Source organism: Oscillibacter sp., from assembly GCF_031978065.1.
Lineage (GTDB): Bacteria > Bacillota > Clostridia > Oscillospirales > Oscillospiraceae > Oscillibacter.
Genome location: NZ_DALZCH010000004.1, coordinates 1 through 57671 on the forward strand (window position 1 = coordinate 1; position 57671 = coordinate 57671).

General features: G+C 57.0%; 47 protein-coding genes and 1 pseudogene (1 of these 48 running past the window's edge). 38 read left to right on the forward strand and 10 right to left on the reverse strand.

Going from position 1 to position 57671, the window contains the following annotated elements:
• Positions 1 to 60 precede the first annotated feature (60 nt).
• A complete protein-coding gene (locus RTK01_RS01025) occupies positions 61 to 1896 on the forward strand; it encodes a thiamine pyrophosphate-binding protein (protein ID WP_312279184.1) in 1836 nt (611 codons plus the stop codon).
• Positions 1897 to 1990: 94 nt separating this feature from the next.
• On the opposite strand, the gene RTK01_RS01030 is transcribed toward RTK01_RS01025, so the two are convergent.
• Positions 1991 to 2887, reverse strand: coding sequence for a LysR family transcriptional regulator (locus RTK01_RS01030; RefSeq protein WP_312279185.1), 897 nt, complete (start codon positions 2885 to 2887; stop codon positions 1991 to 1993).
• A 278-nt stretch (positions 2888 to 3165) separates the two neighbouring features.
• On the opposite strand from RTK01_RS01030, the gene RTK01_RS01035 reads away from it, so the two are divergent.
• The 7 genes from RTK01_RS01035 (at position 3166) to RTK01_RS01065 (ending at position 8944) form a co-directional block, all read left to right on the forward strand.
• Positions 3166 to 4602 (forward strand): aldehyde dehydrogenase family protein, encoded by a 1437-nt coding sequence (locus RTK01_RS01035; RefSeq protein ID WP_312279186.1) that lies wholly within the window; start codon positions 3166 to 3168, stop codon positions 4600 to 4602.
• A 186-nt stretch (positions 4603 to 4788) separates the two neighbouring features.
• A complete protein-coding gene (locus RTK01_RS01040) occupies positions 4789 to 5598 on the forward strand; it encodes a MoxR family ATPase (protein ID WP_312279187.1) in 810 nt (269 codons plus the stop codon).
• Positions 5599 to 5602: 4 nt separating this feature from the next.
• Positions 5603 to 6790, forward strand: coding sequence for a VWA domain-containing protein (locus RTK01_RS01045; RefSeq protein WP_312279188.1), 1188 nt, complete (start codon positions 5603 to 5605; stop codon positions 6788 to 6790).
• A 411-nt stretch (positions 6791 to 7201) separates the two neighbouring features.
• Entirely contained in the window at positions 7202 to 7633 is a 432-nt protein-coding gene (gene fabZ, locus RTK01_RS01050; RefSeq protein ID WP_312279189.1) for a 3-hydroxyacyl-ACP dehydratase FabZ, read from the forward strand.
• Between the two features lie 277 nt (positions 7634 to 7910).
• Complete coding sequence (locus RTK01_RS01055; RefSeq protein WP_312279190.1) at positions 7911 to 8102, forward strand: DUF1540 domain-containing protein; 192 nt, start codon at positions 7911 to 7913, stop codon at positions 8100 to 8102.
• Between the two features lie 93 nt (positions 8103 to 8195).
• Positions 8196 to 8546, forward strand: coding sequence for a TSUP family transporter (locus tag RTK01_RS01060; protein ID WP_312279191.1), 351 nt, complete (start codon positions 8196 to 8198; stop codon positions 8544 to 8546).
• Positions 8543 to 8944 carry a sulfite exporter TauE/SafE family protein gene (locus RTK01_RS01065; RefSeq protein WP_312279192.1) on the forward strand — a complete coding sequence of 134 codons (402 nt, stop codon included), beginning with the start codon at positions 8543 to 8545 and terminating at the stop codon, positions 8942 to 8944. The genes RTK01_RS01060 and RTK01_RS01065 overlap by 4 nt, the downstream gene beginning before the upstream one ends.
• Before the next feature lie 140 nt (positions 8945 to 9084).
• On the opposite strand, the gene RTK01_RS01070 is transcribed toward RTK01_RS01065, so the two are convergent.
• On the reverse strand, positions 9085 to 9687 hold the full coding sequence (locus tag RTK01_RS01070) for a TetR/AcrR family transcriptional regulator C-terminal domain-containing protein (RefSeq protein ID WP_312279193.1): 603 nt from the start codon (positions 9685 to 9687) through the stop codon (positions 9085 to 9087).
• Positions 9688 to 10008: 321 nt separating this feature from the next.
• Between RTK01_RS01070 and RTK01_RS01075 the strand changes: the two genes are divergently transcribed.
• The 3 genes from RTK01_RS01075 to RTK01_RS01085 all read left to right on the forward strand — a co-directional run bounded on the left by RTK01_RS01075 (position 10009) and on the right by RTK01_RS01085 (position 14822).
• Positions 10009 to 12363, forward strand: coding sequence for a hypothetical protein (locus RTK01_RS01075; protein ID WP_312279194.1), 2355 nt, complete (start codon positions 10009 to 10011; stop codon positions 12361 to 12363).
• 35 nt (positions 12364 to 12398) lie between these two features.
• Positions 12399 to 13403: an MMPL family transporter gene (locus RTK01_RS01080; RefSeq protein WP_312279195.1), complete on the forward strand. Its 1005-nt coding sequence runs from the start codon at positions 12399 to 12401 to the stop codon at positions 13401 to 13403.
• A 66-nt stretch (positions 13404 to 13469) separates the two neighbouring features.
• Positions 13470 to 14822: an MMPL family transporter gene (locus RTK01_RS01085; protein ID WP_312279196.1), complete on the forward strand. Its 1353-nt coding sequence runs from the start codon at positions 13470 to 13472 to the stop codon at positions 14820 to 14822.
• A 342-nt stretch (positions 14823 to 15164) separates the two neighbouring features.
• On the opposite strand, the gene RTK01_RS01090 is transcribed toward RTK01_RS01085, so the two are convergent.
• The 4 genes from RTK01_RS01090 to RTK01_RS01105 all read right to left on the reverse strand — a co-directional run bounded on the left by RTK01_RS01090 (position 15165) and on the right by RTK01_RS01105 (position 19896).
• Positions 15165 to 16535 carry a trypsin-like peptidase domain-containing protein gene (locus tag RTK01_RS01090; RefSeq protein ID WP_312279197.1) on the reverse strand — a complete coding sequence of 457 codons (1371 nt, stop codon included), beginning with the start codon at positions 16533 to 16535 and terminating at the stop codon, positions 15165 to 15167.
• Between the two features lie 10 nt (positions 16536 to 16545).
• Positions 16546 to 17982, reverse strand: coding sequence for a HAMP domain-containing sensor histidine kinase (locus tag RTK01_RS01095; protein ID WP_312279198.1), 1437 nt, complete (start codon positions 17980 to 17982; stop codon positions 16546 to 16548).
• Positions 17979 to 18686, reverse strand: a complete 708-nt coding sequence (locus RTK01_RS01100; RefSeq protein ID WP_312279199.1) for a response regulator transcription factor — start codon at positions 18684 to 18686, stop codon at positions 17979 to 17981. Before RTK01_RS01100 ends, RTK01_RS01095 begins: the two co-directional genes overlap by 4 nt.
• Positions 18687 to 18792: 106 nt before the next feature.
• A complete protein-coding gene (locus RTK01_RS01105) occupies positions 18793 to 19896 on the reverse strand; it encodes a hypothetical protein (RefSeq protein WP_312279200.1) in 1104 nt (367 codons plus the stop codon).
• Between the two features lie 258 nt (positions 19897 to 20154).
• Here RTK01_RS01105 and RTK01_RS01110 point away from each other — a divergent pair, with 258 nt between their 5' ends.
• The gene (locus RTK01_RS01110; RefSeq protein ID WP_312279201.1) at positions 20155 to 21177 is read left to right on the forward strand and encodes an LCP family protein; all 1023 of its coding nucleotides are present in this window, start codon (positions 20155 to 20157) and stop codon (positions 21175 to 21177) included.
• Positions 21178 to 21213: 36 nt separating this feature from the next.
• Complete coding sequence (locus RTK01_RS01115) at positions 21214 to 22686, forward strand: S-layer homology domain-containing protein (protein WP_312279202.1); 1473 nt, start codon at positions 21214 to 21216, stop codon at positions 22684 to 22686.
• Between the two features lie 105 nt (positions 22687 to 22791).
• Here the strand turns inward: RTK01_RS01115 and RTK01_RS01120 are convergent, their stop codons facing one another.
• Both RTK01_RS01120 and lspA read right to left on the reverse strand, forming a co-directional pair.
• Complete coding sequence (locus tag RTK01_RS01120; protein ID WP_312279203.1) at positions 22792 to 23715, reverse strand: RluA family pseudouridine synthase; 924 nt, start codon at positions 23713 to 23715, stop codon at positions 22792 to 22794.
• The gene (gene lspA / locus RTK01_RS01125; protein WP_312279204.1) at positions 23684 to 24178 is read right to left on the reverse strand and encodes a signal peptidase II; all 495 of its coding nucleotides are present in this window, start codon (positions 24176 to 24178) and stop codon (positions 23684 to 23686) included. Before lspA ends, RTK01_RS01120 begins: the two co-directional genes overlap by 32 nt.
• 212 nt (positions 24179 to 24390) lie before the next feature.
• Here lspA and miaB point away from each other — a divergent pair, with 212 nt between their 5' ends.
• The 18 genes from miaB to RTK01_RS01215 all read left to right on the forward strand — a co-directional run bounded on the left by miaB (position 24391) and on the right by RTK01_RS01215 (position 44494).
• The gene (gene miaB, locus RTK01_RS01130; protein WP_312279205.1) at positions 24391 to 25809 is read left to right on the forward strand and encodes a tRNA (N6-isopentenyl adenosine(37)-C2)-methylthiotransferase MiaB; all 1419 of its coding nucleotides are present in this window, start codon (positions 24391 to 24393) and stop codon (positions 25807 to 25809) included.
• A 48-nt stretch (positions 25810 to 25857) separates the two neighbouring features.
• On the forward strand, positions 25858 to 26688 hold the full coding sequence (locus RTK01_RS01135) for an MBL fold metallo-hydrolase (RefSeq protein WP_312279206.1): 831 nt from the start codon (positions 25858 to 25860) through the stop codon (positions 26686 to 26688).
• Positions 26689 to 26788: 100 nt separating this feature from the next.
• A complete protein-coding gene (gene mutS / locus RTK01_RS01140; RefSeq protein ID WP_312279207.1) occupies positions 26789 to 29392 on the forward strand; it encodes a DNA mismatch repair protein MutS in 2604 nt (867 codons plus the stop codon).
• Positions 29393 to 29414: 22 nt separating this feature from the next.
• Positions 29415 to 30125, forward strand: a complete 711-nt coding sequence (locus tag RTK01_RS01145; RefSeq protein ID WP_312279208.1) for a type II CAAX endopeptidase family protein — start codon at positions 29415 to 29417, stop codon at positions 30123 to 30125.
• A gap of 25 nt (positions 30126 to 30150) precedes the next feature.
• A complete protein-coding gene (mutL, locus tag RTK01_RS01150) occupies positions 30151 to 32232 on the forward strand; it encodes a DNA mismatch repair endonuclease MutL (protein WP_312279209.1) in 2082 nt (693 codons plus the stop codon).
• 18 nt (positions 32233 to 32250) lie between these two features.
• On the forward strand, positions 32251 to 32430 hold the full coding sequence (locus RTK01_RS01155; RefSeq protein ID WP_312279210.1) for a DUF6440 family protein: 180 nt from the start codon (positions 32251 to 32253) through the stop codon (positions 32428 to 32430).
• Between the two features lies 1 nt (position 32431).
• Positions 32432 to 33376, forward strand: coding sequence for a tRNA (adenosine(37)-N6)-dimethylallyltransferase MiaA (gene miaA / locus RTK01_RS01160; protein ID WP_312279211.1), 945 nt, complete (start codon positions 32432 to 32434; stop codon positions 33374 to 33376).
• Between the two features lie 59 nt (positions 33377 to 33435).
• A complete protein-coding gene (gene hfq, locus RTK01_RS01165; RefSeq protein WP_293009942.1) occupies positions 33436 to 33660 on the forward strand; it encodes an RNA chaperone Hfq in 225 nt (74 codons plus the stop codon).
• A gap of 51 nt (positions 33661 to 33711) precedes the next feature.
• Entirely contained in the window at positions 33712 to 35016 is a 1305-nt protein-coding gene (locus tag RTK01_RS01170) for an HlyD family efflux transporter periplasmic adaptor subunit (protein ID WP_312279212.1), read from the forward strand.
• A 16-nt stretch (positions 35017 to 35032) separates the two neighbouring features.
• Complete coding sequence (locus RTK01_RS01175; protein ID WP_312279213.1) at positions 35033 to 35749, forward strand: YggS family pyridoxal phosphate-dependent enzyme; 717 nt, start codon at positions 35033 to 35035, stop codon at positions 35747 to 35749.
• Positions 35746 to 36186 carry a cell division protein SepF gene (locus RTK01_RS01180; RefSeq protein ID WP_293009945.1) on the forward strand — a complete coding sequence of 147 codons (441 nt, stop codon included), beginning with the start codon at positions 35746 to 35748 and terminating at the stop codon, positions 36184 to 36186. The genes RTK01_RS01175 and RTK01_RS01180 overlap by 4 nt, the downstream gene beginning before the upstream one ends.
• Positions 36187 to 36261: 75 nt before the next feature.
• Positions 36262 to 37077, forward strand: coding sequence for a DivIVA domain-containing protein (locus RTK01_RS01185; protein WP_312279214.1), 816 nt, complete (start codon positions 36262 to 36264; stop codon positions 37075 to 37077).
• 178 nt (positions 37078 to 37255) lie between these two features.
• On the forward strand, positions 37256 to 38140 hold the full coding sequence (locus tag RTK01_RS01190; RefSeq protein WP_312279215.1) for an HAD family hydrolase: 885 nt from the start codon (positions 37256 to 37258) through the stop codon (positions 38138 to 38140).
• A 226-nt stretch (positions 38141 to 38366) separates the two neighbouring features.
• The gene (locus RTK01_RS01195; protein WP_312279216.1) at positions 38367 to 39044 is read left to right on the forward strand and encodes a helix-turn-helix transcriptional regulator; all 678 of its coding nucleotides are present in this window, start codon (positions 38367 to 38369) and stop codon (positions 39042 to 39044) included.
• 4 nt (positions 39045 to 39048) lie between these two features.
• Positions 39049 to 40488 (forward strand): MBOAT family O-acyltransferase, encoded by a 1440-nt coding sequence (locus tag RTK01_RS01200; protein WP_312279217.1) that lies wholly within the window; start codon positions 39049 to 39051, stop codon positions 40486 to 40488.
• A 10-nt stretch (positions 40489 to 40498) separates the two neighbouring features.
• Positions 40499 to 41539 carry a hypothetical protein gene (locus RTK01_RS01205; RefSeq protein ID WP_312279218.1) on the forward strand — a complete coding sequence of 347 codons (1041 nt, stop codon included), beginning with the start codon at positions 40499 to 40501 and terminating at the stop codon, positions 41537 to 41539.
• A 48-nt stretch (positions 41540 to 41587) separates the two neighbouring features.
• Positions 41588 to 43399, forward strand: a complete 1812-nt coding sequence (lepA, locus tag RTK01_RS01210) for a translation elongation factor 4 (RefSeq protein ID WP_312279219.1) — start codon at positions 41588 to 41590, stop codon at positions 43397 to 43399.
• Positions 43400 to 43813: 414 nt separating this feature from the next.
• Positions 43814 to 44494 (forward strand): TIGR00266 family protein, encoded by a 681-nt coding sequence (locus RTK01_RS01215; RefSeq protein WP_312279220.1) that lies wholly within the window; start codon positions 43814 to 43816, stop codon positions 44492 to 44494.
• A gap of 76 nt (positions 44495 to 44570) precedes the next feature.
• On the opposite strand, the gene RTK01_RS01220 is transcribed toward RTK01_RS01215, so the two are convergent.
• Positions 44571 to 45464: a LysR family transcriptional regulator gene (locus tag RTK01_RS01220; RefSeq protein WP_312279221.1), complete on the reverse strand. Its 894-nt coding sequence runs from the start codon at positions 45462 to 45464 to the stop codon at positions 44571 to 44573.
• A 180-nt stretch (positions 45465 to 45644) separates the two neighbouring features.
• On the opposite strand from RTK01_RS01220, the gene argC reads away from it, so the two are divergent.
• The 7 genes from argC to RTK01_RS01255 all read left to right on the forward strand — a co-directional run bounded on the left by argC (position 45645) and on the right by RTK01_RS01255 (position 55272).
• Complete coding sequence (argC, locus tag RTK01_RS01225; RefSeq protein WP_312279222.1) at positions 45645 to 46718, forward strand: N-acetyl-gamma-glutamyl-phosphate reductase; 1074 nt, start codon at positions 45645 to 45647, stop codon at positions 46716 to 46718.
• A 46-nt stretch (positions 46719 to 46764) separates the two neighbouring features.
• Entirely contained in the window at positions 46765 to 47985 is a 1221-nt protein-coding gene (gene argJ, locus RTK01_RS01230; protein WP_312279223.1) for a bifunctional glutamate N-acetyltransferase/amino-acid acetyltransferase ArgJ, read from the forward strand.
• Positions 47986 to 47996: 11 nt separating this feature from the next.
• Complete coding sequence (gene argB, locus RTK01_RS01235) at positions 47997 to 48869, forward strand: acetylglutamate kinase (RefSeq protein ID WP_312279224.1); 873 nt, start codon at positions 47997 to 47999, stop codon at positions 48867 to 48869.
• Positions 48870 to 48909: 40 nt separating this feature from the next.
• Positions 48910 to 50133: an aspartate aminotransferase family protein gene (locus RTK01_RS01240; RefSeq protein ID WP_312279225.1), complete on the forward strand. Its 1224-nt coding sequence runs from the start codon at positions 48910 to 48912 to the stop codon at positions 50131 to 50133.
• 286 nt (positions 50134 to 50419) lie between these two features.
• Positions 50420 to 51835, forward strand: coding sequence for a Na+/H+ antiporter NhaC (nhaC, locus tag RTK01_RS01245; protein ID WP_312279226.1), 1416 nt, complete (start codon positions 50420 to 50422; stop codon positions 51833 to 51835).
• A 22-nt stretch (positions 51836 to 51857) separates the two neighbouring features.
• Positions 51858 to 52958 (forward strand): alanine racemase, encoded by a 1101-nt coding sequence (locus tag RTK01_RS01250; RefSeq protein ID WP_312279227.1) that lies wholly within the window; start codon positions 51858 to 51860, stop codon positions 52956 to 52958.
• Between the two features lie 526 nt (positions 52959 to 53484).
• Positions 53485 to 55272 carry a methyl-accepting chemotaxis protein gene (locus tag RTK01_RS01255; protein WP_312279228.1) on the forward strand — a complete coding sequence of 596 codons (1788 nt, stop codon included), beginning with the start codon at positions 53485 to 53487 and terminating at the stop codon, positions 55270 to 55272.
• 234 nt (positions 55273 to 55506) lie between these two features.
• Here the strand turns inward: RTK01_RS01255 and ppdK are convergent.
• Positions 55507 to 57671: pseudogene (ppdK, locus tag RTK01_RS01260) on the reverse strand (pyruvate, phosphate dikinase) (it continues 469 nt past the right edge of the window).

Here is a 57671-nt window from a genome sequence, read left to right on the forward strand (position 1 = left end):
CAATATTTTTGAAACCCGACTCTGCGCAGCAGAGCGCCGCATCTTAAGGAGGCAGCAACAATGAGCAAAAAGCTAATATCCGAACTAATGGTAGATTATCTGGAACGCAGAAGTGTTGAATATGTGTTCGGTCTGTGTGGACACACGGTCATCGGAATGCTGGATGCCCTGTCCCGCAGCACAAAGGTGACTTACATCTCCAACCGCCATGAGGCCGTGGCCTCTATCGCCGCAGACGGCTACGCCCGTATTACCCATAAGGCTTCCGTCGTCATGTGCCACCTGGGCCCCGGTTTGACCAATGTGCTGACCGGTGTGGCAAACGCCGCCTTTGACTCCATCCCCATGGTGGTCATCGCGGGCGACGTACCTAGCTATTACTTCGGCAAGCACCCTCATCAGGAAGTCAATATGCATGGCGACGCCACCCAGTATAAAATTCTGGAACCCGTGGTAAAACGCGTCTGGCGGGTGGACGACCCCGAAGCACTGCCTGAAATTTTGGACAAGGCCTTCCGTCTGGCCGAATCCGGCCGTCCCGGTCCCGTCCTCATTGATATGCCCATGGATATGTTTTCACGGGAAATTGATGATGATCTATGGCTGAGAACCTATAAGGACAGTCACATTACCATGCGTCCCGCTCTGGACCCGTCCGCTGCCAAGGCAATTGCGGCCAAGCTGGTGGATGCGAAAAACCCGGTCCTTCACGTCGGCGGCGGCATCCTGCTGGCGCAGGCCTCCGACGAGTTGGCAGCTCTGGCCGAATTTTTGGACATTCCTGTCTCCCGCACGCTCATGGGGCAGGGGTGCCTGTCCGACTGCCACCCTCTGATGATTGGTCAAACCGGCTTCTGGGGAATGGAGTTCACCCACTCTCTCACTGTCAGCGCCGATGTGATTCTGGGCCTTGGCACCCGCTTTGCCGAAGCGGACAGCTCCAGCTGGTATCAAGGCGTCACATTTGACCCCGGTGTCACCACTTTCCTTCAAATCGACATAGATCCTTCTGAAATCGGCCGCAATTATCCTGTGGAGATCGGCGCGGTAGGCGATCTGAAGCTGGGTCTGGCCCAGATTCTGGAGGAGGCAAAAAAGCTTTGCCCTCAAGGAAAAAGCCGCCCCGAACTGCGGGAAAAGATTGCCGCCGCCAAGGCCGCGTTTAAACAATCCAACAAGACCATTTCCGATGACGGTCGTTTCCCCATGACCCCCCAGCGCATTTTGAAGGACGTTAAGGATGTGTTCCCAGAAGATAGCATCATCTTTACCGATGTTGGCTGGAATAAAAATGGTGTGGCCCAGCAGTTTGACATCACCATTCCGGGCACGATTCACCACTCCTCGGGCCTTGCCACCATGGGCTTCGGCGCCTCCGCCGTTTTGGGTGGAAAGCTTGCCGCTCCCGACCGCATCTGTCTGACTCTGACTGGGGACGGCGGATTTGGGGTCAATCCCACCTGTCTGGCTACCGCCGTGGAGCAGGGCATTGCCTGCATTTGGGTCGTGATGAATAACTCTGCCTTCGGCACAATTGCCGGATTGGAAAACGCCAATTATAATACGAAATTCGGAACTGTGTTCCAAACTCCCGACGGAAAGGCATACAGCCCCCGCTGGGCCGACGTGGCCAAGGCTTATGGCGTAGAATCCGTGTGTGTTTCCTCTGCGGATGAGTTTAAGGGTGCCTTGGAGCAAGCTTTGGCCGCCAACAGGGCGGGCAAGCCTTTCCTTGTGGAAGCACCCATGGAAAACATTGTGGTTCCCACTCCCGGCTGCTGGAATATCAACGACATATACAGCCCCAACACGCTGGTGCGGGACGGCAAGCTGATTCTCAAAGAAAACGGGTGCTATGTGCCCCCCAGCCATTCCAAATCCCACAACACCAATTAACTCCCGCTTTGTTCTCAAAAACGTGGCGGGACAGTATCACACCGATACCCGTCCCGCCGTGTTTTGTAAATATGGATCATCCACCCCTGCTCCGTCACGAATCGGACGGAGTGGCATAACGCTCGATGATATAGTCTTTGATCCGCCGCGTGGCTGGCGAGAGCGGATGGTTTTTCGCCCAGGAGAGATACACCGTCCGCACAAATGCCTGCTCCGAGTCTTCAATGGGGATGATCGACACCTTTGCGTTTTCCATCGCTGGCACCTGAGGCAAAATGGATACGCCAAACCGCAGCGCCACATATTGCAGGGCGGCGTTGCACTCTCTCACCTCAAACATGACGATGGGGGGCACTCCCCGCTTGGCAAACACCTGATCCACCAATGTGCGAAGATTGCTGGGCTTATCCAGCATCACCATGGGCTCCCGCGCAAACTGCTCAAAGGTGACGCTGCTCTTCCCCGCCAGTGGGTGGTTGGCGGGCACCGCCAGATAGAGCGGCTGGCGCATAATCGTCACCGATTCAATGCTGTCATCCAGATGCATACAAAAGGCCAGGTCCAGCGCGCCGCTTTTCAGCTGGGTAAAAATATCAAAGGAGGGAGCCTCCAAAAATTGAAAGCGGATCCCCCGATTTTCCTCCCGGCTATATACTTCTGCCATGATAGATGGAATCAGCGAGGACGAAATGGAATGGAAATATCCCAGATTCACCACCTGCAAGGCAGTCCCTGCCAATTGATGCAGCACATCTGCTCCCTCATCCAGCAGGGCCAGCGCCTTTTCCGCATAGGGCAGAAACTGTTCCCCGTACACGGTCAGACTGACTATACGGTTTTCCTTGTTAAACAATTTAACACCCAGTTCTTTTTCCAGCTCGCTGATGGAATAGCTCAAACTGGGCTGCGCAATATGCAGTTCCTTGGCCGCATGAGTATAGTGAAGTACCCGCGCCAATGTCTTAAAGTATTGCAGCTGAAGCAGCGTCATTTATCTCTCCTCAAATCTTGAACTATTTCCGAAGCTCCTGTAATACATGTAAAATTTTTCTTATTATACCATGATATAGTTTGTCATAACAAATAAAAATGTTTAATGTTTTTTGTGCATTGTGCACTCGTGCTCTGTCACTCTTATATAGTCTCTTTCTATCCATGAAAAAGAAAGCTGGTATTGGACACAGCGGCACAGACAGACTAAGATATTAACTATAAGAGTTTTTTCTTGCGTATTTTTTATGAAATATAATAACGAAGGGGAATGTAATTATGGCTAAAGAAGTAACCGCGGAACAGCTTCAGATGCTGGATGAAATGGTAGCCCGCGCGAAAGCTGCCGCCGACATCATCGCAACGTATGATCAAGAGCGCGTGGACCGCCTCTGTCAGGCTGTCGCTGCCGCGATTTGCGATATGAAGGTTTGGGCTCCCATCTGCGACGAGGCCGTTGACGAGACCCAGCTTGGCGACAAAGTGACCAAACGCAACAAGCGCAACAAGATCAAGCTGATTCTCCGTGACTGCCTGCGTCAAAAAAGCGTTGGCATTATTGAGGAGAATACCGAGAAGGGATTGGTGAAATACGCCAAGCCCGTGGGCGTTATCGCAACGCTCGTCCCCACCACCAATCCGTGCCTGACTCCCGCCGGCCAAATCGTTTACGCCATTAAGGCCCGGGATGTGCTGATCTGCTCTCCCCATCCCCGGGCGAAGAACGTGACCAACAAGTGCATCAACATTATTCGCGAGGCTCTGGTCCGCGAGGGCGCTCCCGCCGACATTATTCAAGGCATTACCGAACCTTCCATCGCTTTGACGCAAGAGCTCATGAAAAAGGTCAATCTGGTAATCGCCACCGGCGGTCGTCCCATGGTAAAATCCGCCTATTCCTCCGGAACGCCCGCTTACGGCTCCGGAGCCGGCAATGCCACCGTAATCATCGACGACACTGCCAACACCCCCGAGCGTCTGGCCGAAGCGGCTATGAACTCCCGCATCTCCAAGTGCTCTGACTATGGCTCCGGTTGCTCCTGCGATGGCAACCTCGTCATCTACGAGTCCGTGTATGACGACTTCGTCAAGGCGTTGGTTGCTGAAGGCGCTTACCTTGCCAACGACGAAGAGGCCGAGAAGCTCAAATCCGTCATGTGGGACGAGATTGGCCACCGTCTGCCCAACACCGTGGCTATCAGCCCTCAGAAGCTTGCCGAGGCCGCCGGTTTCACCATCCCCGACGACCGCAAGTTTATCGCTGTCACCGGCGGGGGCAAGGAAAACATCGGCAAAGAACATTATTTCTCCAGTGAAAAACTGACCACTCTGTTGGCCCTGTTTAAGTACGAGGGGGAGTTTGAAAATGCGCTTGACATGATGCGCGGCATATTCGAAGTCGGCGGAAAGGGTCACTCCTGCGGCATCTACTCTTGGGACGATGAGCACATTCACCGTCTGGGCTTGGCCGCTCCGGTCTCCCGCATCATGGTGCGCCAGCCCAACAACAAGGGCAACTCCGGCTCTTCTACCAACGGAATGCCTCCCACGTCCTCGATGGGCTGCGGCACTTGGGGCGGCAACATTGTCTCTGAAAACATCGCTCTGCGCCACTACATGAACACCACTTGGGTGGCCCGTCCTCTGCCCGAGGATATGCCCTCCAACGAAGAGCTGTTCGGTGACTTCTTCAAAGAGGGTATGGACGAGGAATAAGTCTCCTTGTCACATCCGGCTCCTGCGCCGCAAGATTAAAAAAGCGGTATGCATATTGAGCGGGCGAGGCGCCGCCAAGCCCGCGTTGCGGAGCAGCCTGACCTGAAAACTGATTAATGCCACCACGAAAGGCGCAAGACCTTCCGTGGTGGCATTCTTTACATTGTCTGGAAAGGAACATTCAAAATGGACAAATTCAAAGGAAGTCCGAATTACGTGGTCTCCGAGGTGCTGATGCGCGCGGTGAACATTGCCATGGTGCTTCAAAAGCCTCTGCTCCTCAAAGGAGAACCCGGCACGGGCAAAACCATGCTGGCCGAGGCCATTGCAGCCGCGCTGAAAAAGGACTTGATGATTTGGAACATCAAGTCCACCACCAAAGCGCAGGACGGACTGTATGTTTACGACGTGGTCCGGCGTCTGTATGACAGCCAGTTTGGCGGGGGCAGCGTGGACAACATTGAAAAGTACGTAAAGCTTGGCAAGCTTGGCGAAGCCTTTACCCACCGGGAACAGGCGATTTTGTTAATTGACGAAATTGATAAGGCGGATTTGGAGTTCCCCAACGATCTGCTTTGGGAACTGGACCGAATGGAGTTTTATATCCCGGAGACAGGGCGCACGGTCAAGGCCAGGCAGCGCCCCGTTGTAATTATCACCTCCAATGCGGAAAAAGAGCTGCCCGACGCCTTTTTGCGCCGGTGTGTGTTCCATTATATTGAATTCCCAGACAAGGAACTCATGACCCAGATTATCCGGGTCCATTTCCCCAATCTGGACGAATCGCTGCTTACTCAGGCGCTGGAAGCCTTTTACAGAATCCGGCAGCTACCCCAGATTAGAAAAAAGCCCTCTACCAGCGAAATCATAGACTGGATTCAAGCTCTGATTCACGAGGGTGCGGACCCCGGCCAAATGATCAGCGAGATTCCCTATCTGGGTGTTTTACTGAAAAAAAACGAGGACATAGACACGCTTCGTCGCAACTGGCGGTGAGACCATGTTTAAGGAATTTTTGTATCTGCTGCGAAAAAACGGCCTGAAAGTTTCGCTTACCGAGTGGGTAAGTTTGATGGAAGCTCTGGACAAGGGGCTGCACGACTCCGGCTTCACCAGTTTTTACCACTTGTGCCGCTGCCTGCTGATAAAGAGCGAGACAGACTTTGACTGCTTCGACCGCTGTTTTCTGGATTACTTCAAAGACATTCCTTCTCAGCGGGAAATATCCCAGGAGCTTTTGGAATGGCTGGAGAAGCCAAACTCCCCCATGGGGGAGTTTGATGCACAGCAGGCAGAGCTGAACGAGCAACTCAGCCAAGCGGGGATCGAGGCACTTTTCGAGGAGCGGAAGCATGAGCAGTGGGAACAGCACAACTGCGGAAATTACTGGATCGGCACCCATGGCATGTCTATTTTCGGCAACACGGGCATGAGCCCCAACGGAATCCGGCTGGGCGGTCAGTCCGAATACAAACGCGCCTTTCGTGTGGCAGGAGAACGAAGATTCCGCGACTTTCGTGAGGACAGCACTCTGGATATCCGTCAATTTCAATCGGCACTGCGGAGACTGCGGCAATTTTCAGGGCTGGTGGACCTCCCCCGCACCCAGTTCGATGTGGAGAGCACCATTCAGGATACCGCCCAGCAGGGCGGCATGTTGAAGATACGCTATAAGCGCCCTCGGGAAAACACTGTCAAACTATTGCTGCTGATGGACTCAGGCGGCTCTATGGAGTATTACAGCACTCTGTGCTCCGCGCTGTTTCAGGCAGTAAGCAAATCCAGACATTTCAGGGAATTGAAAATTTACTACTTTCACAATTGTATTTACACCCGTTTATATAACGAGCCCATGATCGATCCCAAAAGCTCCGTCCCCTCTGACTGGGTCCTTTCCAATCTATCAGAAGACTGGAAGGTGGTTTTTGTGGGAGACGCGCAAATGTCTCTCCACGAGCTGGAAGGATTCTATCAGGGGCATAGAGAAGACGGTCCCCGATGCGGGCATGACTGGTTGCAACTGTTTCGCCAGAAATATCCCCATACCATTTGGCTTAACCCCGGCGACCGCCCCGACTGGGGCGAAGAGTGGTCCCACAGCTATGATGCCATTGCCGCCCTTTTCCCTATGTTTCCTCTAACCGTAGACGGTTTGGAGATTGGCATGAAAAAGCTTTTAGCCCGCTGATATTCACCGTGCCGCTGCTTTACTGATTAAAAACGCACCTTGTTTTAACGCCAAAACAGCGCATGCACAATATGCATGAATCGGGGATCGTGTCGCCGCCCACCCAGCGGTTAATTGATTTCCGTTCCAGAATTAAAGACCTGCAAAACGGTATATTCAATGTTCTCTTAATTCGCAATGCGGCCTTTCTTCTAAACATCTTCATTCTACCAACGGCCTGAGGCTTGTTTTTGTCAATGTTTCTGTTATAATTATCGTGTTTGCGTTGGGCATCAGTGACGTAGATGTGCTGATCAAGCAGTTTGTCCCGCTATTCAGCACTGCTGATTTTTTCACAATTGTGTGTAAAAGTACGTTTTTTTGGACGAACTTCCATATAAAAATATTGATTGGTGAAAGGGAGAGAATTGTATGAAACTTTCTCACGAAGAGGTCAAGCAGGTCATTCCTCACCGCGACCCGATGCTGTTGGTAGACACGGTGGAGGAACTGATTCCCGGCGAGCACATTGAAACCCGGTTTTATGTGGATCCGGCCCGGGAGATTTTTAAGGGTCATTTTCCCGGCGAGCCCGTGTTGCCCGGCGTTTACTCCGTGGAGTGCATGGCGCAGACCGCGGATATCCTGCTTTTGAAAATGGAGCGCTACGCAGGAAAAACCCCTCTATTTTTGGGCATTAACAACGTGCGCTTTCTGAAAAAAATTCTGCCGGGAGATACCATTGAGATTCGCGCCAAGATGGCTTCCGAGCGGGCGGAAAAGGCTATCGCGACCTGCTCTGCGGAGATTTACAACCACGGCGAGTTGGCCGTAAGTGGAGACGTCACTCTGGCCATGCGCTGAAGGCCGCAGGACGCAGAGGAGACAACTACGAAAATTATTTCCTCAGCCGAGGCTGCGGCGATGATTCTCTCCATGCAAGATTTTTCAGAGGGACCGGGGTCGTCTGCCTCCAGTCCCTCTTTTGTCTTCAAAGCTGTTTGATTAATAAAATTTTTAGCATAAAAACCACACCCGTGCACAGACTATTTGCGGCGAAAGCCAAAGGATCGCCGGTTTTGCCGACAATCTTGGCAAAACCGGCAGTCCTTCAACATTTTTTTCATCAGGAGGCTTTTTTATGATGAAGGACATGACCAACCACGGCAGCGAATGCACCCCCAACGCCAGCATCAAGTGCACGGTCGACAACTGCGCCTATCACTGCCAGGAGAAGCAGTACTGCGGGCTGAATGCCATCTCCGTGGGTACCCATGAGTCTAACCCCACCGAGAGCAAGTGCGTGGACTGCGAAAGCTTCAAGCTGAAGTAAGGCAGAGTTAAGTCAGCCGCTTGCGGTCCCATCCGCAGGCTTTCCGGAGGCCTCGCCTCCGGAAATACATAGAAACCGGGGAGTGTGACAGGCATGAACGAGAAATGGCGGGGACGAATCGCGGGATCGGCGGCAGGACTTGCAAACGGCCTGTTCGGTGGCGGCGGAGGAATGGTGTTTATCCCGGTGATGAGCAGGTCCTCCTTAAAAAAACAAACGTTGTACGCCACCTGTGTGGCGGTGATTTTTCCCATCTGCGCAGTGTCGGCGGCGGTGTATTTTCTGCGGGCGGAGCTGTCCTTGAAAACCGCCCTGCCGTATTTGCTGGGCGGCCTCGCCGGAGGCTTTATAGGGGGACGGCTGTACGGAAAAATTTCCGCCAAGTGGCTTAAGCGGCTGTTTGCCGTTTTTCTTTTCTACGGAGCGGTGAGGTATCTGCTGTGAATTGGCTGCTGCCCTTTTTCTGCGGGCTGGGAGCCAGCATCCTCTCCGCCTGGGGCGTGGGTGGCGGAACACTTCTGCTGCTGATAATGACGCTGTTTCTGGGCGTGGACCAGCGAACGGCGCAGGGTATCAATCTGCTGTTTTTTCTGCCCACTGCCGCCGCCGCGCTGGTGTTTCACTGGAAAAATGGATTTCTGGACAAGCCTACGCTTAAGCGTTCCATTCCATGGGCGGTAATCTTTGCCCTTGCGGGCGCTTGGGCCGCCACTGCGATGGATGTGGAACTGCTGCGCAAGCCCTTCGGCATCTATCTGTTGGCTTCGGGCGTTTCGCTGCTGTGGCCCCAAAAAAAGAAACTGGAAAAACCGCCGGAAGACAATCCGGAGAAAAAGCCTTAGGTAAGACTGAACAGTCTTTTTTATGCCCGAGAGGATCGGAAATGTTTTTTTAATCAAACACTGCGCCGATAAACCACGCGGGGGAAAACGTCTTAGACGTTTTCCCCCGTTTCTGCGCCGATATCCGGCGTTTCATTTTTTTAAAATTCGCCTGCGTCGGAGAGGATTCCCATCGCCGCGCCGTTGACCAGGCGGTCCGCCTGCCGGACCAAATCCTCTCTGGGCAAAACCATGTCCTGATCGAACCACGTCTTAATCAGGCCAATCAGTCCGTACCCAATAAAGCTGATCAGAAAATCCATCTGCGCGGAAGACGCTGTGTGAAACTTTGCCCGCACAAGGCTCACGCCGTTGCGGTGAATCAGCTCCTGAAGCCTGTCGGTAAAATTGCTGGTGGAATTATTGGCAAACAACGCCTCAAATTCCGGGCGATGCTTCACAATGTAGTCCAAAATCGGCTTAAACACCGGGCGCAGAGAACCGCCCGCCTCAAACTCCGCCATATGCTCGTCGATCAAAAGCTGGGCCTCTGCCAGCATGTCCGTTTCCACGCTTTGAAGCAAGGCGGTGGTGTCCGCATAATGAAGATAAAACGTCCCCCGGTTCATATCCGCCCGCTCTGTCACATCCCGCACGGAGATGGCGGAAAACTTTTTTTCCAGCATCAGCTCCAGCAGTCCCTTTTTCAGCAGCTTTTGAGAGCGGCGCGACCGCCGATCCTCTCCTTTTTCCACTTTGTTCATGCCCCTTTCACATAAAAGTGAATCCGCAGCCCTCTTCACCACAGGGATCCACACAGGCCCAGTTTGCCACAGAACACTCCGGCGTGGCCAAAATTCAGCCGTCTTTTTCTTAATGTACACAGCGGTTCAATTATGGCCGCTTGCGGCTATTATAGTTCAAATCTGTCTAGAAATCAACAAAAATATTTTAATCAAAAATTGTTGATTATTTTTGGCTAAACCTATTGCTTTTTGAATAAGACCATACTATAATTCTTTCTGGTATAAAATTGACATAAATTCATTAACGGACACATGTTCATAATTGAGAGGAGCATTTTTATGGTTTACAAATTCCCCCAGTTCACGCGCGCGCTTGCGCTGACGCTGGCGGCTGTGCTTCCGGCCACGCTGATTCCCGTGGGCGCAGCGGAAAAAATTGGCGACGGCGTGGCCCCTACCTACGACGAGGCGTATTACGCCACGCTGGATTACTACGGCAATCTGACAGAAGGCAGCGTAGTAAAAAGCTACGCCCTCAACGGCGCCACGGCCCTGACGGATTACGGTACTTACGACGAGGTGGTAAACCTGACCGACGGTACGACCCCCACCGAGAAAGACAATGTCACCACCTTTGATTTCAGCAAGGCAGCCGCACCTTCTCACTTTTATTTTGAGGGAAAGACCACCGCGCCGTTTGCCGCCCTGCCCTGGACCATCGCCCTGTCTTACACGCTGAACGGCGTCCCCACCAAGGCGGAGGATTTGGCAGGAAAAACCGGCGTGGTGAATATCAATCTCGACATTATTCCCAATGAAGCCGCCAGCGACTACGCAAAAAACAACTATACGCTGGAGGCCATGGCCCTATTTAATCAGGACGATATCCTTTCCCTGAAAGCAAAGGGCGCACAGGTTCAACTGGTGGGCAATCTGCGCACGGTGCTGTTTTTGGCCCTGCCGGGAGAAGAGCAGCATTTTACCATTGAGGTTGGCTCCGACGATTTTTCCTTTGGCGGCATGACGTTCATGATGCTCCCAGCCACGCTGGCGCAGTTGGACCAGATTGCAGAGCTGAGCGACCGCAAGGACGAGCTGGAGAACGACTACGAAAAGCTTAACAACAGTCTGGACACCACGCTGGACGCTCTGAGCAGCATGACCGGCGGCCTTTATTCCAGTGCCAAGGGTCTTGACGCGCTGAACCAGGCACGGGGAACCATTTCTGCCGGAAAAGGCTCCATCTACGACGGACTCGACATCTCCAAGCTGGATATGGAAAGCATCGCCGCCCTGCTGGACCCAGTGGCAGAGCAGGTGCAGGCCGCCAGCAAAACACTGACAAACTCCAAGGCAACCCTAAAAACGCTGGTAAATACGACGGTTTCTATAAAGACGGAACTGGTAGATCTTGAAAATGATTTGAAAAACTTGGAGCACAACGCCGACAACGCGCAGGAAGTCATGTGGCGGCTGCGCACGCTTCAAGGAAGCCTGAAAAGTCTGCAAACCGAGCTTTTGGATATCAATCCCGGTTCCTCCGGCGGACAGGGTTCCTCGCAGAATACACTGAATCAGGATACTCTGAACACGGTGGTGGGTCTGCATACTACATATGCTGGGCTCAACGCGGCGGACGGGAATAGAACCGCTTTTTACACAGGCTTCTTTGTCAATCAAGGCTATCCCGCCTCACAGGCCGCCGGTATGGCAAGTGCTTGCGTCACGGGTGATCGCGACTTGATTTACAGTATCGATTCCTCCGGCGGGCTGCTGGCTGCCTACGATAAGCTGAACCCGCTGTGTGACGCTTATGACCATACCGATTCTCCCAAAAGCTTTCAAAAATTTTGCGCCGTAGTGACAAATGACTCAAGCAAAGCCGCACTAATGGATAATTTGTGGGATGTCTACAACAGCGGTGACAAAGCCGCACTGGAGCTGATTTTGGCAGCTATGGGTGGACTGAACGACACGGTCAGCTCCGCAGGTGACAGCATGAGCAAAATGGCAATCTCCACAGCCAACCTGGTAGGCGGACTGTCAAGGGTGTGTGATGAGATGGGCAGTCTTGCCAATGTCATGGGGGATGTATCCGGCATTGCCGGGGTTAGCCAGAAAGTAACCAAAAAAGCATCTCAGCTGTTGGATGACGTACAAAATTTGCACAATGCGGTGGATGCCTATGAGCCAAAGCTGCAAGAGACGTTGAAAACACTGGAGGATTTAAGTGTCACCGCCGCAGGCTCTATCCGCAACGCGGAAAAACTGATTTCCGACACGGAAGCTCTGGCCCGAACCTCCGGCGAGCAGTTGGATGCCGGAACCAAGCAGACGCTGGAAGGGCTGGCTGCCTCTCTGCGCCAGACTGCCGCCGCCCTTGCCACCAGTAAGGACATTAAATCCGCAAAAAACAGTCTGGACAGCATCATCACAGATACGTGGAACGAGCACACTGGCGATGTGGATAACCTGCTGAATATGGACAGCACCGCCCCGGCCCAGTCGCTGACCTCTGGGCAAAACCCCGCGCCCCAGAGCATACAGGTGCTGATTCGCTCTCAGGAAATTAAGGTGCCCGACGAAGAAGATGAAGAAACCGCGCCGGCCACCGCTGACAAGGGCAGCTTCGGAAGCCGCGTGGGCAGGATGTTCCATGACCTTTGGTCCTCAATCACCGGGATTTTCCACTGAGGAACTGCCGATATGAAAGAAGAAGGTGACTCCCTGTGATTGAGAAAATTGCCCACGGACTGACACGCAGGCCGAAGCTGGTGGCGCTCATCGCCGCCTTGCTGCTGATTCCCTCCGCAATCGGCTTTGCAGCTACCCGCGTCAACTACGATATTCTTTCCTACCTGCCCCAAAGCTCAGAGTCCTCTCAGGGGGAAAAGCTGCTGGAGGACCCGTTTAAAATGGCAGCCACCAGTATGTTGATCGTGGAGGATATGCCCGCCGGATACAGCAACCGGCTGATTCAGGAAATTCAGGATATTCCCAGCGTCAGCAACGCCATCTGGGTCAGCAGCATGGTGGGCATCCAGATTCCCACCGAGTTTATCCCCGCCAACCTGAGAGACATGTTTTTCTCCGGGGACGCCACGATGATGATGATTCAGTACGACCATCCCGGCGCCTCGGACGAGACGATGGAGGCCATTGATCAGGTGCGGTCGGTATGCAACAACAAGTGCTTTCTGGCAGGCTTTTCGGTGGTCATCAAGGATACCCGGGACCTGATGGACAGCGAGCTTCCGCTCTTTGTGGGCCTTGCGGTTCTTCTGGCGCTGGCAGCCATGTCACTGACGCTGGAATCCACGGTACTGCCCTTTATATTTCTTGCCAGTATCGGGCTGGCCGTCATCTACAATTTCGGCTCCAACATTTTTTTGGGCCAGATTTCCTATCTTACCAAGGCCATCGCGGCCGTCTTGCAGCTTGGCGTTACCATGGACTATTCCATTTTTCTCTACCACCGCTACGAGGAAGAGCGCAGTAATTACGAAGATAAGCGCGACGCCATGGCAAAGGCCATTGTGTCGGCATTTACCTCTCTTTCCGGCAGCAGCCTGACCACCATCGCCGGCTTTTTGGCCCTGTGCTTTATGCGGCTGACACTGGGCCGGGATATTGGCATTGTCATGGCGAAGGGCGTGCTGCTGGGCATTGCCACGGTGATTTTGGTGCTGCCCTCTCTGGTGCTGTTGTTCGATAAGCAAATCGACCAGCACTAACACAGAACGCTGATTCCCAGCTTTGATAAAATTAATGTCCATATTCTGAAGCACCGCTGGGTTTTTGTGGGCCTCACTCTACTGATGTTCCTGCCCGCCGTTTACGCGCAGAACCACGCGGGCATCTACTACAAGCTGGATGAGTCCCTGCCGCAGGACCTTCCTTCCATTGTGGCCAATGAAAAGCTGAAGAGCGATTTTGACATGGGTACGTCCCACTTTGTGCTTTTGCGGGACGACATTTCCACAACTGACATGAATCAACTGGAAAACGCTCTTGAGGACCTGCCCGGCATAACCTCGGTGCTGTCCTATCACTCTCTGCTGGGCGCTGGGATTCCGGAATTTTTTGTACCTGACGAGGTGCGCACCATGCTCAAGCAGGACGGCTGGCAGATGATGATGGTGAACTCCAAATACGCCACCGCATCTCAGGAGGTATCCGACCAACTGGATGGGATGCGGGGAATTCTCAAGCAATACGACTCCGGCGCCCTGATTACCGGCGAAGCGGCCATGACCAATGACTTGATTGAAACTTCCGCCGTGGATTTCAACATTACCAACTACATCTCCATGGCCGCCATCTTTTTGATCGTTTTATTCGTGTTTCAGTCTCTCACCGTTCCGGTGGTTCTGGTGGGCACCATCGAGCTTGCCATCTTCATCAATCAGGGCGTGCCCTATTTTACCGGGACAGACATTCCCTTCATCGCCCCAACCATCATCGGCTGTGTGCAGTTGGGCGCCACGGTGGACTATGCCATTTTAATGACTACACGCCTTCAGGAGGAACTGCGCGCCGGGAAAAGCCGGGACGAGGCCATCCACATTGCCGCCACCTCCTCCGATCCCTCCATTATCACCAGCTCACTGGTGCTCTTCTGTGCCACGCTGGGTGTGTCCTTCGTCTCCAGTATCGACCTGATTGGGTCCATCTGCGTGATGCTGGCCCGGGGCGCGCTGATTTCTGCGGCGGTCAGCATTTTTATCATGCCCTCCATTCTCAGCGTGTGCGAGCCGGTGTTCAACAAAACTAGCCGGTATTGGCGGACCGTGCCGCCGGTAAAGCCCTCCCGCATTGCAACGGCCCTGCAATCCGCCGCAAAAAAGCTTCCCAGCGGGAAAAAAGCAAACGCAGACGGCGGCGAGAACCCTCAGGCAGAAAATGAGCACGCTTCTATCGGAACGTCTTCCCCGCAGATTGCGCCGATAAAGAGCATTCCCGAAAAGTCGGAGGCATCTTCCAACAAAGCGCCTCGGAAAAAGAAACATTTTGCGGTGTTCAAACACTCCCTTTCCCGCGGGAAAACAAAAATCCCGGCTAATTCTGGCAGTGAGGCGGATTCCGAAGGCCTGCCCACTGACCCCTCGGATGAAAAAAAAGCCGGAGAAGAAACGCTTGCAAAAACGCATTGAATTAAATTCCGCACTTTTGCCTTGGGAAAAAAGAAGCCCCCATCCACGCTTATTGCGTGGATGGGGGCTTTCTTGATGAAACCGGTTCTCCTGCCGCCGACAGACGCAATATTCAGCGTCCCTCTTCCGCGCCTTTCGCATGAAAGGGAGCCTTAACAAATAATTTCCTCTCTGGTGCAGGCAGAGTATCAGGGCAATGGGTATACGCCTTGTCTCGCAGAGAAAAAACAGGGCGGACAGTTTCGACTGTCCGCCCCTTCGTAGGAATTGATATTCGGCTCCCTTTGCCTTATAAACGCCCGCGTAATTTATTTCCCGTTTTCATTTCGCTTCATCGCGTCTTCATTCGGCAGGCAGCTCTTTAACCGCCTCGTCCAGATGGAGGACCACCTCTAAATACTCCCCATCTCGCCAAAGCTTCACAGGCAAGTCGTCGCCGATGCGGAACTGGCGGCGGACGTTCATCAGCATATGCCGCTCGGTCACGGCCTGCCCGCCTGCGGAAACAATTACGTCCCCATCTTTCACCCCCGCCCTGTCGGCGGCGGAGCCGATGCTTACATCCTGTACCTCCACGCCCTGCGTTCCGTCGGGCAGAAGCTTGGGCATGTCCAGAATGGTGACGCCCAGCCGTGGTTCGGGAAGGACCTGCCCACTCTCCAGAATGTCGTTCACCATTTTTTGCACAGACCGCATGGGCAAGGCAAAGCCCAGCCCCTCCACATTTGAGGAAAAGGACATCATCTTGATGGTGTTCACGCCCACCACCTGTCCGTATGCGTTGATGAGCGGGCCGCCGGAGTTGCCTTCGTTCAAAGCCGCGTTGGTCTGGATCAGCGTCATGATGCGGCCCGAAACATCCACATCCCGGTTGATGGCGGAGACAATGCCGTCCGTCAGCGTTCCCCGCAGCTCCACGCCCAGAGGATTTCCGATGGCGTATACCGTGTCGCCCACCGTCAACGCATCGGAATCGCCCATCTCTGCCGCAGGCAGGCCCGTGGCTTCCAGCTTTAAAACCGCCACGTCGTTTCCGCTGTCTCCACCCACATAGAGGGCCTCATAGGTCCTGCCGGAGGCCAGCGTCACACTGCAATCGTGGCTTCCCGCCACCACATGATAGTTGGTGAGTACATATCCGTCCTCCCGGAAAATCATGCCGGTTCCCACCGAAGCGCCCCGGTCCAACTGGGCAATCACCGTCACCACCGCCGGATTCACCCTGCGGTAAATCTCCTGAATGGTCAGCGCGCCGCCCTTGGCTGCGGCCAACTCCATCACCGCACCCTGACCGTATGGATAGGTCTCAATGGAAACCTCCTCCTGATCCCAGTCCTCGTTTTGCAGGTATTCCTCCCCCGAAGAAGAGGGATTGAAGTAAAAAAAGCCGCCGTTCAAAAAGAACGCGCCCACAGCCAGACCTCCCGCAACGGCAAGGCAGATCAGGAAAATCCACAGCCCACGTTTTCCCCGGCCCCGTCTTTGAGAAATCGCCGGGGCCGAAACCGGTCCAACCACAGGGATGATATTCACTGAGGCAGATGGCTCCGCCCGGCCCGGCAGCCGCCGGGGCTGGACATAAACCTCCACCACCTCCTGGGGCCGGGGCAGGGGCGGATAGTATTCCACCACCTCCCGGGGGTCGTCCCCGCTCCCGTCCGGCACGGGGGCCTGCCCGTCAAGGGGCTCAATTTTTAAATACTGGTCGTTCATCTGCGCCTCGTTATTCCGCGGTCAGGGAGAACGAAAACTCGGTGACGCCGTTCTCGCTGGTCACATTGATTTTTTCCCGGTGCTGCTCCAAAATGGTTTTGACAATATAAAGTCCCAGCCCCACGCCGGTCTTATCCTCGCTGCGGGATTTGTCGCTCTTGTGAAACCGCTCGAACAAAAGCGGCAGCTCCTCGGGCGGAATGGTGTCTCCCTCGTTGCGCACGACGACACGGGCTTTGCCGTCCCGCCGGGCAACGCCCAGATACAGCACGGAGCCGGGCGTTGCGAATTTTGCGGCGTTTTCCAACAGATTGTAAATGACCTGAGTGATCATGTCGTTATCCCCCAAAACCAAAATTGGCTCCTCCGGGATATCCGCGTCCACATCCAGCCCACGGTCGGTAATTTTCTTTTCCATGGAAATCAGCACCCGGCGCATGCTTTCGCAAAGGTCAAAGTGGGCCCCGCTTTTCATGGGGTCGATGGCCTGAAGCTGGCTCACGTCCAGCATCCGCCGGACCATGCGGCTCAGGCGGCGGCTCTCCTCCGCGATAATTTGCAGGTATTGCTTTTCGCTTTCATAGGGGATGGTCCCGTCCAGAATGCCGTCGGTATACCCGGCGATGGTGGTCATGGGGGTTTTCAGCTCGTGAGAGATGTTGGCGACAAACTCTCTGCGCTTGCGCTCTGTTTGCAGCAGCGTCTCGGCCATGTTGTTAAAGGAAACCGCCAACTCGCCGATTTCATCGTTTCGTTCCGTGTCACGCATGCGGATGTCAAACTCCCCGTCGGCAAACCGCCGGGTGGCGGCCACCATCTCCCGGATGGGCCGGACCTGCCGCATGGCGGTGACGGAGGACGCCATAAACGCCACCATCAGCACCACGCAGGAGGTCATGACAAACAAACCGATAAAGCCCTGCCACATTTTGTCCAGAGCAGAGTGAAGCACGGACACTGCAAACACCACGCCCACCTGTTTTCCCGCCGCATCTGCCACCGGAATCCCCACCAAAAGGTGCTTGTCCGTGTACACACCATTCAGATTGGAGCGCCCGGAGCTGGCGCCCTGCGTCAGGGTCTTGTCCATCAGCTTCTGAGGAATGGTGACAGACAGTCCGTCCAGTCCCGGGTCAGTGGAAAGCAGGGCCCGGCCCTGCGTGTCGCAGACGAGAAAATTCAAGTCGGATATGGACGCGGCAAAGCCCGCCAGCGTCAAAAGCTCCGTTTCGCTTGAAAAGCCGCCGCTGCTCAGATAGCCGGTGGACAGGCGGGCCACCACGTCCGCCCGGGTTTCCATATCGTTGATCCGCTGCTGGCGGAGGAAGTTATAGCCCAGCGCAGAGTAGGATGCCCCCAGCAGCGCCAGCGTCAGAAGGACGGTACCCATGGTCAAAAGCATCTGCCGCCAGTACAGCCCCGGAAAGCGCTCGCCCAACCGTTTCATGCCTTCTCTGTCTGTTTTGCCGCGCCCACAACCTCGAACTTATAGCCCACGCCCCACACGGTTTTCAGCGCCCACTGGTCGGACACGTCCTCCACCTTCTCCCGCAGGCGCTTGATATGCACGTCCACGGTCCGGCTGTCTCCGAAATAGTCGAAGCCCCACACCTCGTCCAGCAATTGGTTGCGAGTATACACCCGGTTGGGCGTGGCGGCCAGATGATACAGCAACTCCAGCTCCTTAGGAGGCGTGTCCACCTTTTTGCCGTCCACAATCAGCTCGTAGGAATCCAGATTCACCACCAGCTTGTCAAAGGTCAGCTTTTTGGACGTGTCGTTGGGAATCTCCGTTCGGCGGAGCACCGCGTTGATCCGGGCCAGAAGCTCCTTCATCTCAAAGGGCTTGACAATATAGTCGTCCGCCCCCATCTCCAACCCCTGAATACGGTCGAACACCTCGCTCTTGGCGGTCAGCATAATGATGGGAACCTTGCTGGTCTCCCGGATTTTCGCGCACACGGCCCAGCCGTCCATCACCGGCAGCATAATGTCCAGCAGAATCAGATCGGGCGCCTGCTTCTGGAATTCCTCCACCGCCCTGCCGCCGTCTGCGGCGATGCGGACGTCAAAGCCCTCCTTCACAAGATACATGTGGATCAGGTCGGAGATGTTGTGATCGTCCTCAACAACCAGAATGTTTCGCGCCATAGTCCTGCCTCCGTACTTTTTTAAAATGGGGGTGTCTCCCCCGCTCTATGTTGTCCATTATATACGCTTTAGTTCTCAGATGTTGAATTTTTTGTAAAACACGCGTTTAAAAAGCCGTTTCCGTCATAGCGGGCAGCCGGTTCCCCTCCTCCGCGGCGGAGGCAAGAAACACCCGCAGGGCCCCGGCGGTCACGTCGCTCCCCAGCCACACCGACACCGGACCCCGCCGTTTGCCAATTTGATTCAGGAGCGTGTTCGCCGCACCGGAGGATCCAAGGCCGTATTCCGCATGGTCGATGCCGGGATTCAGCGGGCAGTAACCCGCCGCCCGGAGTGCGGCTGCGTCCCGGGCCGCCCCATAGACCAGCCGGGTTTTCATCCCCGCCTCGGCAAACAATGTCCGGTTCATGGCGGCCAGCCGCTCCGCCGCGCCCCCGCCGAATCCGGGGATCAGGCCCACCACACTGCCGGAGGCCGCGATGCGCCGAAGCTGATCCCCGCTGCGGGAAAGGGCCTCCTCCGTGAAATAAAATGCGGCGTGAACACCCCGGCTCTCCAGCGCGTCCAGCCACGCGGTCACAGTCTCCCCTTCCTCCGCCAAAAAGCAAAGGTAAATCGACTTTCCGGAAGAAGCGGGGTCCTCAACCTCAGGGTCTCCCGTCTCCCCCGTGTTAGTGTCCGCCGGGTCGGCGGTGTTTTTCTTTTGATACTGCTGGTATTTCGCGTCCAACTGGTAGGAAGCGGTATCCGTAAACATGCTGTCTGGCAGAACGGCGGCGGCGCTTTTCACGCGGATCAGGTATCCATGGTTGACCGGCGTATTGCTGTATGCCCGGTCGAAATAGGATGCCACGGGCGAAGCAGCCACAAAAGTCACTCCGCCCCGGGTTACGCACACATGGTCATACAGCTCCCCCTGTCCGGTGGTGCCGGAGCCGGTAGAAACATCGAACACCAAAGACCGGCTGGAGTCGTACAGCACCAGCGTCTGGGTGACAACATTATAGGAATAGTTCACGCCGGATTCCCGGAACACCGTGGCGGCCACGTACAGATATCCGCCGAACCAGAAGGGCATGGTGGAATCCTTCAAATCCAGAACCCGCTCGTCCACGGCGGTAAAATAGACCGAATCCTCCGCCGAAACAGGGGGACAGAGGGTCCCCACCAGAACCAGCACCAGCACGGCGGCGGCAAATCTCTTTTTCACGCGGCGATCCCCCTACCTTTCCATCTTCTCACGGCGGTTTTTCTCTATTTTAGCACGCTTTCGGCGGTTTTGTAAAGCATTCCCGCGCTAAGAGACACAGGCCCTTCTCCGCAAATCCAACCTTGCGCTTTGCTCCGGAAGGCAGTATAATGAGGCACGACAGCCGCCCCCGGTTTTTTCCATTGCCAAGGGTCGGCGTTTAGATTTGACGGTCCTTCCGCCCAGCGGGCGGAGACCAATAAGGAGTTCGCCGTACCCATGGTTAAAAAACGCCGTCGCCGCCGTATTTCTCCGCTTCAGCGCCGCCTGTTGGGGCTTGTGGTCATTCTGTCCGTTTTTGTTGGGCTGACCCTGACCTATAAGGCCATTGTCCGCCCGCCCCAACTGGAGGGAGAGGACGGCGCGGGCCTTTCCTCCTCGTCTCAGGCCTTCTCCTCCGCGGAGCTGGCTTTGCAGGATGCCGACCAGTTGACCCTAGCGGCAAAGGCCGCCCACTCGGCCCGAAAGCCCGATTTTTACACCATTCTCGTCTCCGGCGTGGACGACGGAAACGGCGGCAGCGACACCAACATTCTGGTGGCGGTGGACGCTGGGGCCGGTCGAATTTACGGCGTGAACATTCCCCGGGACACCAAAAGCCACATCAACGGCAAGAACTATAAATTCAACGCCGCCTACAACATCGGCGGCATGGAGCAGGCGGCGGAAACCCTATCCGGTCAATTGGGAATTCCGGTGGACTACACCGTGGAGGTCAGCCTGAAGGCCTTTTCCGCACTTGTGGACGCCATCGGCGGCGTGGATTTCAACATTCCCGTGGACATGGACTATGACGACCCGATTCAAAACCTGTCCATTCACTTCTCCGCCGGGACGCGCCACTTAACCGGCGCGGAGGCGCTGAAGGTGGTCCGTTTTCGCCACAACAATGACGGCACCGGCTACGGCAGCGAGGACATTGGCCGAATGAAAACCCAGCAGGATTTTTTAAAGACCGTGGCAAAGCAGACCCTGCGGCCCGCCAACCTGACGAAAGTTTCCCAGTTTGCAAAGATTTTTCAGCAGTACGTGAAAACCGATCTGGAATTGGGCGAGCTTGCTTGGCTGGGGCAGGAGGCCTTTTCCATGGGTGCGGACAACGTGAATTTTTCCACCCTGCCCGGGGAGTGGCATTCTCCCTATATTTATCTGAAAGCCGACGAAGTGCTTCTCATTGTCAACGAATATCTTAACCCTTATGTGGAAGATCGGGTGTTGGCGGATCTGAACATTTTGTCCTGAGCGCGGCTGCGCGATGAAAGAAGAAGAGGAGGCCCTATGATATATCTGAAGCTGCGCCTGCCGGGGCTGCTGCTGGCGCTTGTTCTGGCAGTTGGCCTGTGCGTTCCCGCAGCGGCGGCTGAAAATTCGGCGGATAACTTTGTCCGCGCGAAAACCTATGCCGGCGAATTTTCCGACGTAACTCCCGACTCGGTTTTCTACGGCAACGCAGCGGCCCTGTACGAATACGGTCTGTCGGTTGGCAAGAGCAACGGCACCTTCGGCCCAAAGGACGGCATGACCGTGGGGCAGATTGTGATTTTCGCGGGCCGCATTCGCAGCCTGTACGCCACAGGGGACGCCGAATCCGGCGCCGCCGCCTTCCGAACTGAGGGCCAGTCGGCCTATGAGCCGTATCTCGCGTATCTTCAAAGCGTGGGCGCGCTTGCCTCGGAGCTGGACGGGCTTTATAAAGGCCCTGCCACCCGGGCCCAGACGGCCCATGTGCTGGCGGCGGCTCTCCCGGCGGAGACGCTTCCCGCTGTCAACGACGAACTGGTGACAAGAGCCTACGCCTCCCGTCAGTTTATCACGGACGTGACGGAGTATACGCCCTATTACAACGATATTCTGGCTCTTTACAAAGCCGGCGTGTCCGCCGGGTCCGACAGCGCGGGAACCTTTGGCCCTGAAAACGCGGTGACCCGCGGGGCGGCGGCGGCCATGCTAACCCGGATGGTGGACCCCGCTTTGCGTCTGACGCCCGCGTGGACCGTTCTGGAGGTCCCGGAGGCTCCGGATTACAGCGTGGCGGGCACCTCTTGGGGAGACTTGGTCACCTCGAGCGCCACCTATTTCCCCGCACCCTCCACACAGGAGCAGATTACCTCCAGCGTGGCCTACATGCTCTCTCAGGAGACGAACGTACTGGAGCTGAATTACGGCACATACATTACCTCCGCACAGGCGGGCGACGTGATGAACAAGGCGCTGGCCGTCGTCAAGTCTTACTGCGAGCAAATGTACAACTCTGTGGAGTGCACCTACGAAACAATTACCGGCCGGGTGACGCTGACCTTTTCCGCCGTGGCGGCGGGGGCAAACCTTCCCGCCTACCGGGACTACACCCTTCAAGCCGCCATCGCCCTGCACGACCGGCTGTGGGCCGAGGGCGAGATCACGGCAAACATGACCCAGATGGAAAAGGCCAGCGTTTACTTCCAGTGGATTTGCAACAACTGTGTTTACGACACTGCCGCCGGGCCCGACTCCCTTTCTCACATCGGCTATACCCTCTTCCGCCACGGAACGGCTGTGTGCGACGGATACTCCGGGGCCTACAACCTACTTTTAAAGCTGGAGGGAATCGACTGCTACGCCCTGTCCAACCCCGACCACATCTGGACGGTGGCTATCTTGGACGGCACGTCCTATCACATTGATACCACATGGGGCGACGGAGCAAACGGCGTAGATTACCGCTATTTTGCTATGACCGAGGCGCAGTCCCGCAGCTTCCATCCATGGTAAGTACATCACCAAAGCCGCGCCGGAGAGCATTCTCCGGCGCGGCTGATTTTTTAAAGGCCCGGTTTCTCAGGCTCTTTTCGTTTTTTTACAACAGATTGGTTTTCCTCAAAGAGGCCGCCTTCCCTCTTCCAGTTTGCGTAGCTGGCGCAAAAATTCCTCCGGCAGCGGGCAGGTAAGCTCCACCGGCTGCCCCGTCCGGGGATGGAGAAACCGAAGTCCCGCCGCGTGGAGGCACTGTCCCTGCAATCCCGGGACGGGCTTTTTCGCGCCGTACACCGTGTCTCCTAGAATAGGGTGGCCCAAGTGCGCCATGTGGACGCGAATCTGGTGAGTGCGCCCTGTCTCTAAATGACAGAGCACATGGGTGAAGCCGGGATAGCGGGCGATGACCTCCCAATGGGTCACGGCCCGGCGACCCCCTTGCACCACCGCCTGCTTTTTTCGGTCAGCGGGAGAGCGGCCAAGGGGCGCGTCCACCGTGCCGGAATCCTCCCTGAGCTTTCCCACCACAATACACTCATAGGTCCGGGCCAGCGTATGGTCCTGAAGCTGGGCGGATAGCTTTTGGTGGGCAAAATCGTTTTTCGCGGCGATGATGAGGCCCGAGGTGTCCTTGTCGATGCGGTGGACAATGCCGGGGCGCAGTACCCCGCCCACACCGGAAAGGGAGTCGCCGCACCGGTTCAGCAGGGCGTTCACCAGCGTGCCGCCGGGGTGGCCCGGAGCGGGGTGGACCACCAGTCCCCGGGGCTTGTTCACAACGATGACGTCCCCGTCCTCATACACCACGTCCAGCGGAATATCCTCCGGCAGGGCCTCGGACACCTCCGGCGGGGGCAGCTCCACCGTCACCGTCTCCCCGCCGGTAAGACGCAGGCTCTTGGCGGGCTTTTTCCCGTCCACCAGCACTTTGCCCTCTCCGATCAGCCGCGCGGCGGCGGAGCGGGTCAGTCCGGGACCTCGTTCGGCCAAAAACGCATCCAGCCGCGCCGCGTCCTCAGGGCTTGCTTTCAGCGTCAGCGTTTCCATCGGCGTTTTCCTTCCCATCATATTTCTCATAGAACCACAGGTAGTATACCGCCCCCAGAATCGCTCCGGACACAATGCAGATGTCCGCCACGTTGAACACGGGGTAGTGCACAAACTGGAAGTTGAACATATCCACCACGTAGCCCAGACGTGCCCGGTCGAGAATGTTGCCAAGCCCCCCCGAGATAATCAGCGTGGCGGCGGCCAGCCCCAGCGGATGGCGGACCAGTTTTTTCGCCACGGCAAAAATCACGGCCAGCACAATGGCCCCCGTCAGCGCCAGCAGCAGCCACCGCATCCCAGAAAAGCTGGACCAGGCCGCGCCGTAATTATGAATCCGCAGCAGCTCCAAAAAGCCGGGCAACAGCGGCGCGGATGCCCCCAGCTCCAGATGGCCCGTCCCCCAATCTTTGACCCACTGGTCCACAGCCAAAAGCCCTGCGCCGGCGATAAGATAGAGCATAAAAGACCTCCCTGCGCGGTATGCGCCGATTCTCTGAAAGATTTATGCCCTATCCTACCCCATTTTGGGAAAAAAAGCAACTTTCACATGAGCGCGTTTTTGCCGGGGCGTGGGTCACCGCCCCGGGGAAATCCGGCTTGTGCTTTTTTTTATTTTGTGATAAGCTAACGTGGATAAATTATCGACATTTTCAGGTTTTGGAGGATTTACCCTTGGAACGCAAAAACGTGACCATTGCCCCAGAGGAAATTGCGCGCCAGCGGGGCTTTACGGAATTGATTCATACCATGCTCTTATCGCGGGAGAACCGTCCCGCCGCCTGCGTGGACACCTTCGGCTGCCAGCAGAACGTGGCCGACGGGGAAAAGCTGATGGGCATGCTGAAGGAGATGGGCTTTTCCCTCACGCAGGAGCCCAAGGACGCCGACGTGGTGATTCTCAACACCTGCGCCATCCGAGAGCACGCGGAGCAACGGGTGTTTGGCAACCTCGGCGCGCTGACCCATACGAAGAAGGCCAATCCCCACCAGATCATCTGCCTATGCGGCTGCATGGCGCAGGAGGAGCGGGTGGGCAAGCGAGTGAAGGAATCCTACCGCCACGTGGATTTGGTGTTTGGGCCTCATGCGCTGTGGAAATTCCCCGAGCTTTTGTGGCAGGTATACGAGTCTCACGGGCGGCTGTTCGCCGTGCAGGACGAAGTGGGCAGCATTGCCGAGGGGCTTCCCACCCTCCGTCAGGAGGGCGCCAAGGCCTGGGTTTCCATTATGTACGGTTGCAACAATTTCTGTTCGTACTGTATTGTGCCCTACGTCCGTGGCCGGGAGCGCAGCCGCAGCCGGGACGCGGTTTTGGCGGAAGTACGTGAGTTGGTGGAGGCCGGGTACAAGGAGATTACCCTTCTTGGCCAAAACGTAAATTCCTACGGAAACGACCTTGGCGGCGGATACGACTTTGCGGACCTGCTCTCCGACATTGACCAGATTCCCGGAGACTATCTCATCCGCTTCATGTCCAGCCATCCCAAGGACGCGACGCACAAGCTGTTTGACGTCATGGCCCGGTGTTCCCACGTTGCAAAGCAGCTTCACCTTCCCTTTCAGTCCGGCAACAACCGCGTTCTAAAAGAGATGAACCGGCGGTACACCCGGGAGCAGTATCTGGAGGAAATCAACTACGCAAAGGCGAAAATGCCCAATCTGGTGCTCACCAGCGACGTGATTATCGGCTTTCCCGGGGAGACGGAGGCGGAAGCCATGGAAACCGTGTCTTTGGTGGGGGACGTGGGCTTTGACGCCCTGTTCACCTTTATTTACAGTCCCCGCCCCGGCACGAAGGCGGCGGAGCTGCCCGATCCGGTGCCTCGCAGCGAAAAGCAGAAGTGGTTTGACCGGCTGCTGGAGGTGCAAAACGCCAAGTCCGCCGCCGCCCACGCCGCCTATGTGGGGAAAACCCTGCGCGTTCTGGTGGACGGGGAAAGCGAAGACGCCGATTGGCCCCTTTCCTCCCGTACAGAGGGGAACCGTCTGGTGCGCGTCAAGGGAGACAAGACCCTCATCGGAACCTTTGCGGACGTAAAAATTACCGACAGCAATACCTGGGCGCTGTACGGAGAGGCAGTCACAGTCTGAATTTCCTCGGCGGCTTTTTGCCGCGGGTTTTTGAAAGGAGCGAATCTCATGAAGATTACAACCTTGCTTGAAAATACCTCCTGCCGCGCCGACGTGGTTCACGCCCACGGACTGAGCCAGTATGTGGAGACGAAAACCCACAAAATCCTCTTTGATATGGGTCCCGGTCCCGCCGTACTGGACAACGCCCGCGCTCTGGGGGTTGATTTGGCCTTGGTGGACACCGCTGTGCTCTCCCACGCCCACGACGACCATTCCGGGGGCCTTGCCCCGTTTCTTTCCGTTAACAAAACCGCGCGAGTTTATCTGAGCCGCGCGGCCATGGGCGACTATTATGCAATGGGTAAAAACGGCGTTCCGGAGTTTATCGGGATGCCGGAGGCGGTCCGCCCCTTTGAAGACCGGCTGACGCTTACCGGGGACGCGCTGACAATTGACGACACGCTGCGGCTTTTTTCCGACATCAAAACCGCCGATTACCGTTCCCATGCCAACGATAAGCTTAAAGAGAAGCAAGGCGAGGACTACCCCATGGACGAGTTTCGCCACGAGCAGAACCTTCTGATTTGCGAGGACAGCAAGGCTGTTTTGCTTGCAGGCTGCTCTCACCGGGGCATCGTCAACATCCTGCGCCGGGCGGAAGAACTTTTGGGCCGGGCGCCGGACGCGGTATTCGCCGGGTTCCATTTGTACAGTCCCGGCACCGGCGAGACAGAGCCGAGAGATCTGGTGGAGGCTGTAGGTCGGGAGCTTTTGGCCCGGGAGCTTACGGTTTATTACACTGGCCACTGCACCGGGCAGGACGCGTTTGCCATTTTAAAGGAGCAGTTGGGGGACCGGCTTCACTATATGACCGGCGGCAGCACCGTGGAAATCTGACACTTTACAGCACCATAACGGAGATCTTTTACATACATTGTCCCGCGTATTGACGGGACCTGCGGCTTTTAGCTTAGAAAGAGAATGAGGTGACCCATCCATGGCGGAATTGACCCCCATGATGAAGCAATACCTGAAAATCAAGGAACAGAACCCGGATTCCATCGTGTTTTTCCGTCTGGGGGACTTCTATGAGATGTTCGACAGCGACGCGCGCACCGCGTCGAAGGAGCTGAACCTAACCCTCACCAGCCGGGATAAGGACCCAAACAAAGCCCCGGAGGACCGGGTCCCCATGTGCGGGATCCCCTACCATTCCAGCGACGCATACATCGCCCGGCTGATTGCCAAGGGTTACAAGGTGGCCATCTGCGAACAGATGGAGGACCCCGCCACGGCCAAGGGATTGGTGGAACGGGACATCATCCGGGTGGTGACGCCGGGAACGGTGATCGACGCGGCGTGTCTGGACGAGAAGGCGGGCAATTTCCTCTGCGGAATTTATCTCGACTCCAAACACGCCGGAGCGGCCTTCTGCGACATGTCCACCGGCGAAACCCACGTCACGTCCTTTTCAGGGAAAGACCGGGCGGAGCACATTGTCAACGAGTTGGGCCGCTTCTCTCCCGCCGAGGCGGTGGTAAACGACGGGGCCTTTGCCGAGGAGCATTTGACGGAAGCCTTGCGGGAAAAATTCAACTGCCGGGTGGAAAACGGCGGCGAGGGCCGCTTTCTCCCCGGCGAGGCGGAAAAAAACATCCGCAACCAATTCGGCGAGGATGGCTGGCAGAGCCTTCCCACAGACAATCCCGCGGCGGCAATGGCGCTGGGTGGGCTTTTAAAATACCTCTACGAAACTCAAAAGACGGACCTGAGCCACATCAACCGGCTGGACTATTACGAACAGGGCCGGTTTATGGAGCTGGATTTAAGCTCTCGCAGAAATCTGGAGCTGACAGAGACGATGCGGGGCAAGGAGCGACGGGGCAGCCTTCTGTGGGTTTTGGACAAGACGAAAACCTCCATGGGGGGCCGGTGTCTGCGAGGCTGGCTGGAACGGCCCTTGCTCTCCGTCACTGCCATCAACAGCCGTCTTTCCGCCGTGGCCGCGCTGGTGGACAACACCATTGGCCGCGAAGAGCTGATTGCCGCCATGAGCGGGCTGGGGGATTTGGAGCGGCTGATCGGCCGCATCACCTATGGCACCGCCGGCGGGCGGGATTTTGCGGCCCTGCGCTGCGCCATTGAAAAACTGCCGGACATCGCGGCGCGGCTGTCCGCGTTTTCCGACCGGCGGCTTCGTGAGCTTTCTGACCTGTTGGACCCGCTTGCGGACGTGGGGGCGTTGATTTCCGCCGCCATCTGCGACGAACCACCCTTTTCCGTCCGGGAAGGGGGCTTCATCCGGGACGGATACGACCCGGAGGTAGACCGTCTTCGCAGCGTGATGAACGGTGGCAAAGGATTGCTTGCGGACATTGAGGCCCGGGAAAAGGAGAAAACCGGTATCCGCACCCTGAAGGTGGGCTTCAACAAGGTGTTCGGCTATTACATCGAGGTTAGCAAGTCCATGATCGACAAGGTTCCGGACAGCTACATCCGTAAGCAGACCACCACAAACGGCGAACGGTATGTCACGCAGGAGCTGAAGGATTTGGAGCGGGAGATTCTCACCGCTTCCGAGCGGGTGACGGCGCTGGAATATCAGCTTTTCACCACGCTGCGGGAAAAAATCGTGGCCGAGGCCGCCCGCATCCAGCAGACTGCGGCGGCGGCAGCCGAGCTGGACGCGCTGGGTTCCCTTGCAAGCGTGGCGGCACGGAACGGCTATTGCCGCCCCCATGTGGACGAGTCCGGCGTTGTCGAGATTACCGGGGGACGGCACCCCGTGGTGGAGCAAGTGCTGAAAGACAGCCTGTTCGTCCCCAACGACACGTTTATGGGCGAGCGGGAGCAGCGGGTGGCCATCATCACCGGCCCCAACATGGCGGGCAAATCCACCTATATGCGTCAAGTCGCCCTAATTGTGCTGCTGGCTCAGGTCGGTTCCTTTGTTCCCGCCGCCGCCGCCCACATCGGCGTGGTGGACCGGATTTTCACCCGCATCGGCGCCAGCGACGATCTGGCGGCGGGCCAGTCCACCTTTATGGTGGAGATGACAGAGGTGGCGGACATTCTCCGCCACGCCACCAAAAAAAGCCTTCTGATTCTGGATGAAATTGGCCGGGGCACCTCCACGTTTGACGGCATGTCCATCGCCCGGGCGGTGGTGGAACACTGCGCGGACCCCAAAAAGCTTGGGGCAAAGACCCTGTTTGCCACCCACTATCACGAGCTGACGGAGCTGGAAGACACACTTCCCGGCGCGGTGAACTATAACATCGCCGTGAAAACCCGGGGCGAGGACATTATCTTCCTGCGCAAAATCATCCCCGGCGGGGCGGACCGGAGTTACGGCATCGAGGTCGCAAAGCTTGCGGGCTTGCCCGACAAGGTGGTGGCCCGGGCAAGAACCGTTTTGGAAGAGCTGGAGGCGGAAAACGGCGTGCAGTATGTAAAGCCCCGGCAGGAAGCCCGACAGGTGTCTTTGGACGCGGTGGGCGAGGGCGAGGTGCTGGACGCGCTGCGCCGCTGCCAGCCGGATACGCTGACCCCCATTGAGGCCATGGGCCTTTTGTATGAGCTGAAGCGCAAGCTGTCCTGACAACAACGAAAAGGAGAACTACATGGCAAGACAGCGCACAAAGGCAAATCTCTCCTCTGGGGAGATAACGGGCGGCACGATTTTCTTTGTGATCTATCTGCTGGTCCTCCCTTTTGCAACAGACCCCTTGTTCCGGCTGGCGGAGCTGCTTTTGGACGTCAATATCAGCGCCGGAATGCAAAGCGCCATCTATTACTACGTGCTGTTTGCCGTCACGGCGATGATTTTCCACGGCCTTCTGGGCCACTCCACCCGGACGCTGGTGGACAACGCGGCGCTGGCCGCGAAAACCCTCGGCATGGGCCTTGTGGCGCTGTATGGCCTGAACGAGCTGGCCTATCGCCTGACCCACGCGCTGATAAATAATCAGACCAATCTGAACGACGTCAGCATTTCCGCCCGGATTGACACCGCACCCCTAAGCACACTGCTCATCGTGCTGTTTCTTGCCCCGTTTGTAGAGGAATTTCTCTTTCGGGGCCTTGTTTTTGGCGGTCTTCGCAGCCGCAGCCGCACGGTGGCCTATCTTGTCAGCAGCGTGTTGTTTGCATTTTTACATGTGTGGCAGTATGCCTGGGGAAATCAGGACGCGGCCTATTTCTGGCTGATGCTGCAATATCTGGTGCCCGGCGCGGTGCTCGCCTGGGCCTATGACCATTCGGGAACCCTGTGGACCTCCGTGGTGCTGCACGGACTGGCCAACGTGCTGAGCGTGCTGGTCTCGCGGCTGTGAGCGGACAAATTAGAAAGGTTTTGCTATGACAATTCCCCACATTCAACAACTGGACCCCCATGTGGCGGACCTGATCGCCGCCGGCGAGGTGGTGGAGCGGCCCGCCAGCGTGGTGAAGGAGCTGGTGGAAAACGCCGTGGACGCAGGCGCCTCCGCTGTAACGGTGGAGCTGCAAAACGGCGGGATGCGCCTGATCCGCGTGACGGACGACGGCTGCGGAATCGCCCGCGAGGAGCTTCCCACCGCATTTTTGCGCCACGCCACCAGCAAGCTCCGCGCCGCAGAGGATTTGGCGAGCGTGGGCACGCTGGGTTTTCGGGGCGAGGCGCTGGCGGCCATCGCTTCCGTGAGCCGGGTGGAGATTTCCTCCTGCCGCCGGGGCGAAACCGGCGCGTCCCTCCGCTTGGAGGGCGGCATTGCGGAATCGGTGCGGGACGCGGGGGTCCCGGAGGGGACCACCATCGCCGTCCGGGATTTGTTTTTCAACACCCCGGCCCGGCTGAAATTTATGAAAAAGGACAGCGCGGAAACCGCGGCGGTGAACGGCCTGATGCAGCATCTGGCCCTGAGCCACCCCGAAATTTCCTTCCGCTTCATCAAGGACGGGACCGAAGCCCTCCACACCCCCGGCGACGGAAAGGCGGACTCCGCCATTTACGCCGCCCTTGGCCGGGAATTTGCCCGCACGCTTACGCCCGTGGAAGGCCGGGGCGGTGAGGTCACTGTCTCGGGTTTTGTGACAAAGCCCCTTTTGGGCCGTGGCTCCCGCTCTATGCAGACATTTTTTGTCAACGGGCGGTTTATCAAGTCCCAGCTTCTCACCGCCGCGCTGGAGGAGGGGTACCGCAATCAACTGATGAAAGGGAAATTCCCCGGCTGTGTGCTGCGGATTGACCTGCCGGTGACGGAGGTGGACGTGAACGTCCATCCTGCCAAAACCACCGTGAAATTTTCAAGGGACCGAGAGGTGTTCGACGCGGTGTACCACACCGTGCTGGACAGTCTGGCAGCGGACGGACTGCCGCAGGCGACGGCTCCGGCACCGGAGACGGTGGTGAATCCCCGGGGGGATTTTTACCAGACCATGGACGCGAAAGCCTTTCGCCACAGCGCCCTTTCCGGGGGCGGCAACGCCGGAACCCCATGGCAGCCCGCCGTCCGGACACAAAACCCGGAGGAAAAGCCACCCGCTTTGGCCGGGTGGAATACCGAGCGGCCCTCCTCCGTCCGCGTGGCGGACAGCGCCTGGGAAGCGTTTGCATACGCGCCCTCCCATCCGGTTGAGCTTTCCGTTCCCGTTTCCGGCGGCTTTTCTGCAAACGCGGAAGTTCGGGATGCGACTTTGAACGAGGAAGGCCGGACGGTGGAACCTCAAACAGAGGCGTCTGCACGCGCTGCCGAAGGAGCGTATTTTTCCCAGCAGCCTACCGATTCCGCGCCCGCAGTGCCGCAGGAGACGGGCAAAAGGCCCTTTGTGCCCGCCATTCCCATGGAGCAGGAGACTTTGACCCTGCCGGGAGAGCGGATGACACAGGACGGGCCGGAAGCCCCCTGGCGCATCGCAGGCGAGGTTTTAAAAACCTATATTGTCTGCGAGGACGCACACCAGAATGTGTGGCTCATCGACAAACACGCCGCCCATGAGCGGGTCAACTTCGACCGCCTGATGACATCCCAGCAGCCGCCCATGCGCCAGACTCTGCTGCGCCCCGTCGCTGCGGAGCTGTCCCGGGAGGACTGTGCGCTGCTGCTGGAAAATCTTTCTCTGCTGGAATCTTTGGGCCTTGCCTGCGAGGACTTTGGAGACGGGGCGGTTCTGGTGCGGGAGGTCCCGGCAGATCTGGACGCGGCGGACATTCCCTCCACACTGGAGGAACTGGCTGAAAATCTGCGCGCCGGGCGCAGTCCCACGGAAAAGCGGCAGAATCTGCTGCACACCATCGCCTGTAAGGCCGCCATCAAAGCGGGCTGGGACAGCGATGAAAGTGAGCTGCGGGCGCTGGTGGACAAGGTGCAGTCCGGCGAGATTCAATACTGCCCCCACGGGCGGCCCGTAAAGGCGCGGATGACCAAATACGAGCTGGAGAAAATGTTCAAACGGGCATAGGTGGAAAGGAGCTATTTTATGGAAAAGCGATTTGTAAAAATAGACAATGAGGGAACCCTCTCCGTCAATGAAATCTGGGTGGACCGGAAGACAGGCGTGAACTACTTCTTTCATGCCAGCGGGTACGCCGGGGGACTGACCCCCCTTTTGAATGCCGACGGAACGCCGGTGGTCACTCTGCTGGGACCGGAGAACTGATATGGCGGAAAAGCTCATCTGCGTGGTGGGCCCCACCGCCTGCGGAAAAACAAAGCTAGGTGTTTTACTGGCCCAAAAATACAACGGAGAGGTTATCTCCTGCGACTCTATGCAAATTTATCGGGGCATGACCATCGGCACCGCCGCCCCCACACCGGAAGAGACGGAGGGAATCCCTCACCACCTGCTGGCAGTGGCGGACCCGGAAGAGAGCTGGTCCGCCGCCCGGTACGTCTCTGCCGCCACGCCGGTGGTGGAAGATATTCTGGCCAGGGAGAAACGCCCTGTTTTGGTAGGCGGCACAGGGTTATGGCTGGACGCGCTGCTGCGGGGCCACGGCTTTGCCCCCGGCATGGCGGGCGGCGTTGTCCGGGCGGCGTTGGAAGCCCGACTGGAGCAGGACGGCATCGGCCCTCTTTTGGAGGAGCTGCACCGGGTGGACTCCGTTTCCGCCGAAAAGCTTCATCCCGCCGACGAAAAGCGCATTCTCCGCGCATTGGAGGTCTTCCACGAGACGGGGCAGACCATCTCGGCTCACAACGCCGCCGAACGGGCGCTGCCCCCCAGATTTGAAGCGGTGAAGATCGGGCTGCGGTTTGCCGACCGGGACGACATGAAGGCACTGATTGACCGCCGGGTGGACGCCATGGTGGAAGCAGGGCTTTTAGACGAGGTTCGCGCGCTTTTAAGCCGTGGCCTTCCCCGCAGTGCCACCTCTATGCAGGCCATCGGCTATAAAGAGTTCGCCGGGGTTCTGGCTGGGGAAAAAACCGAGGGCGAGGCCGTGGAGGAAGTGAAGCTCCGCTCCCGGCAATACGCTAAGCGCCAGCTCACCTGGCTGCGCCGGGACCCGTCCGTCCGCTGGATTGAATGGGAAAAAACCAGAGATTTTGTCCGCGCCATGCAGATTTCGACTGAAATCCTCTCCAAGGAGGGCTTATTCTAGGTCCAAGGCGGGCAGAGAAAGCTCGGTCCGCTTGAAAAAAAGAAAAGGAGCGGATACATATGCAGAACAAATCAAACTTGCAGGACATTTTTCTCACCAAGGCCCGTCGGGATCGGGTCCCCGTCACGCTGTTTTTGATGAACGGCTTTCAGATGCGGGGGATTATCACAGGGTTCGACTCCTTCGTGGTGGTTCTGGATTCCGAGGGCAAGCAGCAAGTGATTTACAAGCACGCCATCTCCACCATCGCCCCCGTGCGGACGGTGGACCTGAACGAGGAATAACCGGGCGAAGTAAAGATGGCGCGTTCCGCCCAAAAGACAAAGAGGGTACCTATGAAAAAACACAACGCTCCGAAAATCGAATCCGTCAGAAGCACGGAGGAGGAAGCGGCCCATGGAAAGAACATCGCCGGGAGAAAGGGCGGAGCGCTGGGCACCAAAGCCTTAACTGCCTTGATTTTTTTGGCTGTTTTGACCTACTTTGGAGTCAAGGTCTATCAGGCCTATGCCGACCCGCTGATTACTGCCGTGGCCTATTCCTATCAGGTGGAGGACACCCTCTCCGTCACCGGCTTTTTGGTGCGGGACGAGCTGGTGCTGCCGGATTCGGGGGGCGGACTGCTGCGGCTAACCCGGTGGGAGGGCGAGCGGGTAGCCGCAGGCGGAAAGGTGGCGCAGATTTATTCCGACCAGGCCTCCTTGGATCGACAGACGGCGATTGACAAGCTTCAGACCCGTCTGGACCAGTTAAACTACGCGTCGGAGGCGGCCTCCGCCAGCGAAGCGGCCCTTCAACTGGACAGCCAGATCGCGGAAACGCTTGTAACCATGCGCCGGGCCGTGGCCGCAGACCGGCTGGACACGGCCACCGGCAGCGTGGCGGAGCTGGAGGCGCTGGTACTGCGCCGTGATTACACGTATACGGACGCCGAAGAGCTGAAAGCCCAGACGGCCGAGCTAAAAAGCCAGCTTACCACGCTGAAGGCCCAGTCCGCGGGCTCCTCTCGGACGGTGACGGCCCCAAAGGCAGGGCTGTATTCCGCCGTGGTGGACGGCTATGAGACGGTTTTGACGCCAGATACGCTTGACACCCTGACCCCCTCCACCCTTGGCAGCCTACAGCCCTCCGAGACTACCGGCGACGTTGGAAAGCTGGTGGTGGGAGAGACGTGGTACTTCGCGGGGGCTTTTTCCACTGCCGACGCAAAGGCTCTTGTTCCCGGCGCCACGCAGACCCTGCGGTTTGCCAAGGGCGTGGACCGGGATTTGAGCGTCACCGTCCAGTCCGTTGGCGAAGCGGAAAACGGCCGGGTGGCCGTGGTATTCCGCGGGCGCTCCTATTTGGCGCAGCTTACGCTGCTTCGCCGCCAGTCTGCCGACGTGATACTCTCCTCCTACGCGGGCATCCGGATTCCCCAGCAGGCCATCCGGGTGGACGAAAACGGGACCGCTGGTGTTTACTGTATTGTTGGCGTGGAGGCCTGCTTTAAGCCTGTGACCGTGCTGTGGTCGGGAGATGACGATTACGCCGTAGTCCGCGCAGAAGGGGTTGGCAAGACTGCCCTACGCCCCGGCGACGAGGTGATTCTTTCCGCCGAGGGGCTGGAGCACGGCGCGGTGGTCAATTACGCGGGCTAGAGAAAGGAAGTCTTTTATGTCAATTAGAGAAAACGTCGCGCGGGTGCGCGCTGAAATCGCGACGGCGGCCAAAGCCGCAGGCCGTGATCCGGCGGAGATCACGCTGGTTGGGGCCAGTAAAATGAATGACGACGCCGCCTGCCGGGAGGCTATCGCCGCCGGTATCGACGCGCTGGGGGAGAACCGGGTGCAGGAGATGACGTCTAAGCTGGCTGAAAACGCCTATGACGGCGCGCCTCTCCACTTCATCGGCCATTTGCAGCGCAACAAGGTGCGCCAGGTGGTGGGAAAGGCGGCGCTGATTCAGTCTGTAGGCTCCGACGCGCTGCTGGAGGAGATCGAAAGGCAGGCGGAAAAGCTGAAAATTGTGCAGGACATTCTTCTGGAGGTAAACGTGGGCGGCGAAGAGGCCAAAAGCGGCTACGACTTTGCGTCCATTTCCACCGCCGCTCAAAAGGCGATGGAACTGACCCATGTCCGGCTGAGGGGACTGATGACGGTTCCCCCCATCGAGACAAAACTGGGGGAAAATCTTGCAAATTTTGAAAAAGTCGGCAGGCTTTATGTTGACATAAATCAAAAACTATATGATAATACACTCGATATCTTGTCGATGGGAATGAGCGGGGACTATCCCGACGCCATCCGCGCCGGAGCCACCATGATCCGCGTGGGAACGGCCATTTTTGGCCACCGGGCGTACCCCGCCGCAAATCAGGAGGGAACTGTATGAGCCTTTTGGATGAACTGAAAAAATGGACCCATCCCTACGAGGATGAGGACGAGGACTTTGACGATTTTGACGGACCGTCTCGCAGAGAGAGCGCCTTTGAAGAGCGCAAGTCTTCCCGCGGGGAGGAGCGCCACAACAAGGTGGTCAACATTCACGCCACGACTCAGTTGAAGGTGGTTCTGGTGAAGCCGGAGCGATTTGAAAACGCCTCGGAAATTGCGGACCATCTGAAGGACAAGCGCACCGTGGTTCTCAATCTGGAATCCACCAATAAGGACGTGGCCCGGCGGCTGATCGACTTTCTGTCCGGCGTGGCCTACGCCGGGGAGGGCAAGATCAAAAAGGTGGCCGCCAATACGTACATCATCACGCCCTACCATGTGGACATTCAGGGAGACCTGATTGACGAGTTGGAGAACAACGGCCTTTATTTCTAAGTCTGTCCGCCCGGGGAGTCCGGGAGAAAAATCTATGAAACCGGCGTCCCCGCGGACGCGGAGGGGGTTATTGCATTGCTGACACCGCAGGAGGTTTCCGGCCATGCGTTTGCAAAGGCCGTGATGGGCGGCTACAACATGGCCATGGTGGACGAATTTCTGGACGAGGTGACCGACGATTACACCGCGCTGTACAAGGAAAACGCGGCATTGAAGGCAAAAATGAAGGTGCTGGTTGAAAAGGTGGAGGATTACCGCGCCACGGAGGACTCCATGCGAGCCACCCTGCTCACCGCCCAGAAGATGGCCGACTCCATCGTCCGGGAGGCGGAGGCAAAGCGCGACCAAATGCTGCGGGACGGGGAAATTCACGCGCAGGAGAAAATTGGGGCTTTGCGCCGCGAGGCGGAGGAGATGCAGGAGCGTCTGCGTCTCGGTCAGCGGGAACTCGCCGCCTTTTCCGAGCGAGTGCGCGGCCTGTGCCGCCAGCAACTCCAATTTTTAGAACAGCTTCCTCAGGCGGAGGTAAACACACCGGCCCCGTCGGCGCCGGAAATTCCCGCCGGAGAAATCGAAGCCAGCATTATGGGCTCCTTCCGGCAGGAGGAACCCGCCCCCACAGAAATCCCGGCGGAGGATTTTTCCGGGGAATCCGTGCCCGTTCAGACGATTCCCGCCCAAGCCCAACCGACGCAGCCCGAAGAGACGGCCCGGCCTGCGCCGGAGCGCACACCGGACCGCGTAGCGCAGTCCGCCCCGACGGAAGCGGAAAAGGGCGAAGAATTTCCCTATCCCGAGGGGAATCCGTTTATTCCCATGTCGGAGGAGCCAACCAAAAAAATTGAGCTGGACGAATTGAAGTTCGGACGGAACTATAACCGGTCCGAATAAGCCGCTGGAAGCAGAGAGTTCCGCCGGACGATGCGTTCGGCGGGGCTTAGGCTTTTCAGGCCACGGGCACGATGGAGCGCACGAAGCCGTTCAGACCGAGAGGGCTTTTAGGAGCCGCCTGCCGGTTTGGGACGGTTTTGCTTTTTTGTGGGCTTCATCCGGGAAAGGAAGGACTCTTATGCAGCGGGAAACCAGACCCATTGCGGCGTTTCTCTATGATTTTGACAAAACCCTGTGCACCACCGATATGCAGGACTACGCCTTTATCCCAAGTCTTGGAATGGCCCCGGCGGAATTCTGGGAACAGGCCAACAGGTTTGGACACGAAAACCGCATGGACGGGATTCTTGCCTATATGTACACCATGCTGCGGGAGGCAGGCCGGAAAAACCTGCCCTTTACCCGGGCGGAGCTGGTGGAAAAGGGTCGCAGCATTGTTCTGTTCCCCGGAGTGGAGGACTGGTTTTCCCGGGTGAACGCCTTCGGCGAAGAGCAGGGCGTGCAGGTGGAGCACTATGTTATTTCCTCCGGCCTGCGGGAAATTATCGAGGGCAGCTCCATCAGCGGGGCGTTCAAGGAGATTTACGCCAGCGAGTTTTACTACGACGAGCAGGGCCGCCCGGTCTGGCCCAAGCTGGCGGTGAATTTCACCGCCAAAACCCAGTTTATCTACCGCATTAACAAGGGTGTTTTGGACGTGTCCAACGACCGGGATCTCAACGCCTCCATGCCCGACGACGGCAAGCGCGTCCCTTTTACAAACATGATCTACGTGGGGGACGGCCTTTCCGATGTGCCTTGTATGAAGATGATGCGGGCCTACGGCGGACAGGCCATCGCCGTGTATCAGACGTCCAACCGGACAGGGGTAGAGGATTTGCTGGCCAAGGGCCGGGTGGACTTCATCTTTCCGGCGGACTACTCCCCCGGCACGGCGCTGGAGGAGACGGTGAAAAACATTCTGCGCCGTATGGCGATTACGGAACAGTTGACGGAGGAAAACACCCAGCAGCTCCGCTCCATTGGGCGGTGCGAGCTGCCGGAGCAGGCCTGTCTTTTTTAAATGCAAGATTATCTTTACACGCTGTATAGTTTATGTTAAACTATACAGCGTGTAATTTTGCGCCTGCGTTTTGACAGACAAGGGCGCAGGGTATGGGAGGCTGCCTTGCATTCCCCTCGTCAAATACGGCGACACCTCCGGGTTTGGGCGCGGCGGACGACAAGTGCAGTTTGATTTTAGAAAGCAGATGATTCGGCGGCGGATCAGTGCGAAGGAGAGAGAAACAATGAACACGGAATTTTCAAGAACCCTGTCCCTTTTAAGGCAGGAGCGGGGCGTTTCCCAGCGGTCGGCTGCGGGAGAGCTGGGCATTTCTCAGGCTCTTTTGAGTCACTATGAAAACGGGGCACGGGAGCCGGGCCTTGCGTTCGTGGTGCGGGCCTGCGAATACTACCATGTGTCGGCGGACTTTTTGCTGGGCCGGACGCTCACCCGCGAGGGCGGCGCGCTGACGGAGGACGATCTTGTCAGCATGGCGGATCAGGGAAACATTTTGCGGGGAAGTGTTCTGGCTACCCTCCAATCCAAGCTGATCGGCGGAGCTGTGAGCGTTTTGTTTGATCTTTTGGGCAAGCTCAACGACAAAGACGCGGTGAACGAGGCCGCGCAGATGCTGGGTGGCGCCGTCTACATTCTCTTCCGCCGCTTGCACCGGGCCGGGGGCGGCAACGAGTCAATGTTCTCCGCCCCGGCGGAGCTGGTGGCCATGGGCCTACCCGCCGCCGGAATGAAGCTGGCGGAGACGCGGTACGTCCGCTCACTGGAAACCCTGCGGTCTCAAAAGACCGATTTCCCCGACACCACAGGAGAGACGCTGAGCAAAAGCTATCCCAGCAGCGGCCAGTGTATCACGCAGGTGCTTCACAGCGCGGACGCAAGGGTTGCGGCCCTTGTGAAAGAGTGAGAAAATGGGCTTCCAATCTCTGTCTTTTCTGCTGTTGCTGGCCCTGACGGCGGTTCTTTGCCCTCTGGCGGCGAAAAAAAGCAGACCGGCGGGAATCTTGCTGTTAACGCTTTTTTCCGTGATATTCTACCTGTGGGGGCTGGGGTCCCACGCCACGCTCGGCCTTGCCGCGCTGGTATTGGGAAGCCTTGTGACCTTTGCCGCCGCGCGGGCTTTCCACTTCAGGCGGGAAACACCGCGCAAGTGGGCACTCGCCATGGCGGCGGCGTGGCACATTGCGGTGCTGCTGGGCTTTAAGTATCTGGGGTTTTTCACAGGCGGAACCGTTTCTCCGGGCTGGGCGCCCTTGGGTCTGAGCTTTTTTACCTTTCAACAGCTATGGTTTTTAAAGGAGGTCGGCACGGGGGAATTTTCCCTTTCGGAATCTACGCGGCTGCGGGGTGACGAGTTCGCGCTGTTTTTTCTGTTTTTTGCCACGGTGTCCTCCGGCCCCATTCTGCGCCCCAGTGGGTTTTTCCCTCAGCTTCGGGGTGAAAAATTTCTTTGCCCCGACTGGGAAGACCGGGCGGCGGGGCTGTACGCCATTTCCTTCGGCATGGCGAAAAAAGTCCTGCTGGCGGATTCTCTGGGCGCGGTGGTCAACGGCGGCTACGCACATTTGGACGGGCTTACCGCCCCCGCGGCGTGGCTTGTCATCTTGGGCTATACCCTGCAACTGTATTTTGACTTCTCCGGGTATTGCGACATTGCCACAGGAGCGGCCCGGCTGCTTGGCCTGCGTCTTCCCATAAACTTCGACTCGCCCTATCGCTCCTTGAGTGTGGGGGAGTTTTGGAAACGGTGGCACATCACGCTGACCACATTTTTGCGGGAGTGCCTGTACTTTCCTCTGGGAGGCAGCCGCCGGGGCGAAATGCGGACCTATGGCAACATTCTGCTGGTGTTTCTCGTCAGCGGCTTCTGGCACGGGGCAGGCTGGACGTTCCTCGTCTGGGGTCTGCTTCACGGTCTTGCGCAGGTCATAGAACGGGCCGCCGGGGCGCGGCTTACCCGCCTGCCAAAGGCTTTGCGCTGGACAGGGACGTTTTTATTTGTCAATCTGGCGTGGGTCTTTTTCCGCGCCCCGTCTTTTTCCGCGGCGGCGTCCGTTTTGCGAAGTGCTTTTTCCATCGGCGGGGGTATTCCCCCCTTTCTGACGGAAAACCTGCTCCCCTCGGAGACGACCGCCCTTTCCGCGCTGGGGCTTGGCCCAAACGCGGGCAATCTGCTGTTGGCGGCGGTATTTCTGATCGCACTGCTTGCCGCGCTGAAGCCGGGAAACACCATCCGTCGGATGGAAACCTTCCGACCAGCCTTCCTGCGGGGCTCGGTTTGCTGCATCCTTTTGGCGTGGGCCGTGCTGTCGTTTTCCGGGGTGTCCACGTTCATTTATGCGAATTTTTGAGGAGGGCGCTGTGAAAAACACAAAAAAGCGCTGGGCCGTGGGGCTTTTGGCAGGCTTTATGTTTATTTTGTTTCTCTGCGCCGGCACGGTGGCGGCGGTGGACCCCTTTTTTCACTACCATGCCCCCGACCCGGAGGGAGAGGTCTGGTTTGACGAGAGGTATCAGGCGGCGGGCCTTTTGCGGAGCCAAAGCTATGAAACGGTGCTGATGGGCACGTCCCTTGCCGCCAATTACCGCCCCTTCTGGTTCGACGTGTTTTACGACACCTCTACCGTGAAGGTGACTTTTCCCAACGGAGGATTTCACGAGTTTACCCAGGCGCTGGACTACGCCTATGCACGTCAGGACGTGAAACGGGTGATTTTTGGTCTGGACCCCAACATTCTGGCCCGTCCCGCGTCAGACGCGCCGGATCAACTTCCTTCCTATCTCTATGACGACAAGTCATGGAATGACACGGAGTACCTTTTCAGCAAGGACGTGCTGCTCCGCGCCGTCTACGCCGCGGGAGAAAAAGACCGGGGGCGAACGCTTCCCTTGCAGGACGCGTTCCTGTGGGAAGGAACCATGTATTTCAGCCGGGAGCTGGCCCTTGGCAGTTATGAGCGGCCGGAAATTGCGGACAAGTCCCTTCCTGCGGACGCGTTTTTACAGGACTGCGACGAAAATCTGGCGGTGGTGACAAGCTGGCTGAAGGCCCATCCCGACACGGAGTTCGTCTTTTTTCTTTCGCCATACAGCATCCTCTATTGGGACAAAATGCAGCGTCTGGGTGAAACCGATGCGGTGTTTTCCCTGCTGCGCCGCACGGCGGAGACGCTGCTGCCCTATAAAAACGCAGACCTTCAGTGCTTTTTGACCGACACGGACACCATCTGCGATCTGGAAAACTACGCCGACCACATCCATGTGGCGGGCCGGGTGACCTATGCCATGTCTCAGGCCATGCCCGGGGACGAATACCGTCTGACAGAGGAGAATTACCGTGATAGACTGGACGCGCTCCACGCCTTTGTGGTAAACTACGACTACGAAAAAATCTTCGCGTAAATCGCGCCGCACCCCCTGTGGGGCAGGCGCCAAGGAGGCTTTCCATATATGACCGATCAGTCTCATATCCGCAACTTTTCCATCATCGCCCACATCGACCACGGCAAATCCACGCTGGCCGACCGGCTGCTTGAAAAATGCGAGGCCGTCTCCGCCCGGGAGATGTCCAGCCAGCTTCTGGACAACATGGATTTGGAGCGGGAGCGGGGCATCACCATCAAGGCCCGGGCCGTAAAGCTGAACTACAAGGCACAGGACGGCGAGGTTTACGAGCTGAACCTCATCGACACCCCGGGCCATGTGGACTTCAACTACGAAGTTTCGCGTTCTCTTGCCGCCTGCGAGGGAGCCGTTCTGGTGGTGGACTCCACTCAGGGCGTGGAGGCACAGACCCTTGCCAACACCTATCTTGCCATGGAGCACAATCTGGAAATTCTGCCGGTGTTCAACAAAATTGACCTGCCCGCCGCCGACCCCAAAAAGGCCAAGCAGGAGGTGGAGGACATCATCGGCCTGCCCGCCATGGACGCGCCGGAAATTTCGGCGAAAATGGGCATCAACATCGACGCGGTGCTGGAGGATGTGGTGAAGCACGTCCCCGCCCCCAAGGGGGACCGGGCCGCGCCGCTGAAAGCTCTGATTTTTGACAGCCAGTATGACGCGTACCGGGGCGTGGTGGTCTATCTGCGCGTGATGGACGGAACTCTCCGCCCGGGGATGCAGGTGAAAATGATGGCCTCCGGTGCGGTGTACGGCATCGTGGAGTGCGGCCATCTGCTGCCGCTGGGGCTGGAACCCTGCGACGTGCTGGAGGCCGGCGAGGTGGGTTATTTCACCGCAAGCATCAAAAATGTAAAGGACACACGGGTGGGCGACACGGTGACGGGCGCGGGGCGCCCTGCGACAGAGGCTCTGCCCGGCTATCGGCCCGCGCAGGCCATGGTTTACTGCGGCATTTACACCGAAGATGGCTCCGAGTACCCCGACCTGCGGGACGCTCTTGACAAGCTCAAGCTGAACGACGCGTCTCTTTCCTTTGAGCCGGAGTCCTCGGCGGCGCTGGGTTTTGGCTTCCGGTGCGGCTTTTTGGGAATGCTGCACATGGAGGTCATTCAGGAACGGCTGGAGCGGGAGTTTGATCTGAATTTGGTGACTACCCTTCCCTCCGTTATCTATCACGTAACAAAAACCGACGGAACAGAGCTCACCGTGGACAATCCTCATAACTACCCCGACCCCGCAGCTATTTTGGAGGCGCAGGAGCCCTATGTAAAGGTGTCCATCATCAGCCCCAACGAGTATGTGGGCAACATCATGCCCATGTGCCAGAACCGGCGGGGAGAGTTTAAGGACATGCAGTATCTGGACACGAATTTGGTGGAGCTACATTATCAGATGCCCCTCAACGAGATTATCTACGACTTTTTTGACACCCTGAAAGCCAATACCAAGGGCTATGCCTCGCTGGACTATGAGCTTTCGGGCTATCGCCCCAGCGACCTTGTGAAGGTGGATCTGCTGCTCAATGGCGACCATGTGGACGCTTTGTCCTTCATTGCCCACCGGGACAAGGCCTATCCCCGGGCGCGGCGGCTGTGTGAAAAGCTGAAGGACAACATTCCCCGCCAACTTTTTGAAATCCCCATTCAAGCGGCCATCGGTGGCCGGGTCATCGCCCGGGAGACGGTGAAGGCCATGCGCAAAGACGTACTTGCCAAGTGCTACGGCGGCGACATCACCCGGAAGAAAAAGCTGCTGGAAAAACAGAAGGAAGGCAAAAAGAAAATGCGCTCCCTTGGCACCGTTCAGGTCCCCACGGAGGCATTTCTGGCCGTTCTCAAGCTGGACGGAGACGAATGAACGTCTCCTCCCGGAAACAGCACCCGGAACGCAGGGCATACAGTGGATTTCTTGTGGTCCGCAGTGTGGTAAAAAATACACATCATCAGTATAATTTATCATTAAAAATTTCAGACCCTTACTTTTTATCAAGCACAAAAGTTGAAATTTTGTCTTCGTATAAGGGAATTTATTAAATCTTACAAAACAGAGTCACATTTCGCGCAAAAATATTATACACGATTTATTGAATATTTTCACAAAATATATTGACGGGAGCAACGGAATAGCGGATAATACGGATTAAAATAAAAGTAAACCCTCATGGGCCTGCCCACGGGTTTTACTTGATCATCCGCCCCGGAAGGATGGCAGCAGAGGTTACGCCCCGGATGGAGGCATCTGCCGCCGAATCAAATTTAGAAGGAGCGAACTATGGAATACAAAATTGAAGGACAGACCCTGCCTGTGGTCATCTGCCAGCTTAACGCGGGAGAAAGCATGATCACCGAGCGGGGCAGCATGAGTTGGATGAGCCCCAACATGCAAATGGAAACCACCTCCAACGGCGGGATGGGCAAGGCGCTGGGGCGGATGTTTGCCGGAGAGGGCATGTTTCAAAACCGCTATACCGCCAAGGGCGGCCCGGGGATGATTGCTTTTGCTTCCAGCTTTCCCGGCGATATCCGAGTGTTTGAAATTGAACCGGGCCGGGAACTGGTGCTGCAAAAGAGCGGCTTTCTGGCGAGCGAGGAAAGCGTGGAGCTGTCCGTGTTTTTCCGCAAGAAGCTGGGCGCGGGCCTGTTTGGCGGCGAGGGCTTTATTATGCAAAAGCTGTCGGGCCGGGGCATCGTCTTTGCCGAGTTTGACGGGCATATCGTGGAATACGATTTGGCGGCAGGCCAATCCATGGTGGTTGACACCGGCTATCTTGCCGCGATGGATGCCACCTGCTCCATGGACATTCAAACCGTTCCCGGTATGAAAAACGTCATTTTCGGGGGTGAGGGTCTGTTTAACACAGTGGTCACCGGGCCGGGGCGCGTTTATTTGCAGACCATGCCTATCAGCAATGTGGCCGGCGTGATCGGGCGTTATATCCCCACTGGGAAGTGATCTTCTATCTCAAGGCGGAACATATTTAAAAAAGCGGCGGGAAGCGGGTCTTCCCGCATTCCGCCACTTTTTCTCTTTAATTCATTCCCTCGAGAAAGGCCGATTTTTTCATGCAGTACACCACGTGCTCTAAAAACAGAGACGTGACGGCCGAGGGCGTGACATCGCGCTTGAGGGCAATGCCCACCTCCCGAAACTGGGTGATATCCATAGGCAGGCGGACGATATTATAGCGGTTGGGCCGCAAAATCAAATCGTGCACAATGCTCATGCCCAGACCGCATTCCACCATAGACAGCAGCGCAAAGTCGCTGGTTACCTCATAGATGGTTTTGGGAGAGGCTCTGAGATGGTCCAAAAAGCGGGTGATTTCATAGTCTTGCACCTCTTTGAGATTTACAAAGCTCTCCTCCGGCAGGCGACTGACAGGAAAGCAAGGCTCGTTAATCATGGGATGCTCCGGAGGAAGCACAGCCACCAGAGAATCCTGAAAGAGGTAGGTTGCCTCAAATTCCCCGGCGGCGGGCATCGCCAGAAAGCCGCAGTCGATCATGCCCCGGCGCAGCCACTCGGAGACGTTGCTGTATTCCCCCGTAAAAAGCTGAATTTGAATATTGGGATATTTCTCATGAAACAGGCGCAGAACCGATGGCAGCACACTGGTGGACAGGCTTGTAAAGCAGCCCACCCGCAAAAGCCCGGAGTGAACCCCATGGAGCTCTGAAACCGCAAAATTCAAATCCCTGTAATTCCTGACGATTTCCTGAAGCTTCGGCAGAAGATTCCGCCCCTCCGAGGTAATCTCTATGCCGGAGCGGTTGCGGGTCAGCAGTGTCACCTGCCACAGATCCTCTAAATCCGCAATCATTTTGCTCACGGCGGACTGCGTATAACCCAAATCATTTGCGGCTTGAGTGATGCTGCCGGTTTCAATGGTCCGCAAATAAGCAATGTATTTCCGAATGCTCATGGAAAAAATTTCAACTCCCTTTAACATTCCAAATTAGAATGTTATGTAAAAAAATAATTCGCTTTCTTATTTCTTCATTAAACTATACAATAGATGCCAGGGGATTTCAACAGTTAGCTGTGTCAATTCCCAAATAAAAGCCGTTTTTCGGCTTTGGCAAGATAAAAAGGAGGAAGTGTCATGGTTCGCTATTCGTTCATCGGCGCCACGGGATATGTCTGTGGAGAGCTGCTTAGGATGATGGTCAATCATCCCGGGGCGGAGCTTGTCAACGTGCTGGATACCTTTGGGGTGGGCAGCAAAATTCAGGAGTCTCACCCCGCTCTGCGTGGCTTTTACGACAAAGACATTATGGAGCTGACGGAGGAAAATGTACGTCTTACCGCCCGGGCGAGCGATGTTGTATTTATTGTCGTCCCCTCCGGCGAGGTGGTTCAGTTCGCCAGAATCGTTCTGGGCGAGGGCAAGAAACTTATCGACATCGGCGCTGATATCCGCTTCCGGGACGCTGAGGTCTGGAACAAGTGGTACAGCGCCGAGCATCCCGACCCCGACATGACCCGGGAGGCCGTTTACTGCATTCCCGAAGTGATGCGCGATCTGGCCCGGGGCAAAAACCTGATTGCGAACCCCGGCTGCTATCCCACCGCCTCCACTCTGGGCCTTCAGCCCATGCTGAAAGCGGGCCACATCGTGGAAAACACCATTGTAATTGACGCCAAGAGCGGCTACACCGGCGCGGGTCGCCGTCCGGGGCTGAACAAGCTGCTCACCGAGGCGGAAAATAACTTCTGTGCGTACAGCCTGAGCTCGTCCCACCGCCACACCCCCGAAATTGAGCAGAACATCGCCTACATCACCGGCCAGGACACTATGAAGCCGGAAACCTGGCAGTACATCAACTTCCAGCCCCACCTCCTGCCTCAGGTCCGCGGCATCGAGGTCACCATTTATGCCACGCTGGATCGGGACTACACCAACGACGAGCTCTATCAGATGTATTCCGAGTTTTACAAGGACGAGCCTTTTGTCATGGTCTACCCCGCCAGCCAGCCCGTGCAGACCAAGTGGGTCTATGGCACAAACCTGTGCGCTATGACCCCCGTGTATGACGCGCGGACCCATCGTCTGATCGTCAGCTCCGTAATCGACAACATCGGAAAGGGCGCGGCGGGTCAGGCCATTCAGAACATGAACCTCATTATGGACCTGCCGGAAACAACCGGCCTTCTGGTCCCGCCCATGTATCCGTAATTTTTAGGGTCTGCTTCCCATTCATATTCAGAGAGGAGTCATGCATATGGCATATCAAGTGATTCAGGGTGGAGTTACCGCTCCCAAGGACTTTACGGCCGGAGCTGTTTACGCGGGGATTAAAAGCCGCAAAAAAGAAAAGCCCGACGTGGCCGTTTTGTATTCCGAGCAGCCCTGCGCCTGCGCAGCCTGCTTCACCACCAACAAGTTCTGCGCCGCTCCGGTAATTCTGGGCCGGGAGATTCTTAAAAAGGGCAAGGCCCGCGCCATCGTCATCAACAGCGGCAACGCCAATGCCGCCACCGGCGAGCAGGGCATCCGGGACGCAAAGCTGGTGGAGACGGGGACGGAAAAACTTCCGGGCCTTGGTGAGGACGAGGTGCTTGTCTGCTCCACCGGCGTCCTCGGGCAGCGTCTTCCGGAGGATAAGGTCCTGGACGGCGTGCGCCGCGTGGTTCCTACCATGTCTGCCGATAAGGGGACAGAGGCCGCCTGGGCCATCATGACAACCGACACCATGCGCAAGGAATCCGCCTATGAGCTGACCCTTTCCGGCGGGACCATCCGCATCGGCGCCATGGCAAAGGGCTCCGGCATGATTCACCCCAACATGGCCACCATGCTGGCCTATGTCACCACCGACGCCAAGGCCGACTCCGCGGATTTGCAGAAGATGCTTTCCGCCGCGGTGGACAAGAGCTTCAATATGTGCACGGTGGACGGAGACACCTCCACCAACGACTCCATCTTCCTGCTGGCCAACGGAGCCTCCGGTGTGGAAATTAAAACGGAAGAGGACAAGGCTGCTCTGGCAGGCTTAATTGAGTACATTTGCATCGACATCGCCCGGCGCATCGCCTCCGACGGAGAGGGCGCCACCCACCTCATCGAGGTGGAGTCCTACGGCCTGCCCACCGAGCACGACGCGCGGCTGGTGGCCAAGTCCATCGCGGGTTCCATGCTGTTTAAGGCCGCCGTTTTCGGACGGGACGCCAACTGGGGCCGCATTATGGCCGCCGCGGGCTATTCCGGCGCGGACGTGGACCCCACCCGGGCGGACTGCATCATTAAGAGCGCCGCTGGCGAGGTGCAGGTGATGAAAGACGGCTTTGGCACCGATTTCAGCGAGGAAAAGGCCAAGGAAATCCTCACCGAGCATGATATCACCATCATTGTCCGTTTCTATCAGGGCGACGGGCAGGCCAAGGCCTGGGGCTGCGATCTGACCTATGATTATGTGAAGATCAACGGCGACTATCGCTCTTAAGGAGGATACATATGACCAACATCGCAAGTAAGGTGGAAACCTTGATGGAGACGACGCCCTACCTGCAAAAATATGCCGGTAAAATCGTCGTCATCAAATATGGCGGCAACGCCATGATCAACGAAGAGCTCAAGGACGCCGTGCTGCACGACGTGGTGATGCTCAAGCTCTTGGGCCTGAAGCCCGTGCTGAGCCACGGCGGCGGTCCCGGCATCAACAAAATGCTGGAGACGCTGAACATTCCCGTGGAGTTTATCGGCGGCCTGCGCTACACCTCCGAGGATATTATGCGGGTGGTGGAAATGGTGCTGGTTGGGCAGGTAAACACCGAGCTGGTGGGCTTTATCAACAAGCTTGGCGGCAAGGCCGTGGGCCTGTCCGGCGTCAGCGGGGACATTTATCACTGCCACAAGCGCAGCGAAAAGCTGGGCTATGTGGGTGACATTGATTACGTGGACCCCACTTCTATTCTCGCCATGCTGGACGCGGGCTTTATCCCTGTGGTCGCCCCCGTGGGGACCGACGGGCAGGGCCACACCTACAACATCAACGGCGACACCGCCGCAGGCAAGCTTGCCAGCGCGCTGGGCGCGGAAAAGCTGGTGCTGCTGACGGACATTGAGGGCCTTTGCAACGACATCAAGCTGCGAGACGTCATCAGCTATCTCAACACCGGGGACGTTCAGATGCTCAAGGACCGGGGGACCATTGCGGGCGGCATGATTCCCAAGGTGGACTGCTGTGTGCAGGCCATCGAAGAGGGCGTTGGCAGCGTGCACATCATCGACGGGCGCAAACCCCACAGTATCCTGTACGAAGCTTTTACCGACGAGGGCATCGGCACCACCGTGGGGACGGAGCGGCCCAGCGTGGGCATTAAATAACCAAAACAATATTTCAGATAACTACAAGGAGGGAACCACCATGATTGAGCTCTACAAGACTAACGCGGAGGTCATTGAGGCCGGTGACAAGTACCTGTACGGCAACCATGTCCGTATGCCCATCTCCATGGAGCGGGGCGAGGGCGTCTATGTCTTCGACAAGGACGGCAACAAGTATCTGGACTTTGTGGGCGGCATTGCCGTCAACGGTCTGGGCCACTGCCATCCCGCCATTGCAAAGTGCCTGCGGGAGCGGGCCGAGACGATTCTGCACTGCTCCAACTATTTTTACAACGAGCCCGCCGTGCAGACCGCCAAGCTGATTGTTGAAAACAGCTGCTTTGACAAGGTTCTGTTCGCCAACTCCGGCGCGGAGGCCAACGAGGGCCAGATCAAGCTGGCCCGCAAGTTTGCCAAGGACCACGACCACCCCGAGCGCTTTGTGGTCATCACCATGAAGAACTCCTTCCATGGCCGCACGCTGGCTACCGCCACCGCCACCGGCCAGTATGCCGTGCACCGCTTCTTCGAGCCCCTGCCCACCGGCTTCCGCTATGCCGAGTTTAACAATCTGAACTCCGTGAAAGATCTGATGGACGAGTATGTCTGCGGCATCCTCACCGAGCCTGTGCAGGGCGAGGGCGGCGTTCGTCCCGCTTCTCAGGAGTTTTTGCAGGGCCTGCGGGACCTGTGCGACGAGAAGGGCATTTTGCTGATGTTTGACGAGGTGCAGGTCGGCTCCGGCCGCACCGGCAAGCTGTTTGCCCATCAGAACTACGGCGTGGATCCCGATACCTGCTCCATGGCAAAGGCGCTGGGCTCCGGCGTTCCCATCGGCGCGGTCTGCGCCCGTGGCGAGGCCACCCAGACCCTCACCCCCGGCACCCACGGCTCCACCTTTGCCGGAGGCCCCTTGGCCTGCGCGCTGGCTGCCACCACGCTGGACGTGATGCTCAACGAGGGCGTCATCGACCATTGCGCCAAGGTGGGCGAATACTTCCGCCAGCAGATGCGGGACGTGATCGCCGCCAAGCATCCCTCCGCCGTGAAGGAAATCCGGGGCCTCGGCCTGATCGACGGCATCGAGCTGAATCAGCCCTCCGGCCAGCCCGTGGTGGACCTGTGCTTCAAGGACAGCAACGTTCTGATCAACAACACCAATGGGAACGTGCTTCGTTTTGTGCCTCCCCTGATTGTCACCGAGGCAGAGATTGACATTGTAATCAAGGCCGTGGACGACGCCATGACCAAACTGGGCTGGTAAAGCCCTTCCCGGCAGCCCCTCTTCTCCGCAGGCCGATTTTTTGCGGCGCGGGGAAGCAGACCGCTCCGGTCTGTTAGCGCCCGAACCCCTGCATGAGTGGTTTTCGGAGAGAAAAGGGCGGCATAACTGCGAAATGTCGGTTATTTCATCGAAGAGAAGAACTCACCAAATTACCGTAAAAGCACACCTCTGAACGAATACATTGGCGATCAACAAAAATCGAAATGAAAAGTGAAGAAAGGTTGGTAAAACGATGAGTGGAGAAAACAAGGTAAAAGAGCCCAGAATGCCGAGACTGTGGGAGGCCCTGCTGACCATGCTGTTCCTCGTGGCCATGCTGGCAATTGGCATCGTTGTCTACGGAGTGGATCCCCACGTTCCCATGTTTATCGGCGTGATCGGCGCCGCACTGATGGCACTGTATCTCGGCTACAAGTGGGAGGACATTGAAAAGTCCATGATGGACGGCATTTACAAAGCATTGCAGTCTATCATTATTCTCACAATTATCGGCATTCTGATCGGCGTGTGGATTGACTCGGGCGTCGTTCCCTCTATGATCTACTACGGCCTGAAGGTTCTCAAGCCCAGCATCTTCTTTATCGCAGCGCTGCTGATTTGCTCTGTCACCTCTCTGGCCACCGGCACCTCCTGGGGCACGATGGGCACCATGGGCGTGGCTCTGATGGGCATTGGCATGGGCCTTGGCATGAACCCCGGCATGACCGCCGGCGCGGTCATCTCCGGCGCATACTTCGGCGACAAGATGTCCCCCTTGTCCGACACCACGAACCTGGCCCCCGCTATGGCCGGAACCGACGTGATGACCCACGTCAGATTTATGATTCTTCCCACCGCCGTGGTCTACGCTGTGTGTCTGGTGGTATACGGCGTTTTGGGCTTCACCCAGTATCACGGCGGTGAGGCCGATCTGAGCCAGGTGCAGGTCCTCTCCGACACGCTGAGCGGCCTGTTTAACGTCAATCCGATTCTGCTGCTGCCTCCCGTTATCGTGATTGTGGCGGTGGCCTGCAAGATTCCGGCTATCCCCGGCATCACTCTTGGCATTCTCTCCGGCGCTCTGTGCGGACTGATCTTCCAGCCGGACTGCACGCTGGGCACCCTTTTCTCCTGCGGCATGGGCGGCTATGAATGCAACACCGGTGTGGAGTCTATTGACAGCCTGCTTTCCAGCGGCGGCCTTATCAACATGATGTTCTCCGTCTCCATGACCATCATCGCCATGATGTTCGGCGGCATTATGGAGTATACGCATCAGCTTGAGGTCATCGTGAACAAGCTGAAGGTGCTTGCCAAGACCCCCGCCACGCTGGTCACTCTTACCGAAGCCACCTGCGTGATTTCCAACGCCACCATGCCCGAGCAGTACATCTCCATCGTGGTTCCCGGCCGGATGTACGCCGAGGAATACCGCAAGATGGGCCTGCATCCCAAAACTCTGTCCAACGCCTTGGAAGGAGCAGGCACCGTTACCTCGGCCCTGATCCCCTGGAACACCTGCGGCGTGTTTATTTTCAGCACCCTGGGCATTACCACCGCCCAGTATGCGCCTTACGCCGTATTTAACTGGCTGATGCCCATCGTCGTGATTGTGATGGCCTTTATGGGCCTGACCGTGGCCGATGCGGACGGCGTGCGCCTGGCAAGTAAAAAGAAGGGTGCGGCGCCGGTAGCCAAATAATTTAAAGACAGGAAGCAAACATATGTCTGCAAACCAAACTCGTTATCCCCAATTGGAGATTGATTTGGATAAATTGCAGGAGAATCTGGCAGCGCTCATTGAGCGCTGCCAGGATTCCTGTGTGGAGGTTGCCGGCGTTGTCAAGGGCGCCACGGCGCTTCCGGAGGTGGCGCGGGTGTTCGCCCGCAGCGGCGTGCGATTCGTGGCCACCTCCCGCATCGATCAGCTCCGCGACCTGCGCGCCGCCGGGATTGAGGCGCAACTAATGCTGATTCGCGTTCCCATGCTCTCCGAGACGGAGGACGCGGTGGCATTGAGCGACGCCAGCCTGCAAAGCGATCTCACCGTCATCCGCGCCATGAACGCCGCTGCAAAACGGCAGGGTAAAATTCATCAGGTTCTTTTGATGATTGACCTTGGCGATTTGCGGGAGGGCTTTTGGGACGCGGAGGAAGTGGTGGACGCGGCTTTGGAAATCGAAAGCAGTCTCAAAAACCTCCGCCTGATCGGCGTGGGCGTCAACCTGAGCTGCTATGGCTCTGTGAAGCCCAACACAAGGAACATGCAGGGGCTGGTTTCTCTGGCGGCAGACGTGGAAAAAGCCATTGGCCGCCCTCTGGAGTATATCAGCGGCGGCGCGTCCACTTCCATGTACATGGTTCTGAACGGGACCATGCCCTGCCGCATGAACCTGCTCCGTCTGGGCGAAATTGTCCTCACCGGGCAAATTTACGGATGCAGCCCGGACTTTACCCACAAGGACGTATTTACCCTCAAAGCGGAGGTTGTAGAATGCCGGGACAAGCCCAGCTTCCCTGTGGGAGAGCTGACGGTGGACGCTTTCGGCAAAATTGCAAGCTACGAAGACCGGGGTATCCGGCGGCGGGCTTTGGTGGCTCTTGGCCGAGTGGATTACGGCGATTTTGCCGACATCAGGCCCCGGCTTCCCGGTGTGGAGATTCTGGGTGCTTCCTCCGACCACACCATTTTGGATGTGGAGGCTGTAAAGGATCAAATTCAGGTAGGCGACGTGCTGGAATTTGACGTGGCCTACCCCTCTCTGGTGTATCTGACCAACACGAACAGCGTGGAAATTACCTATGGGGGCGGAGAACCGCGTTAAGCTCCACAACCATCTCTCTTGAACTTACTAGCAGGGCCTCCGCAAGCGGAGGCCCTGCTCATTTTTTACAGAATCAGGCTGTCTGCCGGGATTGAAATTGCAATTTATGAAGGTAAAAAATTTTTACGCTATTTGTTTAATGCGTTATTTGCTAAAACCGCAATATTTAGCATTGAATATGATCTTCTTTTGGTAAAACCCACTGATATGAGTGTATTGACAATTAGTCTTTAAAGGAATATGATACATTTTGCTCTTCTTTTTGAATATTAATAAATTTTTGTAACTTTTTGAATTTAGGCAATATAATAGTCTGCCGTTCTGCCTCTAAATGCATTGCCAGACACTCTGGTTTTTTTAATAAAGACAAATTACGTACATTCCTGGTGTTCTTAGTTTGCTGAAATGCGCGCTTTTGCTTTCTCGGAGACACGCTGACAAAAGACCATTTTGGCGCAACACACAAAGAGAAATTGACACTGCAAGCACAAAATATATAGCAACATTGGGTGTGGGAGGATATATTATGAGAAATTTAAAAATTTCCAGAAAGCTAACCATTGGGTTCGGGACCGTTTTTGCTCTGCTGATTATTTCAACCGTTATTTCCTTATTTAGTCTGAATACACTGTATTCGCAGATTACCCGATATCAGGACGACGCTCTTCCAAACACCGTAAATGTCTGGACTTTGCGCAGGTATAACATCTCCCTGCAACGGTACATGGCTCTGGTGTTTCTGACTGACGACGCATCGCAGCAGCAGAAATATATAGATAAAATTACATCCGAGCAGGCCGGGCTTGACGAAGTGCTGGTGGATTTTAGGGCGGCTTCCGGTGCAAGTGAGGAAACCCTAAAGAGTCTTGATGAAATTATGGAACAAAATGCGACCTATCAGCAGGTCCTGCTTTCTTATGCAGAGCGCGGCACTGCCGATTCGCTGGAGCAGGGCAAACAGCTATTGATCGACGAGTATATTCCCAATGCCTCACAAGTTGGGGATGTTGTGAACGAGGTTGCGGAAACCATCAACACCCGCATGAGCGAGCTTAACGCGCAAGCCGCGCGGACAAGAGCAATCTCGCTGGCTGTTCTTGCGGGATCGGCGCTATTTTCATTGTTTTTCTGTATCATCATCACCATTATGATTACCCGCTCGATTGCAAGGCCCATTAGGGAAATTGAAGGCGTATACAAAGAAATCGAAAAAGGCAATATGCGCGCTCAGGTTACTTATAAGAGCAAGGACGAGCTGGGCCGTATGGCTGACAGCATCCGAAATGCAAATGAAAAGATACTGTCTTACATACAGGACATCGGGGCCAAGCTGGAGCTTCTCGCAGGCGGAGATATGAGAATACGGGTTGACTTGGACTACGAGGGTGATTTCAAGCCCATTAAGCATGGCCTTGCAGCAACCGCTTTATCGCTCAACAACGTGCTCTCTGCCATTAACGAGGCTTCAAATCAGGTTGACACAGGCGCGGGACAGGTTTCCAGCGGGGCGCAGGCTCTGGCAGCGGGAACAACCCAGCAGGCTGCGACCGTAGAAGAACTGAACTCCTCCATCACCAGCGTCTCTCAGTTGGCCGAAAGCAATGCGCTCAGCGTAAAAAAGGCCTCTGAGTACGTAAATCAGGTCGGTGAGAGCACAGCAGTCAGCAACGAGTATATGCAGCGTCTTAACACCGTCATGAAAGATATCGGCGACTCTTCTCAGCAGATATCAAAGATTACAAAGCTGGTGGAAGACATCGCGTTCCAGACAAATATTCTTTCCCTGAACGCCGCTGTCGAGGCTGCCCGTGCCGGAAACGCCGGTAAGGGCTTTGCCGTTGTCGCCGACGAGGTTAGAAACCTCGCGGCCAAGTCCGCCGAGGCCGCGCAGCAAACCGCCGAGCTGATTGAAAAGTCCGTGTCCACAGTTGCGGAGGGTGAAAAGCTGGCGGCGGATACTCTTGCGCGTCTGGCCGACGTTTCCGGAAAAGCCGGTATGGTCGTGCAGGCAATGCAGGAAATCGAAGCCGCCTCCTCTGAGCAGGCGGCTTCCATAGAGCAGGTCAGCGAGGGCCTGACACAGGTTTCCACCGTCGTTCAGACGAATGCCGCAACTGCCGAGGAAAGCTCCGCCTCCAGCGAGGAGCTGGCGGCGCAGGCACAGGCTTTGCAGCATGAAATCGCAAAATTCAAGCTGGAGGATCATGACAGCGCCGTACAGCCCTCCTTCAAAGACCCGGAGACAGGCGCGGAGTCGGTCGAGGCTGTTTCGGAATCCCGGGCGGTGCTTACCGCGGGCCGGGGAAAGTATTAAACACAGTTCATGGGAATGCACCACCGGTAGTGGTGCATTCCCATGAATATTCATAGCTTTCCACAGCACTGCCCGGAGCGGATGGGCGCGTCTATCGCGGCGCGCAGCCGCGTCGGCGTCCCGTCAAGCACGGCCCTTTCCGGCATTGCGAAGCTATAAAAAGCGCCCCTTGATTTCTGTTGAAATCAAGGGGCGCTTTTGTCTTCTTATAACGCCTTCAAATCAGGGAAATCCTTATTTCCGCGGATTCTTAATGGCAGCCTGCGCTGCTGCAAGGCGGGCGATGGGCACGCGGAAGGGAGAGCAGGACACATAGTCCAGACCCACCTTGTGGCAGAACTCCACGGAGGTGGGGTCGCCGCCGTGCTCGCCGCAGATGCCAAGGTGCAGATCGGAGCGGGTCTGGCGGCCCAGCTTCACAGCCATTTCCACCAGCTTGCCCACGCCGGTCTGATCCAGATGGGCAAAGGGGTCGGACTCGTAAATCTTCTTCTCGTAATAGGCGTTCAGGAACTTGCCTGCGTCGTCACGGCTGAAGCCAAAGGTCATCTGGGTCAGGTCGTTGGTGCCGAAGGAGAAGAAGTCGGCCTCCTTGGCAACCTCGTCGGCGGTGAGAGCAGCACGGGGAATCTCAATCATGGTGCCGACCTCATACTTCATGTCGACACCGGACTCCTTGATAAGCCTGTCGGCCACGGCCACCACGATTTCGCGAACGTACTTCAGCTCCTTCACCTCGCCAATCAGGGGAATCATGATGTTGGGGGTGATGCTGTAAACGCCCTTCTTGGTGACGGCGATGGCGGCATTGATAACCGCAGTGGTCTGCATCTCGGCAATTTCCGGATAGGAAACGGCCAGACGGCAGCCGCGATGGCCCATCATGGGGTTAAACTCGTGAAGGCCCTCGATGACGTTTTTCAGCTTCTCCACGGTGATGCCCAACTCCCCGGCAATCTCCTGAATGTCGGACTCCTTGGTGGGCAGGAACTCGTGCAGAGGGGGGTCCAGGAAGCGGATGATAACGGGGCAACCCTCCATGGCTTCGTAAATGCCCTCAAAGTCGCTCTGCTGATAGGGCAGAAGCTTTTCGAGAGCCTTGCGGCGCTCCTCCTACGTATCAGCCACGATCATCTCCCGCATAGCCTTGATCCGCGAACCCTCAAAGAACATATGCTCCGTGCGGCAAAGGCCAATGCCCTCCGCGCCAAAGCCGCGGCCCTGGGCAGCGTCTCTGGGCGTGTCGGCGTTGGTATAAACGCCCATCTGACGATACTCGTCGGCCCAGCCCATCATACGTCCGAAATAGCCGGTGTTGGGGTCGGCGGGACTGGTACCCACGGCTTCGCCGTAGATATTGCCGGTGGAGCCGTCCAAAGAAATCCAAGTCCCCTCGGAATAGGTTTTTCCGCCCAGCTCAAACTGCTTCTTCTCATAGCTCACCACGATTTCGCCGCAGCCGGACACGCAGCAGGTGCCCATACCACGGGCCACCACGGCGGCGTGAGAGGTCATGCCGCCCCGGACGGTGAGAATGCCCTGCGCAACCTGCATTCCCTCGATATCCTCCGGAGAAGTCTCCAGCCGGACCAGAATCACCTTTTCGCCCCGGTCGGACCACTCCTTGGCGTCCTCGGCGGTGAAGACCACGCGGCCGCAAGCAGCGCCCGGAGACGCGGCCAAACCCTTGCCGATGACGGCGGCCTTTTTCAGGGCCTCAGGGTCAAACTGGGGGTGCAGCAGTGCGTCCAACTGCTTGGGGTCCACGCGCAGGACGGCTTCCTTCTCGGTAATCATGCCCTCGTCCACCAAATCCACAGCCACCTTCAGAGCGGCGGCGGCGGTGCGCTTGCCGTTGCGGGTCTGAAGCATATAGAGCTTGCGGTCCTGAATGGTAAACTCCATATCCTGCATATCGCGGTAATGAGCCTCCAGCTTGTTGGCAATCTGGGCAAACTCCTCGTACACCTCGGGCATCTCGTCCTTCAGCTTGCTGATGGGAGAGGGGGTACGCACGCCAGCCACCACATCCTCGCCCTGCGCGTTGATGAGGTACTCGCCAAACAGGGCCTTTTCGCCGGTGGCGGGGTTACGGGTGAAGGCCACGCCGGTGCCGGAGTTATTGCCGGTGTTGCCGAAGACCATGGACTGGACGTTGACAGCGGTGCCCCAGTCGTAGGGAATCTCGTTCATCCGGCGATAGAAGTTGGCCCGGGGATTATCCCAGGACCGGAACACGGCCTTCACAGACTCCATCAACTGGACCTTGGGGTCCTGCGGGAAGTCCTCGCCCTTTTCCTTCTTGTAAAACTCCTTGAATTTGACGGTCAGCGCCTTCATATCCTCGGCGTCCAGATCGAGATCGTTTTCCACGCCCTTTTTGGCCTTCATCTCGTCGA

Bases quoted from the DNA above. Each gene is read 5' to 3' on its own strand.
- RTK01_RS01070 (WP_312279193.1), bottom strand. From the start codon at position 9,687: ATGAACAAAGTGGAAAAAGGAGAGGATCGGCGGTCGCGCCGCTCTCAA.
- RTK01_RS01060 (WP_312279191.1), top strand. From the start codon at position 8,196: ATGAACGAGAAATGGCGGGGACGAATCGCGGGATCGGCGGCAGGACTT.
- RTK01_RS01170 (WP_312279212.1), top strand. From the start codon at position 33,712: ATGAAAAAACACAACGCTCCGAAAATCGAATCCGTCAGAAGCACGGAG.
- RTK01_RS01145 (WP_312279208.1), top strand. From the start codon at position 29,415: ATGGCAAGACAGCGCACAAAGGCAAATCTCTCCTCTGGGGAGATAACG.
- RTK01_RS01100 (WP_312279199.1), bottom strand. From the start codon at position 18,686: ATGGCGCGAAACATTCTGGTTGTTGAGGACGATCACAACATCTCCGAC.
- RTK01_RS01215 (WP_312279220.1), top strand. From the start codon at position 43,814: ATGGAATACAAAATTGAAGGACAGACCCTGCCTGTGGTCATCTGCCAG.
- RTK01_RS01030 (WP_312279185.1), bottom strand. From the start codon at position 2,887: ATGACGCTGCTTCAGCTGCAATACTTTAAGACATTGGCGCGGGTACTT.
- mutL (WP_312279209.1), top strand. From the start codon at position 30,151: ATGACAATTCCCCACATTCAACAACTGGACCCCCATGTGGCGGACCTG.
- RTK01_RS01155 (WP_312279210.1), top strand. From the start codon at position 32,251: ATGGAAAAGCGATTTGTAAAAATAGACAATGAGGGAACCCTCTCCGTC.
- argB (WP_312279224.1), top strand. From the start codon at position 47,997: ATGACCAACATCGCAAGTAAGGTGGAAACCTTGATGGAGACGACGCCC.
- mutS (WP_312279207.1), top strand. From the start codon at position 26,789: ATGGCGGAATTGACCCCCATGATGAAGCAATACCTGAAAATCAAGGAA.
- miaA (WP_312279211.1), top strand. From the start codon at position 32,432: ATGGCGGAAAAGCTCATCTGCGTGGTGGGCCCCACCGCCTGCGGAAAA.
- RTK01_RS01250 (WP_312279227.1), top strand. From the start codon at position 51,858: ATGTCTGCAAACCAAACTCGTTATCCCCAATTGGAGATTGATTTGGAT.
- RTK01_RS01040 (WP_312279187.1), top strand. From the start codon at position 4,789: ATGGACAAATTCAAAGGAAGTCCGAATTACGTGGTCTCCGAGGTGCTG.
- RTK01_RS01045 (WP_312279188.1), top strand. From the start codon at position 5,603: ATGTTTAAGGAATTTTTGTATCTGCTGCGAAAAAACGGCCTGAAAGTT.
- RTK01_RS01090 (WP_312279197.1), bottom strand. From the start codon at position 16,535: ATGAACGACCAGTATTTAAAAATTGAGCCCCTTGACGGGCAGGCCCCC.
- RTK01_RS01135 (WP_312279206.1), top strand. From the start codon at position 25,858: ATGAAGATTACAACCTTGCTTGAAAATACCTCCTGCCGCGCCGACGTG.
- nhaC (WP_312279226.1), top strand. From the start codon at position 50,420: ATGCCGAGACTGTGGGAGGCCCTGCTGACCATGCTGTTCCTCGTGGCC.
- RTK01_RS01110 (WP_312279201.1), top strand. From the start codon at position 20,155: ATGGTTAAAAAACGCCGTCGCCGCCGTATTTCTCCGCTTCAGCGCCGC.
- RTK01_RS01115 (WP_312279202.1), top strand. From the start codon at position 21,214: ATGATATATCTGAAGCTGCGCCTGCCGGGGCTGCTGCTGGCGCTTGTT.
- argC (WP_312279222.1), top strand. From the start codon at position 45,645: ATGGTTCGCTATTCGTTCATCGGCGCCACGGGATATGTCTGTGGAGAG.
- RTK01_RS01180 (WP_293009945.1), top strand. From the start codon at position 35,746: ATGAGCCTTTTGGATGAACTGAAAAAATGGACCCATCCCTACGAGGAT.
- lepA (WP_312279219.1), top strand. From the start codon at position 41,588: ATGACCGATCAGTCTCATATCCGCAACTTTTCCATCATCGCCCACATC.
- RTK01_RS01120 (WP_312279203.1), bottom strand. From the start codon at position 23,715: ATGGAAACGCTGACGCTGAAAGCAAGCCCTGAGGACGCGGCGCGGCTG.
- RTK01_RS01035 (WP_312279186.1), top strand. From the start codon at position 3,166: ATGGCTAAAGAAGTAACCGCGGAACAGCTTCAGATGCTGGATGAAATG.
- RTK01_RS01240 (WP_312279225.1), top strand. From the start codon at position 48,910: ATGATTGAGCTCTACAAGACTAACGCGGAGGTCATTGAGGCCGGTGAC.
- RTK01_RS01055 (WP_312279190.1), top strand. From the start codon at position 7,911: ATGATGAAGGACATGACCAACCACGGCAGCGAATGCACCCCCAACGCC.
- RTK01_RS01095 (WP_312279198.1), bottom strand. From the start codon at position 17,982: ATGAAACGGTTGGGCGAGCGCTTTCCGGGGCTGTACTGGCGGCAGATG.
- fabZ (WP_312279189.1), top strand. From the start codon at position 7,202: ATGAAACTTTCTCACGAAGAGGTCAAGCAGGTCATTCCTCACCGCGAC.
- RTK01_RS01025 (WP_312279184.1), top strand. From the start codon at position 61: ATGAGCAAAAAGCTAATATCCGAACTAATGGTAGATTATCTGGAACGC.
- RTK01_RS01190 (WP_312279215.1), top strand. From the start codon at position 37,256: ATGCAGCGGGAAACCAGACCCATTGCGGCGTTTCTCTATGATTTTGAC.
- RTK01_RS01175 (WP_312279213.1), top strand. From the start codon at position 35,033: ATGTCAATTAGAGAAAACGTCGCGCGGGTGCGCGCTGAAATCGCGACG.
- RTK01_RS01200 (WP_312279217.1), top strand. From the start codon at position 39,049: ATGGGCTTCCAATCTCTGTCTTTTCTGCTGTTGCTGGCCCTGACGGCG.
- RTK01_RS01075 (WP_312279194.1), top strand. From the start codon at position 10,009: ATGGTTTACAAATTCCCCCAGTTCACGCGCGCGCTTGCGCTGACGCTG.
- RTK01_RS01220 (WP_312279221.1), bottom strand. From the start codon at position 45,464: ATGAGCATTCGGAAATACATTGCTTATTTGCGGACCATTGAAACCGGC.
- argJ (WP_312279223.1), top strand. From the start codon at position 46,765: ATGGCATATCAAGTGATTCAGGGTGGAGTTACCGCTCCCAAGGACTTT.
- RTK01_RS01195 (WP_312279216.1), top strand. From the start codon at position 38,367: ATGAACACGGAATTTTCAAGAACCCTGTCCCTTTTAAGGCAGGAGCGG.
- RTK01_RS01255 (WP_312279228.1), top strand. From the start codon at position 53,485: ATGAGAAATTTAAAAATTTCCAGAAAGCTAACCATTGGGTTCGGGACC.
- lspA (WP_312279204.1), bottom strand. From the start codon at position 24,178: ATGCTCTATCTTATCGCCGGCGCAGGGCTTTTGGCTGTGGACCAGTGG.
- hfq (WP_293009942.1), top strand. From the start codon at position 33,436: ATGCAGAACAAATCAAACTTGCAGGACATTTTTCTCACCAAGGCCCGT.